This window comes from Pseudomonas sp. stari2 (assembly GCF_040760005.1).
Taxonomy (GTDB): Bacteria; Pseudomonadota; Gammaproteobacteria; order Pseudomonadales; family Pseudomonadaceae; genus Aquipseudomonas.
On the sequence record NZ_CP099760.1, the window covers coordinates 2,180,680 to 2,238,350 of the forward strand.

Consider the following 57,671-nt stretch of genomic DNA (forward strand, 5'->3'; position numbering starts at 1 on the left):
GTATTGGTTTGCTGCGTGTGAGCCCATTCAAAGGAATGGGCTCTTTACCATCGATCAGCCCTGCGGTTTGAGCAGGATGGTGCCTTTCGAGTCGTAGGTCAGCGGGGTGTCGATCGCGACGAGTGGAGTGCCAGTGGACTGGCCAGGCTGAACCGGGTCTGGATAGTAGATGACGCCAGGTTTGCCAGGCTGTACTGGACTTGGTCCGTCCAGCGGCTTGATGACGATTTCACCCGAGGCGACCTTCTCCTTGAATTTTTCCGCCGCGGCTTTAGCGGCGGCGATCTGCTCGTCCGTGAGCTTTACAACAGGCATCGGTGGGAATCCTTTGATTTCCATGTTCTCTCCTTGAGATTCATTGCGTAGGAAAAAGGGCAACGGCCTGTGGTTGGCAATCTTTAGCTCCGTAGGACCAGCGGTGTGAACATTGTGTTTAATTTCTGTAGGCCATTCGTCGGGCTTCGGGCCATCTGAATCACAAGTCCAGGAATGACCGGCTAGTCTCAAAAGCCTTGGAGGTCGATATTTTTTCAGGCAAAAGGGTCTTGCCGGTATCGGTCCGCTTTTGAAAGGGGTGAAGAGATGACTGATCCGTACATCGAAGACGACGGGGCTGAATTTCCATTCAACAATTGCGTGCGCTGCGGCCAGACTGAGTATCAGGCGGGCTTTGGCGAAGATCCGGTGCAGACCGGCAAGATCAAGTCGACAGCACCCAAGGGGCCGAAAGCGAAATTTCTGCCCAAGGTGACGACACGTTCCAGGAAGTAATCCGGATGCCACAGAACCCCGCCATTGAGCGGGGTTTTTGATTGCTGATTTTCTGGAGAAGCGTCCTACGAAAATTGCGGAATCGTCCGGTTTCTTTCACAAACTTTTCACACCGGTCTACGTAGGGTGAAGGCATCCGTTAGAAAGCAAGTCTCCAGCCCGTCTCCCCAGCGGGCTTTTTTTTTGTCTGCGATAAAACCTTTTCCAAAATCGCTGTCCAATCGGCGCCAAGTGCGCTGTGGCACTGGACATTGCCGCGGCAACAGCATTCAATCTGCGCCCTTTTTCTTCCTTCTTTTGAGGTTTTCGTCATGCGTTTAACTCTGCCTGCTCTGGTTCTGGGGCTTCTGGTCGCTCAAGGTGCAATGGCCGGTGATGGTACCGCCGCACTGGGTGGTGGCCTGGGTGGCGCGCTGGGCAATGTGGTCGGCCAGAAAATGGGCGGCAGCAGCGGCGCGGCCATCGGCGCTGGCCTGGCTGGCGCGGCTGGCGGTGCTTTGGCAGCGAAGAAAGGTGCCCGTACCAAAGCGGCCATTGGCGGCGGTGTTGGCGCGGCAGGCGGTTCGATCATCGGCAACAGCCTGGGTGGCAAGAACGGCGCGACCATCGGCGCCGGCCTGGGCGGCGCAGCGGGCGGCGCGGTGGGTAGCAACCTGTCGAAGGGTCACAAGCGTCACTGATTGCGAATGCATGTCTGAAAAGGCCCGGCTATATGTCGGGCCTTTTCGTTGCTGAACGTTTTTCCAGAATTCGCCTCCAATTCCGTATAGCCCCTTCCGGGCGTACCGTCCCGATCCGGGATCTGCGAGGTCTGTATGCGATCGACATTAACTGCGTTGGTTTTAGGATTGCTTGTGGCGCAAGGCGCCATGGCTGCCGGCGATGGTTCCGCGGCGGTCGGCGGTGGTCTGGGTGGTGTGCTGGGTAACGTGGTCGGCGGACAACTCGGCGGCAGCACCGGCGCCGCAGTGGGAGCGGGCGTTGGTGGCGCGGCTGGCAGTGCCGTCGGAGCTAACAAGCGCAATCGTACGGAGGCCGCGATTGGCGGCGGTCTTGGCGCGGCGGGTGGTTCAGTGCTGGGCAACAGCCTCGGTGGGTCTACCGGCTCGGCTGTCGGTGCCGGGCTCGGCGGCGCGGCAGGTGGTGCAGTGGGCAACAGCCTGGGAGGCGATGGTGGAAAATCGCATTCCGGTGGCGGCCACAAGCACAAACACAAATATCGTCACCGCTGAGCAAGCGGAATGACTGAAACCCGGCCTTGTGCCGGGTTTTTTGTGTTCCGGCGTAATGCGCCGGAACGTTTAGCGGCCATACTTTTCGAACGTCTACACGTTGAGCTTCCGAGGTGCACCATGACTCCCGAAACCGAAGGCAAGGAAGAAAAAGGCCCGAGCGGGTTGCCGTTTATCAATGATCCGGGGAATGAAGATCCGGGGTCGTTGATGGATGATGCGACGGTTCCGCTTTGGGAGGGTGAGGGGGAGGAGCTTGAGTATGAGGATTTTGATGATGATGAGTGATGGACACTTGTTTCGTTGAATATTGGAAATTCTATGTAGAGAGTTAAGGGAGTGAGCTGCGGTCTAACCCCGCCATTCGCTATCAAACAAACGAGACGTCAATCCTGTCCGCGTTAATTTTGACGAACTGCCCATTCAGATGTGGGTATTCGTAGTGGATATCCTGATCCATAAAATCAACAAACGACCGGAAAACCTCGCCATCCAGGTAGCCATAAACTTCACAGTGGAATCCACTACCGAGCATCTTGATCTGCATTTTTTCGCATTGTGCAGGTGATACAAATTCCTCACCAGACAACACCATTTCGAACTCAGCTTCGTAAGTTTTTCCGACCTCAATTTTCGAGGGGCTGTAGCCTACGAAGCATCTGACCTCAACGCCCTCAACAACCAGCAAAATAGCGTCCTCTACCAAATGGTCTATTTCGACGACCAATACTTTGTGTGTCTTAGTCATGGGCAGGCCTCACTGTTTTATCTTGTGCATTACCGTTGATTGTCCGCCAAAACTCTTTTCCACTTTTGGTGTGTAGAGTCGTAATTTCATCATTTGTGTTGGTGCCCACGAAAGCAAATTTCGCTTCACCTTTCCGGTTATTCCCCATCAATTGGATATACCCTGCTCGCATCTCTCCTTTGTATAAGTACTCCACACGCGTGCCCTGATTCACTACTCCTCGTGCGATGAGTAAGTACTCCTCGTTGGTCATCGCCTTGAATTCGGCGCCATGCTTTTCAAAATGCCCGGCAAGCTTTTCATCACTACCAAAATTTTCCGGTCGAGATTTGGGCTTTGGAGTCAGCGGTTCACCTTCGTCAACAATCGAACCGCCCACCCCATCCGGCACCGGACATCCCGGCTTATTCGGCGGCGGACAATTGGACGTCAACCCCAACGGATCCACCCACCCGGTCGGATTCGGCACGTACCGGTACTGATTCAACCCACCCGCCAGCTTCACCGGATCCGGCGTCAGATACCGCCCCACGTCCGGGTCGTAATACCGGTGCCGGTTGTAATGCAGTCCGCTTTCCGCGTCGAAATACTGCCCCTGAAAGCGCAGCGGCTGGTCGAGGTAGTCCTCGGTCGCGAGCTGCAGCGAGGTGACCTTGCCGTAGGCGCTGTATTTGGCTGACCAGACGATCTCGCCGCTGTAGTCGGTCAGTTCTTGCGGGGTGCCGAGGTGGTCGAGTTGGTAGTAGAACGGGCAGGCGCGTTTCGGGCCTTGGCCGTCGAGCATCGCCAGCGGGCGGAAGGTGCCGGGTTCGTAGATGAAGCTGCGGTGCTGTTCCTGGCTGCTTTCGGCGATCAGGTGATCGCCTTGCCAGAAGAATTCGGTGGTCTGGCCGTCGACGGTTTTGCGGATGCGCCGGCCGAAGGCGTCGTATTGATAGGTCGCGCTGGTGCCGTCGGGGCGGGTCAGGCCGATCAGGCGGTGCTGGCTGTCGTAGCGGTATGCAGTGACGAGCTGTTGGGCGCGGCCACGGCGTTCGCGGATCAGGTTGCCGAAGGCGTCGTAGTCGTAATGGCGGTCGCCCTGCATCAGCAGGCGATTGCCTTTGATCTGTGTCGGGCCCGGACGATCCTGCAGCAACAGGTTACCGGCCGGGTCGTGGGCGAAGTTTTCCGGCACATCATCGCGGGTGTGGCGCACGCTGGCCAGACGGTCGAGAGCGTCGTAGTAGTAACTGCGTTGACCGTGACGGCTGTCGGCGATAGATGCCAGGTTGCCGTTGACCGCGTAGCTGTAGTGACGCAGGTACAGTGCTCGGTCATGTTGATGAACCGAATGCACTCGCAAGCGGCCCTGCTCGTCGTAGGCATATTCGCTGAGCAGCAAACCCTGCTGGCGCTGCTGTTCGCGACCGTTCTGGTAGACGTGGCGGGTGAGCAAGGCGCCATTGAGGTCGATCGCGGTCAGCGCGCCGCCCTTGGCGTAGTGGTAGTCGAGTTTGCTGTTGTCCGGCAGACGCATCCGGCTGAGCTGGCCGCAAGCATCGTAGGTGTAACGCAAGGTGCCCCAGCCTTGATGCTCGCGTACCAGTCGGTCCTGCAGGTCGTATTCGAAGGCCAGCGGGTGATTCTGGCCGTCATCCACGCCGACCAAGCGGCCCAAACGGTCATAGCGATAGCTGACCTCGACTCCGTCCGGCAGGGTCTTGCGCAGCAGGCGTCCGGCAGCATCACGTTGGTAAGCGGTGACCAGCGTCGAGCCGTCGTCACCGAACTCGGTCTTTTCCAGCAGGTGGCCGTTGCGGTCGTAGGCGTACGCGGTGCGTCGCCCGTCAAAACCGGTTTCCTGTCGGATCAATCCGGTGGGCGTGTAGTCCAGCCGGTACTTTTCGCCGGACTCGTTCTCGATCTCCGTCAGCAGCAGCTGCGCATGGTCGTAGCGGTATTGCAGCCGCGTGCCGTCGGGATTGATCCGCCGGCTGACCAGATGCAGGTCGTCGTCATACTCGTAGCGGGTGATCCGCCCCTGCTCATCGCGTTCGGCGGTGATCTGGCCATAGGCGCTGTAGGACCAGGCGCGGGTGGCGCCATTTGGCGAAGTGGTCTGGATCAGCCGGCCGACGGCGTCCCACACATGACGGGTGATCGCGCCATGTTCGTCCTGCGCAGTAATCCGCCGCCCCAAGGCATCGTAGGAAAACTTCCGAATCCCACCGTCTGGCAGACTTTCCTCGACCAGTTGCCCAAGGTCATTCCACACGAACACATGCCGACCACTGTCCGGATAGCGGACCGACAGCAACCGCCCCTGCGGGTCGTAGTGGTAATGGGTGACATGGCCGTCGGGATCGACCGCCTCGGTGATATCCCCCTGCGCATTGCGCCGGTACGTCCACACCGCATCGCCACGTGAGCGGCTGTGCAGGAAACCATTGCGGTACTCGTAGGACGTCGGCGCATCGTCCGGCGGAATCAGCGCAACTAACCGTCCGGCATCGTCGTAGCGGTACTCGGTTATCGCCCCCAGCGCATCCTGCTCGGCGACCAGTCGGCCCTGCGTGTCGTAGGCCTTGAGCTGTTCGCCACCATCGGCGGCAACCTGACGCACCAGCCGCGCGGTGTCGTCGTGGACGTAAGTTTCCTCAGTCCCATCGACGTAATGCACGGTGACGCTGCCGGCGTCATCCCAGACGTAACGCGTATCCATCTGCGAAAACGACGCCCAGTGCCGCACGCACCGCGCCGCCTTGCCGGCACGCTCCCACTCCCAGAAGAAGCTCGCGCCACCCGTTAACTGCCGTTGCAGAATGACGTGCTGATCGTCGTAGTCGTAACGCTCGCTCTCGCCGACGGCGTTGGTCGCTTCGATCAATCGATGACGGGCATCGAAGCGGTAGCTGGCCAGCGTCTGTTCGGTACGCCAGGCAGACTCCCGAAAAACCTGATAATCGACCGCGATCAGATGCGCCCGCTCATAACGCAGCAACAGGGAACGACCAGCCCCGCTGTCGAGGCGCTCAACGCGATCCAGACGATCCCGCGTAATACGCAGCCGGTTGCCGTACGCATCGCTGACAGCCGTCAGACGCCCAACCCGAAAGTGATAAAACCGCGCCGCCTCACCTGCCAGCGCAACAATCAACTCCTCCGGCTCATCCCCGAGAAAGATCGCCGCCCGCGACAGACTATTGTGAATCGCCGGCCGCTCGACACTCGGCAACGGAAACCGCGTGCGCCGGTTCTCATGGTCAACCCAGACCACGCCATCGCCCTCGACCTCCAGCCGATGCGCCAGCGAATGGCTCCAGCCAAACCCCAACCCGACATCGATCTCGGCGGCACTGGTGCGATACAAGCGACTGAACTCGAACGGCAGCAGCCCATCGAGCACGCCGTCAGTCAGCGTCAGCAACTCTTCGCCGGTGACCATCGACACGGGGCAACCGTTGGTGCAGGTCCGGGGCACGCAGTCAGCACTGTCGCCGTTGGGATTCTTCGCCTGAGCCGACGCATCGTCGCGAGGCTCATGCCGCTCCATTCGCGTTGTGCCGTGTGATTTGTTACGCGCAATGGCCGCGGGATTGGGCACCGTCAGCACCTGCGCATCCGCCGTGCGAATCTCCAGCGGAACCGCCGGTGTCGGCCGCAACGGCGCCGGACCTGCATTGACCACCAGCGGTTTCAAAGCGCCCGCATGCCGGGTCAGATCGGGTGTCGAAGTCAGCTCCGCCAACCGTAACGCCGACGCCGCCAGCCATTCCCGGGCACGCGGCGACTTGATCTTGCCGAGCACCTTGGCGCTCAACCGCAGCGGCACGCCCATGCCCGCCGACACGCGCATCAACAGGAAACCGATCAGTAATTCGACCCGGACTTCGGCCACCACCTCGGCCAGATACTGCGGGGGCAACATCTTCAGCCAACTGGTGAAGGCCGCCAGATGAATGAACAGCAACGGCTCGTCGCTGAGCATCAGCAAGCCATTGGCGATGGCCTCGGTAGAAGCCTCGAGCAAGGCATCCAGCTCAGCGGCGGACAGGTACTGCAGAAGCTTTTCGCTGTTGGCCTGCCAGTCGGCGAGCAGGGCGAACAGCTGTTTCACGTCATCCCAGACGCTATTCAGGGCGGATTCGAAACCGCGCCAGTCGGCCTGCTGCAACTGACCGTAACGCCCCAGGAAACCCGCGCTGGAAAACTCGGCCCATTGCGGTTGAAATCCGAGCCATTCCTCACGCAACCATTTTTCCAGGCCATCGATGAGCCCCTGATACGAGGCGTACAGCGTCTGGACATGCGCGGTAGAAACATCGGGAAAGAAGGTGATGCGATAACGCTGGCCCCGGTCGCAGTTGTCGACCTCGAGAATGCCGCTGGGGCCGATGGTGTAATGCTGCGGTTCGCCGAATTCCAGAACACCGCCGACATCGGAAATGACTGGTTCCAGGGCCACCGGCGTATCGCCGATCGGCACGAAGCGCGCAGCTTCGAACATGTGCACCAGCGTCAGGGAGCCAGTCGCAGAACACATGGCTACTGAGGAGCTGATGGGTTTTCGGCTGGTAATCGGCGCAATGAGCTGGACATCGTTGCCGACCTTGAATACTTGATCGACGTCCAGCGCGGTTCCTGTCCAGAACTGCTCGGCCCAGCTTTCATAGTCGTTGAGGCAGAGGCGGAATTCCTGGAACAGCGTTTCGACGTCAGGCTGATCAGGGTTCAGCGCAGCGACTACGAGTAAACCAATGCTGTTGTTCAGGTACAGGAGCCGATCGGATGGAAGCATTCGCAGTCACTCGCGCGCATCAAGGGGGTGGCGCGAAACATTGCGGGGGATCAAACAGGAAAGAAGTCAGCCGAGTAGGCGATGTCTGTAGGGGGATTCTCTAAATGTGCGAGAGGGCATTCGGCGGACAACCGACATTGCCCGTTGCTCAACCTCGGCCGCGCTCGCTATGCTGCTGAACCCTTTAATCAGATCCGAGCAGCGGTATCTCATGCCGCCTGGGATGTTTTTGATAACGGATCCGATGATGAATGCACCAATGAAAGCGTTCGGCCCGATCAAGGCCGTGATTTTCGATATGGACGGTTTGCTGCTTGACACCGAGGGCATCTACACCGAGGTCACCTCGCTGATTGCCGAGCGTTACGGGCGCACCTTCGACTGGAGCATCAAGCAGAACATCATCGGTCGCGGTGCCGGCGATCTGGCCCGTTATGTGGTCGAAGCGCTGGATCTGCCGATTACCGCCGAAGAGTTTCTGGTGATTCGCGAGCCGCTGATGCGCGAGCGTTTTCCCACCGCACAAGCGATGCCGGGGGCCGAGGAACTGATCCGCCATCTCAAGGCGCACAACATTCCGATTGCCGTCGGCACCAGTTCGTCGCGCCAGTCGTTCGGTCAGAAAACCACGTTGCACCGTGACTGGTTTGCGTTGTTCGATTTCATTGTCACAGCCGACGACCCGGAAGTCGGCGCGGCCAAACCGGCGCCGGACATTTTCCTCACGGCGGCTCGCCGCCTCGGTGTGGCGCCGGAAGATTGCCTGGTGTTCGAGGATTCGCCATTCGGCGTGACGGCGGCGAAAGCGGCAGGCATGACCGCCATCGCGATCCCTGATGCCGCCATGGCCGATGAAAAATATGCACACGCCGACGGGATTCTTCGTACGTTGAAAGCGTTCACACCGAGTGCCTGTGGTTTGCCGGCGCTGGATTGGGCCTGATCAAACTGCCGATATAAAAACGCCGCCCCTCTGTTAAAGGAGGGGCGGTGTTTTTCGTTATCGACAATCTGATCAATCAGGCGCCGAAACCACCGTCGATGGTCAGACTGGCACCGGTGATGTAACCGGCCTCCGGGCCTGCGAGGTAGGCGACGAAGCTGGCGATTTCCTCGGCTTTGCCGTAGCGACCGACCGCCATCAGCGGAATCAGGCTTTCGGCAAAGTCGCCGTGGGCCGGGTTCATGTCGGTGTCCACCGGGCCGGGCTGCACGTTGTTGATGGTGATGCCCCGTGGGCCGAGGTCGCGGGCCAGGCCTTTGGTCAGGCCGACCAGCGCGGATTTGCTCATCGCATACACGCCGCCACCGGCGAAGGGCATACGGTCGGCGTTGGTGCTGCCGATGTTGATGATGCGTGAGCCTTCGCCCATGTGTTTGGCGGCTTCCTGACTGGCGATGAACACGCTGCGCACGTTGATCGCCAGGGTCTGGTCGAAGTCTTCCAGTTTGAAGTCTTCCAGCGGGGCGACGGCCAGTACGCCGGCGTTGTTGACCAGAATGTCGAGGCGGCCAAAGGTTTCGACGGTCGCGTTCACGGCGTTGCGGATGGCACCGGCATCGGCGCTGTCGGCCTTGATCGCGAGAGCTTTGCCGCCGGTCGCGGTGATGCTGTTTTGCAGTTCCTCAGCCTTGGCGGCGGAGCTGACGTATGTGAAGGCAACCGTGGCGCCTTCGGCCGCCAGGCGTTTGACGATGGCGGCACCGATGCCGCGAGAGCCGCCTTGAATCAGAGCAACTTTACCGCTGAGGTGTTGAGTGGTCATGTTCGATCTCCAGAAATTTCAAGGCAGGCTGCCTTGGTGTGGTGTCGAGTATCTGCCCCTCGCCACCGGGCGAGTAGACCGTGGTTGCTATAGTCTGTGTAAACCAAAAGTTTAGAGTGGCGGCCATGGAAACCTTCAGCAGTATCGAATGCTTCGTGCGTAGTGCCGAAGTCGGCAGCTTTGCCGAAGCTGCGCGTCGCCTGAGCCTGACACCGGCCGCCGTGGGCAAAAGCGTGGCGAAACTGGAAGCGCGCCTCGGCGTGAGGCTGTTCCAGCGTAGCACCCGTCGGTTGACCCTGACGGAAGCGGGGCAATTGTTTTTGAGTGAGGTCAGCGGCAGTCTCACAACCATCCAGAATGCCGTGAACAATCTGGCCAGCGCCGGCGGTCAACCGGCGGGTACGCTGAAAGTCAGCATGGGCACGGTGTTCGGCCGCTTGTACATCGTGCCGCTTCTGGGTGAGTTCCTGACAAGGTTTCCGGCGATCAATCCGGACTGGCACTTCGATAACCGACAGGTCGATCTGATCGGCCAGGGTTTCGATGCGGCGATTGGCGGTGGTTTCGAGTTGCCTCAGGGCGTGGTGGCGCGCCGGCTTACGCCGGCGCATCGGGTGTTGGTGGCTTCGGCGGATTATCTGGATCGGTACGCGCCGATCAGCGAGCCGGACGACCTCAAGCTGCACGAGGGCATCCTGATTCGCTCACCGCAGACCGGTCGCGTGCGTTCCTGGCAGTTAACTCATCGAACGCAGCAACACAGCCCGCTGACCCTCAAGGCACGAATGACCATGAGCGATTCCGAAGCCGCCTGCGCCACGGCGACGCAGGGGCTAGGGATTGCGTTGGTGAGCATGCCTTTTGCCGTCGGTTATCTGGAGGCGGGAACGTTGCAGCGGGTCTTGCCCGACTGGTACGTCGACGACGGCAACATCTCCATCTATTACGCCGAACACAAACTGCTGCCGGGCAAGACCCGGGCGTTCGTCGATTTCATTATCGAGCAATTTTCAACCTTGGGCCTCGCAGAGCGGTTCAACGCGCAAAACGTGCTGGCCAGCCGATGATGGTCTTCGGCCGCGGCGTTGCATACGTCCGCACCTTGGACGTCGACAGCCCCAGGCGCACCAACGATTCGGCGATGGTCACAGCGGCGGTGACGCCATCGATCACAGGCACCCCGGTGCGCTGGCGGATCTTCTCGTCGAGCCCGGCCATGCCGCCGCAACCGAGGCAGATCACTTCAGCTTTATCCTGAACCACCGCCAGTTCGGCCTGATGCACGATCGCTTCCAGTGCCCGCTGCGGTTGGTGTTCCAGCTCCAGAACCGCAAGACCACTGGCGCGCACCGAGGCGCAGCGATCCCAGAGGCCGGACAGTTTCAGGCGATCCTCAATCAACGGCACGGTGCGATCCAGCGTGGTGACCACCGAATAGGCGTGGCCGAGGAACATCGCGGTGCTGGCCGCCGCATCGGTGATGTCCACCACCGGCACATTGAGCAACTCCTGCAAACCTTCGCGACCGTGCTCGCCGTAGCCGGCCTGGATTACTGCGTCGAACGGCTGCTCGTAGGACATCACCCGGTCCATCACAGCGATGGCCGCCAGGTAACTTTCGAAATTGCCTTCCACCGAATCGGCGCCGAAGTACGGCGTCAGGCCGACAATTTCGGTGCCGGGGGAGGCCACAGCCTGCGCCGAGCGGGCGATGGCCTGGGTGATGGATTCGGTGGTGTTGACGTTGACCACGAGAATACGCATGGGAAGTCCTTATTACGGTTGGTTCTGCGGCCCCGCGAAGGGCCGCCAAAAGATTCAGTGGCTGACGTTGTCGACGGCGATGGCTTCACCGTCGACGTCGGCGTAGTGCGGCTGGCGTTTGGCGACGATCAGGTAAAGCATCCCGGCAATGCCGGCACCGATCAGCCAGGAGAAGGGCGAAACGCTGTGAAAGCCCGGCACCAGTGCCAGGACGATGGCGATCAGCGCGGCCGGAATGAACGCCGCCACCGCCCTCAGATTGACCCCGCGGCTGTAGAAATACGCGCCGTTCGGGTCTTCGCTGTACAACTGCGGCACGTGGATCCGGCCTTTGCGGATCAGCCAGTAGTCGACCATGATCACACCGTACAGCGGGCCGAGCAGGGCGCCGAGGCCGGACAGGAAGTACACGATCACCAGCGGGCTGTTGTAGAGATTCCACGGCAGGATCAGCACGGCGATGGTGGCGCTGATCAGCCCGGCGCGGCGAAAGGTCAGGTATTTCGGCGCCAGGTTGCTGAGCACGAAGGCTGGCGCAACGAAGTTGGCCATGATGTTTACCGCCACGGTGACGATCAGGAAGGCCAGGCAACCGAGCACCAGAAAGAACGTATTGGGGATCGACGCGATGATCTCGGTCGGGCTCTCGATGATCCGGCCGTTGATCTGAAATTGCGCGCCGCACAGCAGGACGGTGATCCCGGCGAACACCAGAATATTCACCGGCAGGCCCCAGAAGTTTCCGATCTTGATGGTTTTGCGGCACGGCGAGGAGCGAGCGAAGTCGCAGAAGTTGAGGATCAGCGTGCCGTAGATCGCCAGCCACAAGGCGCCGCCGGCAAAGATATTGCGCCACATCTCGCCGCCGGTCAGCGGTTCGCGGATCGACCAGGCAATGGTCGCGTTGGCCTGGGTGTACATCCAGGCGGCGAGGCAGGCAACGGTCAGCAGAATCACCGGACCGGCGAAGGCTTCGTAGCGGCGGACCATTTCCATGCCGTAGGCCAGAATCCCCAGTTGCACGAACCAGATCGCCACGAAACACACCCAGCCCAGGCTCGACAGGCCGAGGATCGAGTTGTGGTCGTAGTCGGCGAAACCGGGGTGAACCGCCGTGAGCAATACGCGAAACACCACCGACGCGAGGTACGTCTGAATTCCGAACCAGGCGATGGCGATAATTGCCCGGATCAACGCAGGAATCTGCGCCCCGTGAATGCCGAAACTGATGCGGCTGATGACCGGAAACGGCACGCCGGTTTTCTGTCCCATGTAGCCGGACAGGTTCATGAAGAAATACACCAGCGCCGCGCCGATCCCCAGCGACAGCAGAATCTGCCAGCCACCCAGGCCCAGGGCGTACAGACCGATGGCAAACGAATAGTTGGCGATGTTGTGCACATCGTTGGTCCACAGGGCGAAGATGCTGTATTTGCCCCAGCGCCGTCCTTCGACCTTGGTCGGTGCGAGGTCGCTGTTGTGCAGACGCGGGCTCAGTTGCAGCGGTTCGGTGATGCCATCACCGGGCACGGTGTGATCGAGGGTTGAGGAGGAGGGCAGATTCAGCGCGATGTTGTTGTTCGAAAGACTCGTACGCATTCCGGCAGGCTCCTGATGTTCGGGCCGCGATGACTGTGCATGAGCGCTCAGGCTCGGCAGATCTTCGTCGCGACGCTGAAACATCACTGGTTACGGGGCATCTGCAGCCTGTACGGGATAGGGCGCTTCAGGCTTGCGGATCGAAAGTGTGGGTTCATGTTTTGCGATTTTGTATACAAAACATGTATGCACTTAAGCCAGATCTATGCCAGCCAGCGATCTATGAAAACCACCACTGATTTCGAAAAGTTATTGAATGGCGCTAAGTCGCTGAAATACGGGCGATATAAATTGACCGTTCGAACAGATATTTATTTTTCGGAAGGGATTTTGGCGGACGCCGGAAGGGATCGCTTTGGCAGCGGGATGTAACTTTTCAGGGCGCGGAAATGAAAAGTGCACACATAAATGGCACCGATGGTGACATTCGTGTGTACACATTTTTCATATCTGGCAGAGACAACTGTGGGACTAGCGGTTTACGCCTTGCTGATGATATTCCCGGCGTGCAACCCGCATTCTTTCTGGGTCGCTTCTTCCCACCACCAGCGGCCTTCGCGCTCGTGCTGGTTCGGCAGGACAGGGCGGGTGCACGGTTCGCAGCCGATGCTGATGAAACCGCGTTCATGCAGGCTGTTGTACGGCAGCTCCAGCATGCGGATGTAGCCCCAGATTTCCTCGCTGGTCATCTGCGCTAGCGGGTTGAACTTGTACAGCGTGCGCTCGGGGGTGGAGAACGCGATGTCGATTTCCATCACCGCCACCGCGCTGCGGGTACCAGGACTCTGGTCGCGGCGCTGGCCGGTGGCCCAGGCTTTGACACCGGACAGTTTGCGGCGTAGCGGCTCGATCTTGCGGATGCCGCAGCATTCGCCATGGCCGTCCTTGTAGAAACTGAACAGGCCTTTTTCCTTCACGAACGGTTCAAGTTTCGTGTAGTCCGGCGAGACCAGTTCGATATCGATCTTGTAGTGCTCACGCACCTGATCAATGAAACGGTAGGTTTCCGGGTGCAGACGGCCGGTGTCAAGGCTGAACACCTTGACGTTCTTGTTCAGCTTCCAGGCCATGTCCACCAGCACCACATCCTCGGCGCCGCTGAAAGATATCCACAGGTCATCGCCGAACTCGGCGAATGCGAGCTTGAGGATGTCCTGGGCGGATTTGTTGGCATAGGTCGTGGCGAGTTCCACGACGTCGAACGTTGGGCTCATCAGGGCGGCTTCCTACAGGTCGGTGGCGCTGGGCGCTCTATATGGCGGCGATGTTAACAAAAAGCAACGCCCGCCGGGGCAGCCTCTGCGTTGCACGGTCTAGGTCGAGCCGCTAGAGTTCGGGCTCGCTCGACTCAATAAACATTACAAACGGAGTGTCCTGTGGAAATTGCCTGTCTTGACCTTGAAGGAGTGCTGGTCCCGGAAATCTGGATCGCCTTCGCCGAAAAAACCGGAATCGAATCGCTCAAGGCCACCACCCGGGACATTCCCGACTACGACGTGCTGATGAAGCAGCGCCTGCGTATCCTCGACGAGCATGGCCTCAAGCTTTCGGACATTCAGGAAGTGATTGCCACCCTCAAGCCGCTGGACGGCGCGGTGGAGTTCGTCAACTGGCTGCGCGAGCGGTTTCAGGTGGTGATTCTGTCGGATACGTTTTATGAGTTTTCCCAGCCGTTGATGCGTCAACTGGGTTTCCCGACCTTGCTCTGCCACCGCCTGATCACTGACGACAGCGGGCGGGTCACGGGCTATCAGTTGCGTCAGAAAGATCCGAAGCGTCAGTCGGTCCTGTCCTTCAAGAGCCTGTATTACCGTGTGATTGCGGCAGGGGATTCCTACAACGACACCAGCATGCTGGGTGAAGCAGATGCGGGGATTCTGTTCCATGCACCGGATAACGTGATCCGCGAGTTCCCGCAGTTTCCGGCGGTGCATACTTTTGCCGAGTTGAAGCAGGAGTTTCTCAAGGCTTCGAATCGCGATCTGAGCCTGTAAGTCATGCTGTGGCGAGGGCGCAACGGCCCTCGCCGCAAGCGTCAGAGGTTCTGCAAGGTTTCGAGCAGGACTCTGACCTTGGTAATCGACTCCTGATATTCCGCCTCCCAATCCGAATCAGCGACGATCCCGCCACCACCCCAGCAGCACACCTGCCCATCCTTCACCAGCAGGCTGCGAATGGCGATGGAGCTGTCCATCTCGCCGCGCACGTCCAGGTACAGCAACGAGCCGCAATACAAGCCGCGTCGGGTCGGTTCCAGTTCGTCGATGATCTGCATCGCGCGGATCTTCGGCGCGCCGGTGATCGAGCCGCCGGGGAAGCTGCCGGCGATCAGGTCCAGGGCATCGCGATCCTCCGCCAGTTCACCGGTCACGCTGCTCACCAAGTGATGCACGTTCGGATAGCTTTCCAGGCTGAACAGCTCCGGCACTCGCACGGAGCCGATTCGGCAGGTGCGGCCAAGATCGTTGCGCAGCAGGTCGACGATCATCAGGTTTTCCGCGCGATCCTTGGGGCTGGCCAGCAGTTCGGCGGCGTTGGCAGCGTCTTCGGCCGGGGTCGCGCCACGGGGGCGGGTCCCCTTGATCGGACGGGTTTCCACCTGACGCTGGCTGACTTTGACGAAGCGCTCGGGCGACAGACTCAGCACCGCGTTGCCGTCAGGCAGGCTCTGGAACCCGGAAAACGGTGTCGGGCAGGCCTCGCGCAATTTGCAGTAGGCCAGCCATGGATCGCCCTGGCACGGCGCACGGAAACGCTGGGCGAAGTTGACCTGATAGCAGTCCCCGGCCTGGATGTATTGATGAATGCGTTCGAGTGCTTGGCGGTATTCATCGGCCGAGAGGTCGGCCGCCATCGGGCTGTTCAGCTTGAACGGGGTCAGCTTGTCGACTGCCGGTTGGCTGAACACATCGATCAGGCGTTGTTTTTCGCTAGCGCTGACCGACGGGTGAAACACCAGCTGGCTGGTGGCCTTGTGGTGATCACTGATTAAAGCCCAGTCGTACAGACCAAAACGCGCATCCGGCAGTTGCAGATCATCCAGCGCCTGACTCGGCAGGTTTTCCAGATGTCGGCCGAAGTCGTAACTCAGGTAACCGATCAGGCCGCCGGCGAATGGCAGTTCATATCCATCGGGTAATTGTGTGTCGCCCAACCGCGTCAGATTATCCCGCAGGCGTTGCAGGAAATCGTCGCCGCGCTCGTCCGGCATCACCGCCAGTTGTTCCAGCGGCCAGGCACTGAGCAGGTCATAACGGCCACGATCGGCACTGGGCCGGCCGCTGTCGAGCAGCACGGCGCCGGGCGCATGGCGGACGGCCGCGAAATAGTCGGCGGGGTTGGCGCGGTAGGGCAGCGGGTGTACGGAACAGGTCAACATGGGCGGGGCAGATCGGCCATCGAGGCGGGGTGGGGATTGTAGTCCCCTCGGGGAATTGCTCCTAGAGGGGATGTCGGGGATTGGCAGATCAGAGGCCGGTAACGCGACTCAGCCCTCGATCGCCGGAATATGCCCAAACAATTCCTGAGCAAATGCTACGCGCTCTTCAACCGTTTCAGTCACGCCGCGGGTCTTGAGATCCTCCAGATGCGCTTCCACCGCATGGGTACGTGCCGTCAGCCCGCAGTCATTGGCAATCTGTATATTCAGTCCCGGCCGCGCATTCAGTTCCAGAATCAGCGGGCCTTTCTCCTGGTCCAGCACCATGTCCACGCCGATGTAACCAAGCCCGCACAACTCATAACAACCAGCCGCAAGCTTCATGAAACCGTCCCAGTAGGGCAGTTGCACGCCGTCCACCGCGTTGGTGGTGTCCGGGTGTTTGGCGATGATGTTGTTAAGCCAGGTACCGCGCAACGTCAGGCCGGTGGCCAGATCGACACCGACGCCGATGGCGCCCTGGTGCAGGTTGGCCTTGCCGCCGGACTGACGGGTCGGCAGGCGCAGCATCGCCATCACCGGGTAGCCCATCAGCACGATGATGCGGATGTCCGGCACGCCTTCGTAGCTGATGCTCTTGAAGATCTGGTCCGGGGTCACCCGGTATTCGATCAGCGCCCGGTCGCGGTGGCCGCCCAGGGAATACAGGCCGGTGAGGATGCTGGAGATATGGTGCTCCAGCTCTTCGTGGGTGAGGATCTTGCCCGACACCGTGCGATAGCGACCTTCGAAACGGTCGGCGATGACGATGATGCCGTCACCGCCGGCACCCTGGGCCGGCTTGATCACGAAGTCGTTACGCCCGCCGATGATCTCGTCGAGCTTGTCGATTTCCTTCTCCGTGGAAATCACGCCATACAGTTCCGGCACATGAATGCCGGCCTTGATCGCGCGCTCCTTGGTGATGATCTTGTCATCGACGATCGGGTACAGACTGCGCTTGTTGTACTTGAGCACGTAGTCCGCGTTACGCCGATTGATGCCCATGATGCCCCGGGCTTCCAGGGCCTTCCAGGTCTTCCAGAAACCGAACATCAGGCGTCAGCCTTCTTCAGGAAGGCCTTGAAGCGCACCAGTTCGGTCAGGCGATAACCGCGATAGCGACCCATGGCCAGCATGAAGCCCACCAGGATCAGCAGGATCGCCGGGAAGGTGAACACGAAGTACACCAGCTCCGGAACGGTCATGATCAGGTGCGCCAGGGACGCCGCGAACAGCGTGCCGATCGCCACTTTCAGCGCATGGCTGGCGCCGCGCTCTTCCCAGGTGATCGACAGGCGTTCGATGGTCATGGTCAGAATCACCATCGGGAACAGTGCTACCGACAGGCCGCGTTCCAGGCCGAGCTTGTGGCTGAACAGGCTGATCGCCGCGATCAGCACCACCACGAACGTCAGCACCACCGACAGGCGCGGCAGCATTTGCAGCTTCAGGTGTTCCAGATAGGAGCGCAGCGACAGCCCCAATGCCGTGATCACGGTAAACAGCAGAATACCGAAGCCCAGCTGCGTCTCGCGGAAGGCGAGGGCAATCAGTACCGGAGTGAATGTACCGAGGGTCTGCAAGCCGACCAGGTTGCGCAGGATCAGGATCACCAGCACGCCGATCGGGATCATCACCATGATCATGAAGGTTTGCTGGGTCTGCAGCGGCAGGCCGTACAGCGAATATTCGAGGAAGTTGGCGTCGGTGTTTTCATCGGTCAGCTTGGCCAGACGAATCGCGTTCATTTCGCTGTTGTTCAGGCTGAAGGTCACATTGGCTTTTTTCGCGCCATCGATGGTGATCAGGTTTTCATCGCCGGTCCACCACAGCAGACGGTCAGTCGGCAGGCCTTGTTCACCGGTTTCCGGATTGAAGTACAGCCAGTCGTTGCCGTTGAAACTGCGCAGCCACAGTTCAGGTGTTTGCGGCTGATCGGCAACGAGGCGGATGGTGTGGACCTTTTCCACCGGCACATGGGCGATGGACAGCAGCAGTTCGACGATTTTTGCCTTGTGTTGTGTCGACGGATCGCCGGCCAGCAGCAGTTTCACGTTGTCGTCGTTGACGTTGTTGACGCGTTTGATCGCCTCGCCAATAAAGGTTTCGACGTCGGCCGAGTGCTGGCGGATCGGCGCGAGCAGCGCTTCGGCGGCGATTTTTTCCGGGCCTTCGATGGCCATGCTGTCGCGGAAGGTCGGGCCTTTGATCTTGGTTTTTTCAGCGGTGTAGCGCTTGGTCAGCACCAGACGGTAATAAAGAGTCTGATTGCCCTTGGCCCGGCGCGCCGACCACGTGACCTTGCGGTTGCCGTCGACACGGTTGACCGCCACGCCATAGTTGTTGGAGATGAAGCTTTCATTGAGGCTGACGTAATCGCGGCTCAGGGGCGGCACGAACATCTGGATCTTCACCGGATCCTTGGTGCTGGCGACGAACTCGACCTTGGCGTCGATGTTCCACAAGTCGTCGGTGGCGTCTTCGGTCACCGGGATGCCGAGCACGAAAATCTGATAGGCCGTAACCGAAACGCCCAGGAGCACCAGGATGGTGATCAGGATTTTCAGGTGGAAGGTTAGAGAACGCATGGAAATTACTCGGCGGTATGAGCGGCGATGGCGCAGGCGGGTTTGCCGGCAGCGTATTTAAGACTGGGATCGACCAGCGCATCGAAGCGTTTCAGCGCTTCGGAGCCGATCAAAAGCGGATATTGGAACGCACTGCGGTCGGTCAGGTTCACTTCGATGCTGCGCATTGCCGAACCCATGCAGATATCCAGCTCGATCACCGGGCGCGCGGTGTACTTCTTGCCTTCTTCCGGGTCGTAGTCGCCGGCGCGGCGCTTGATCTTGCTGACCCGGGCCAGCGGCCGTTCGATCGGGTGCGAATGCGCAGCGTCGATGGCCAGGTAGAAGCGCACCCAGGATTCACCGTTGCGCTTGAAGCGTTTGATGTCGCGGGCGCTCAGGGAGGCGGTCTTCGCCCCGGTATCGAGTTTCGCCGCCACTTCCAGGTTGATCCCGTCGAGGGCGGCGTACTCGTTGAGGCCGTACACAGTCTTTTCCCCCGCCACAGCCAGGCCGGGCAGGCACAACAGATAAAAGAAGGTGGGGAAGGGCTTGAGTCTCATAAATCCTGGCGAGCAGCGTTCCGTTCTCGGTTCAGGGCCACGGCATCAGGAGATCCTGTCTGCGCGCGCCTTCGTGTGCCTATCAGCTTTTTATGACAAGCCGTGCAAGTGACTGGCAAATGCGGGCGGCATTCTAGCACGGTGGTTTTATGGCGCCAGCGCCCGAGCGGGTCTATAACCCTTGGGGCTGATATCGGGCGTTATTAGACGATTGTCGACAATATCCATTTATCCTTTGACTGGTGCGGGCTGATTCGCTAGTTTTTGCCGCATTGGATTTAAAGGTGTCGACAATATGCTGGATCAACTCGATCCCCCGGTCATCAGCGGCGACGATTCGGAAACCCTGTCCGAAAACGTCTTCCGACGTATCCAGGCGGCCATCGTCAAAGGCGAGATCGCCCCGGGCAGCAAGATCTCCGAGCCTGAACTGGCGCGCACCTATGGCATCAGTCGTGGGCCGCTGCGTGAGGCGATCCACCGGCTCGAAGGCCAGCGCCTGCTGGTGCGCGTGCCGCACGTCGGCGCGCGGGTGGTCTCGCTGAGCCACGCCGAACTGCTCGAACTCTACGAAATTCGCGAGTCCCTTGAAGGCATGGCCTGCCGTCTGGCGGCTGAACGCATGAGCGTCGAAGAAATCGACGAACTGCGCCGGGTGCTGGAAACCCACGAGCGCGATGCCGCGTTCCAGGCCGGCGTCGGCTACTACCAGCAGGAAGGCGATTTCGACTTTCACTACCGGATCATCCAGGGCAGCGGTAATCGCACCCTTACGCAAATGCTTTGCGGCGAGCTCTATCAACTGGTGCGCATGTACCGCATCCAGTTTTCCACCACGCCCAACCGCCCGCGCCAGGCTTTTGCCGAACACCACCGGATTCTCGATGCCATCGCCGACCGTGACGGCGAGCTCGCGGAATTGTTGATGCGCCGCCACATCGGCGCCTCGAAACGCAACATCGCCCGTCATTACCAGGACGGCGCCGACAATAAGACAGCCACTGAACGAGGTGAGTCATGAGTTCCAACAAGAGCACTCCAGGCCAGCGTTTCCGCGATGCGGTCGCCAGCGAACATCCGCTGCAAGTGGTCGGCGCGATCAACGCCAACCACGCGCTGCTGGCCAAACGCGCCGGTTTCAAGGCGATCTACCTGTCGGGTGGCGGGGTGGCTGCCGGCTCCCTCGGCGTGCCGGACCTGGGCATCACCGGCCTGGATGACGTGCTGACCGACGTGCGCCGCATCACCGACGTCTGCGACCTGCCACTGCTGGTGGACGTCGACACCGGTTTCGGCGCCTCGGCGTTCAACGTGGCCCGCACCGTCAAGTCGATGATCAAGTTCGGCGCCGCTGCGATTCACATCGAAGACCAGGTTGGCGCCAAGCGCTGCGGCCATCGTCCGAACAAAGAGATCGTGACCCAGCAGGAAATGGTCGACCGCATCAAGGCCGCCGTCGATGCCCGTACCGACGACAGCTTCGTGATCATGGCCCGCACCGACGCGTTGGCCGTTGAAGGTCTGGAGTCGGCACTGGATCGCGCCGCCGCGTGCATCGAGGCTGGCGCCGACATGATTTTCCCGGAAGCCATCACTGAACTGGAGATGTACAAGCTGTTCGCCAACCGTGTGAAAGCGCCGATCCTGGCCAATATCACCGAATTCGGCTCGACGCCGCTGTACACCACCGAGCAGCTTGCGGGAGCAGATGTGTCGCTGGTGCTGTATCCGCTGTCGGCGTTCCGCGCGATGAACAAGGCGGCAGAAAACGTCTACACCGCGATCCGCCGCGACGGCACCCAGCAGAATGTCATCGACACCATGCAGACTCGCATGGAGCTCTACGATCGCATCGATTACCACACCTTCGAGCAAAAGCTCGACGCGTTGTTTGCGGCGAAGAAGTAAGCCGCAACCGTACTCCCTAACAAATTCAAGATTGGAGACAACAATGGCCGAAGCAAAAGTACTCAGTGGCGCCGGGCTCCGGGGCCAGGTCGCCGGGCAAACCGCACTGTCCACCGTGGGCCAGGCCGGTGCCGGGCTGACCTATCGCGGCTACGACGTGCGTGAACTGGCGGCAGACGCACAATTTGAAGAAGTGGCGTACCTGCTGCTCTACGGAGAGCTGCCGACCAAGGCCCAGCTCGCCGAGTATCAAGGCAAGCTGAGCAAGCTGCGCGACCTGCCGCAAGCGCTGAAGGAAGTGCTGGAACGCATCCCCGCCGACGCCCACCCGATGGACGTGATGCGTACCGGTTGCTCGTTCCTGGGCAACATCGAGCCGGAGAAAGACTTCTCCGAGCAACGCGACAAGACCGACCGCCTGTTGGCCGCGTTCCCGGCGATCATGTGCTACTGGTATCGCTTCAGCCACGACGGCAAACGCATCAATTGCGTGACGGACGAGCCGTCCATCGGCGGCCACTTCCTGCACCTGCTGCACGACAAGAAGCCGAGCGAACTGCACGTCAAGGTGATGAACGTGTCGCTGATCCTCTACGCCGAACACGAGTTCAACGCCTCGACCTTCACTGCTCGGGTGTGCGCTTCGACGCTGTCCGATCTGTACTCGTGCGTCACGGCAGCCATCGGCTCGCTGCGCGGCCCGCTGCACGGCGGCGCCAACGAAGCGGCGATGGAAATGATCGAGCGCTTCTCGTCGCCGGAAGAGGCGATCAAGGGCACCCTCGGCATGTTGGAGCGCAAGGACAAGATCATGGGCTTCGGCCACGCGATCTATAAGGACAGCGATCCGCGCAACGAGGTGATCAAGGGCTGGTCGAAACAACTCGCCGACGAAGTGGGCGACAAGGTGCTGTTCCCGGTTTCGGAAGCCATCGACAAGACCATGTGGGAGCAGAAGAAACTGTTCCCCAACGCCGACTTCTACCATGCCTCGGCGTACCACTTCATGGGCATCCCGACCAAGCTGTTCACGCCGATCTTCGTCTGCTCGCGCCTGACCGGCTGGGCGGCGCACGTGTTCGAACAGCGCGCCAACAACCGCATCATCCGTCCAAGCGCCGAGTATGTTGGCGTCGAACAGCGCAAGTTCGTGCCAATCGAACAGCGCTGACCGGGGGAGGGCGCCGGTACAGGCGCCCCCTCTTTGAAACTACCGTGACCGAGTCCTGACCGATGAACACAGAATTTCGCAAGAACCTGCCCGGCACGCCGCTGGACTTTTTCGACGTCCGTGCGGCTGTTGATGCGATCCAGCCCGGCAGCTACGACACCCTGCCGTACACCTCTCGCGTGCTGGCGGAAAACCTCGTGCGTCGCTGCGACCCGGCCACGCTCACCGATTCCCTGAAGCAACTGATCGAGCGCAAACGCGACCTCGACTTCCCGTGGTTCCCGGCTCGCGTGGTGTGCCACGACATTCTCGGCCAGACCGCGCTGGTGGATCTGGCCGGCCTGCGTGACGCGATTGCCCAGCAGGGCGGCGACCCGGCGCAAGTCAACCCGGTGGTGCCGACGCAATTGATCGTCGACCACTCGCTGGCGGTAGAGGCGGGCGGTTTTGACAAGCAGGCGTTCGAGAAAAACCGCGCCATCGAAGACCGTCGCAACGAAGACCGTTTCCACTTCATCAACTGGACCAAGAAGGCGTTCAAGAACGTCGACGTGATCCCGCCGGGCAACGGCATCATGCACCAGATCAACCTGGAGAAAATGTCTCCGGTGATCCAGGTGCGTGACGGTGTGGCGTTCCCGGATACCTGCGTCGGCACCGACAGCCACACCCCGCACGTTGATGCGCTGGGCGTGATTGCCATCGGCGTTGGTGGGCTTGAAGCCGAAAGCGTGATGCTCGGCCGCGCGTCGTGGATGCGTCTGCCGGAAAGCGTCGGCGTCGAACTGACCGGCAAGCTGCAACCGGGCATTACCGCCACCGACATGGTGCTGGCGCTGACCGAGTACCTGCGCAAACAGAAAGTGGTCGGCGCGTGGCTGGAATTCTTCGGTGAAGGTGCCTCCGCGCTGACCCTCGGTGACCGCGCGACCATCTCCAACATGGCCCCGGAATACGGAGCCACGGCGGCGATGTTCTACATCGACCAGCAGACCATCGACTACCTGAAACTCACCGGTCGCGAAGACCAGCAAGTGCAGCTCGTCGAGCAATATGCCAAGCAGATAGGCCTGTGGGCCGACAGCCTGAAAGGCGCGCAATACGAGCGCGGGCTGACGTTCGACCTGTCTTCGGTGGTGCGCAACATGGCCGGCCCGAGCAACCCGCACGCCCGTGTGGCGGTGTCGGATCTGGCGGCCAAAGGCATCTCCGGGAAATGGGAAGACGTGCCGGGGCAAATGCCCGACGGCGCGGTGATCATCGCTGCCATCACCAGTTGCACCAACACCAGCAACCCGCGCAACGTAATCGCCGCCGGCCTGCTGGCGCGCAACGCCAACAAGCTCGGCTTGACTCGCAAACCGTGGGTCAAGTCGTCGCTGGCGCCGGGCTCGAAAACCGTGGCGCTGTACCTCGATGAAGCGGGACTGACCACGGAGCTGGAACAGCTCGGTTTTGGCGTCGTCGCTTTCGCCTGCACCACCTGCAACGGTATGTCCGGTGCGCTGGATCCGGTGATTCAACAAGAGATCATCGACCGCGACTTGTACGCCACCGCTGTGCTGTCCGGCAACCGCAACTTCGACGGCCGGATTCACCCGTACGCCAAGCAGGCGTTCCTCGCTTCGCCGCCGCTGGTGGTGGCTTATGCGATTGCCGGCACCATCCGTTTCGACATCGAAAAAGATGTGCTCGGCGTGGTCGACGGCAAGGAAATCCGCCTGAAGGACATCTGGCCGAGCGACGAAGAAATCGACGCGGTGGTGAAATCCTCGGTGAAGCCGGAGCAGTTCCGTCAGGTTTACATTCCGATGTTTGCCGTTCACGAAGACACCGGCCCGAAAGTCGCGCCGCTGTACGACTGGCGTGAAATGAGCACCTATATCCGTCGTCCGCCCTACTGGGAAGGTGCGCTGGCCGGGGCTCGGCCGCTCAAGGGCATGCGTCCGCTGGCGGTGCTGCCTGACAACATCACCACCGATCACCTGTCGCCTTCGAACGCGATCATGCTCGACAGTGCTGCCGGCGAATACCTGGCGAAAATGGGCCTGCCGGAAGAGGACTTCAACTCTTACGCGACCCACCGTGGCGACCACTTGACCGCGCAGCGCGCGACGTTTGCCAACCCGAAACTGTTCAACGAAATGGTCGTGGAAAACGGCAAGGTCAAGCAGGGTTCGCTGGCACGCGTCGAGCCGGAAGGCAAAGTGATGCGCATGTGGGAAGCCATCGAAACCTACATGGAACGCAAGCAGCCGCTGATCATCATTGCCGGCGCCGACTACGGTCAGGGCTCGTCCCGGGACTGGGCGGCCAAAGGCGTGCGTCTGGCGGGTGTGGAAGCGATTGCCGCCGAAGGTTTCGAGCGCATTCACCGCACCAACCTGGTGGGCATGGGCGTGTTGCCGCTGGAGTTCAAACCGGGCACCGACCGCAAGACCCTGGGCATCGACGGCAGCGAAACCTACGACGTGATCGGTGAGCGCACACCGCGCGCCAACCTGACGCTGGTGATCCATCGCAAGAACGGCGAACGCGTCGAAGTGCCGGTGACCTGCCGCCTCGACACCGCCGAAGAAGTGTCGATCTACGAGGCCGGCGGCGTGCTGCAACGCTTTGCCCAGGACTTCCTCGAAGAGTCGGCGGTTGCCGTTTAAATCAATCGATGTGGGCATGGGGCTTCAAGTCCCATGCCTTCGTTAAGGAGCACCATGGCTCACGCACCGCAAATCAAGATCCCCGCCACCTACATGCGCGGCGGTACCAGCAAAGGCGTGTTTTTCAGCCTCACCGACCTGCCTGAAGCGGCGCAAATTCCCGGCCCGACCCGCGATGCGCTGTTGCTCCGGGTAATCGGCAGCCCCGACCCTTACGACAAGCAGATCGACGGCATGGGCGGCGCCACTTCCAGCACCAGCAAAACCGTGATCCTGTCGAAAAGCATCAAGGCCGATCACGACGTCGATTACCTGTTCGGTCAGGTGTCCATCGACAAACCGTTCGTGGACTGGAGCGGCAACTGCGGCAACCTGTCGGCGGCGGTCGGCTCGTTCGCCATCAGCAACGGTCTGGTGGACGCCAGCCGCATTCCGCACAACGGTGTGGCGGTGGTGCGCGTGTGGCAGGCCAACATCGGCAAGACGATCATCGCCCACGTGCCGATCACCAACGGCGAAGTCCAGGAAACCGGTGATTTCGAACTCGACGGCGTGACTTTCCCGGCCGCCGAAGTGCAGGTCGAATTCATGGACCCGGCGGCGGAAGAAGAGGGCGGCGGTGGTTCGATGTTCCCCACCGGCAATCTGATCGATGAACTGGAAGTGCCGGGTGTCGGCACGTTCAAGGCGACCATGATCAACGCGGGTATCCCGACGATCTTCGTCAACGCCGAAGACATCGGTTACACCGGCACCGAATTGCAGAGCGCGATCAACAGCGATCCGAAAGCGCTGCAGATGTTCGAGACCATCCGCGCCTACGGTGCGTTGCGTATGGGGCTGATTTCCAATCTGGATGAAGCGGCCAAGCGTCAACACACGCCGAAAGTAGCCTTTGTCGCCAAACCTGCGGATTACGTGGCGTCCAGTGGAAAAACCATTGGCGCCGGGGATGTAGATTTGCTGGTGCGTGCGTTGTCGATGGGCAAGTTGCACCACGCGATGATGGGGACGGCGGCGGTGGCGATTGGCACCGCAGCGGCCATTTCCGGCACCTTGGTAAACCTCGCGGCCGGCGGTGTGGAACGCAACGCTGTGCGCTTCGGGCATCCGTCCGGGACGTTGCGCGTCGGTGCTGAAGCGAGTCTGGAAAACGGTGAGTGGGTCGTGAAGAGGGCGATCATGAGCCGCAGTGCGCGCGTGCTGATGGAAGGTTACGTCCGCGTGCCTGGAGATTCGTTCTAATGAACAACCGGTGAGAGCGAGCCCGTTCGCTCTCACCTCCATGCGCATTTCAATAAGAAGAAAATCAGCCCTGAACCGAGGTCCCATCAACGAACCACTTCCAAGAGTGAATCGAACATGAGCACCAACGTCGACCTGAACAACCGCCCCGACTACGACCGTGTCCTGCAGGACATCGCCGATTACGTTCTCACCTTCAAAATCGAATCCACCGAAGCTCTCGACACCGCCCGCAACTGTCTGATGGACACCCTGGGCTGCGGCCTGCTGGCCCTGCGTTTCCCCGAGTGCACCAAACACCTTGGCCCCATCGTCGAAGGCACCGTCGTGCCCTTCGGCGCGCGGGTGCCGGGCACTTCCTATCGCCTCGACCCGGTAAAAGCCGCGTGGGACATCGGCTGCATCGTGCGCTGGCTCGATTACAACGACACCTGGCTCGCCGCCGAATGGGGGCATCCGTCGGACAACCTCGGCGGGATACTCGCGGTGGCCGATCACCTGTCGCAGAAACGCCTGGCCAATGGCGAAGCGCCGCTGACGGTGCGCGATGTGCTTGAAGCAATGATCATGGCTCACGAGATTCAGGGCGTAATCGCACTGGAAAACTCCTTCAACCGCGTAGGCCTCGACCATGTGATCCTGGTGAAAGTGGCCTCCACAGCAGTTGTCGCCAAACTGATGGGCGCCCATCGCGAGCAGCTGTTGTCTGCGTTGTCCCACGCGTTCGCCGACGGTCAGGCATTGCGTACTTACCGCCATGCGCCGAATGCCGGCTCACGCAAATCCTGGGCGGCGGGGGATGCGTCCAGTCGTGGCGTGCGTCTGGCGGATATCGCGATGCGCGGTGAAATGGGAATTCCCGGTGTGCTGACGGCCAAGCAGTGGGGCTTCTACGACGTGCTGTTCAGCCACACCAACAACGATCTGGCGCTCAAGCCTGAAGGCAAGCGAGCCTTCAGCTTCTCGCGACCCTTCGGCAGTTACGTGATGGAAAACGTGCTGTTCAAGATCAGCTTCCCCGCCGAATTCCACGCGCAAACCGCCTGCGAAGCCGCGGTGACCCTGCACCCGCAGGTGCGCAATCGTCTGCATGAGATCGACCGCATCGTCATCACCACCCACGAATCGGCGATCCGCATCATTTCCAAGGTCGGCCCGTTGGCCAACGCCGCCGACCGCGATCACTGCATTCAGTACATGACCGCCGTGCCGCTGGCGTTCGGCAATCTGGTGGCCGAGCAGTACGAAGACGATTTCCACGCAGCTCATCCGGTCATCGATGTGCTGCGCGAAAAAATGGTCATCGTCGAAGATCCGCGTTTCACCCGCGAATATCTCGAAGCCGACAAGCGCTCGATTGCCAACGCGGTGCAGGTGTTTTTCAAGGACGGCTCCAGCACCGAAAACGTGGTGGTGGAGTACCCGATCGGTCACCGCCGGCGTCGGGCCGAGGGCATTCCGTTGCTGGAGGACAAGTTCAGAGCGAACCTGGCCACGCGTTTCACCGGCCAGCGCAGCGCCGAGATCCTTGCGCTGTGCAAGGATCAGACGCGGCTCGAGGCGACGCCGGTGAATCGTTTTGTCGACTTGTTCGTGATCTGAAACACCGGGATTGTCGAGGGCTACAGGCTGCCCTCGACATCGTCCAGGCTGAAGGTCTCCGTATGGTCGTCGTAGGAGAAAATCTCCGCATAGCGACCCCAGGCAATCACGATTTCCAGGTTTTTCTCGACGAAGGCTTCGGTCAGCGAGTCTTCCAGTTCCTGCTCGAAACGCACCCGTGGCGCCCGGTGGCCGTTGCGCTCCAGCAATACCTGGCGGATCCGCGCGGCCAGCGGTATGTAGCGGATCAGATGTTCGGCAAACAGGGTCTTGCGCTCCTGGGTGCCGTAGTCGGCGAACAGTTTGCCGGCGTCCGTCAGGGTGATGTCCGCGCCCTTGAGTTCGGCGAAACCCAGGTATTCGAGCATCTCGGCCACCGGGAACAGGTCGTCCACTTCCAGCAAGCGACGCTCGGCTACGGTGGGCAGACCGGCGTGGCCGTTGTAGGGCTCGGCCGCGAGGGTTTCGATCAGGCCCGCCATCAAGTTGGTGGACACTTCCTGCAGCGGGCTGCTGATCTTCAGTTCGGGTTTGCCGGTGCTGGCATCGGCGCTGCGGCGGTCGGTCATCTGCGCGTAGATGTCATCGACCATCTGCCGGAACGCCGGATCCAGGCGATTGCGTGGGTGGGCGAAGGGCACCTTGATTTCCGCCACCAGCCGCCCGGGGTTGGAAGACAGCACCATAATGCGGTCGCACATCAACACCGCTTCTTCAATGTTGTGGGTCACGATCAGGATCGATTTGATCGGCAGTTGCTTGCCGCTCCACAGATCCAGCAAGTCGTTTCTCAGGGTTTCGGCGGTCAACACGTCCAGCGCCGAGAAGGGCTCGTCCATCAACAGTAGCGTCGGGTTTACCACCAGCCCGCGAGCGAATCCCACGCGCTGGCGCATGCCGCCGGACAGTTCGCGAGGATAGGCGTTTTCGAAACCGTCCAGGCCGATCAGGTCGATGGCCGCCAGCGCACGCTTGCGCGCTTCCTTGCGTTCGACCTGCAAGGCTTGCAGGCCGGCCTCGACGTTTTCCAGCACCGTCAGCCACGGGAACAGGGCAAAGGTCTGGAACACCATGGCCACACCTTCGGCCGGGCCGTCCAGCGGCTTGCCGTTGTACAGAACCTCGCCCGACGAAGGCTCGATCAGGCCCGCGATGATCCGCAGCAGGGTCGACTTGCCCGAGCCGGAGCGGCCGAGCATGCCAACGATCTCGCCTTCGTGCAGGGCCAGGTTGACCCCGCTGAGCACTTGCAACTCGTCCTTGCCCTTGCCAAACACCCGGTTGACGTCGGTGAGCGAGTAGATTTCGGGTGTGGTGCCCGCGTGTTCGGTATAGGTATTCATCACATCGAATCCCGTCAGTTCAGGCGAAGTTTGTTTTCGGCCATGGCGTACATCGGCCGCCAGACCACGCGATTGAAGGCCACGACAAAGAACGACATCACCACCACGCCGAGGGTGATTTTCGGGAAGTCGCCGGCGGCCGTGGTTTGCGCGATGTAGGCGCCCAGGCCATGGGCGACGACCTTGTCTTGCCCCCAGGAAACGAATTCGGAAACGATGCTGGCGTTCCACGCACCACCCGAGGCGGTAATTGCACCCGTCACGTAATACGGGAAGATCCCCGGCAGCATCACCTTGCGCCACCACAGCCAGCCGTGAATGCGGAAGTTGGCGGCGGCTTCCTTGAAGTCATTGGGGAAGGCGCTGGCCCCGGCGATCACGTTGAACAGGATGTACCACTGGGTGCCGAGCACGATCAGCGGACTGAGCCATATATCCGGGTTCAACTGGTAACGCAGGATCACGATGACGAATACCGGGAACAGCAGATTCGCCGGGAACGCCGCGAGGAACTGCGCCAGTGGCTGGATTTTTTCCGCCAGCGCCGGTCGCAGGCCGATCATCACGCCCAGCGGCACCCAGATCAGCGAGGCGATGAAGATCAGCCCGGCCACTCGCAACAGGGTAAACACCCCCATCAGCAACACATGTCCGACCTCGGCAAACGTTACTTCGGTGCCGACGTACAAAACGATGTGATAGAGCGCATACGCGGTCAGCAACCCGATCAGCGAGCCCCAGATCCAGTCGATCACTTTGGTGGTGGCGGGGCTTTCCGAGGCCATGACCTTGCGCGCGGTGCGCGGCAGGTTCAGGCGCATATTGCCGATTCGGCTGATGACGCGAGTGATGGGGCGCAAAATGCGCTGGACCAGCCGGGTACGCTGGATCAGATTCAGTACCCAGGACTCCGGTGCGGTGGTCTGTGAGGCGGTGTTTTCCATGCGGAACTTGTCCGCCCACGCAACCAGAGGGCGGAACAGGAACTGGTCATAGATCAGGATGACCACGACCATTGTCAGGATGACGTAGCCCACCGCGTGCATGTCCTTTTGCGCGATGGCCATGGCCAGGAACGAGCCGATCCCCGGCAGGGTGATGGTTTGGTCACCGACGGTGATCGCTTCCGAGGCCACAACGAAAAACCAGCCGCCGGACATGCTCATCATCATGTTCCAGACCAGTCCGGGCATGGCGAAAGGCACGTCGAGCTTCCAGAACTTCTGCCAGCCGGACAGTTGCAGGTTGGTCGACACTTCCACCAGGTCCCGCGGCAGCATGCGCAACGATTGGTAGAAGCTGAAGGTCATGTTCCACGCCTGGCTGGTGAAAATGGCAAAGATCGCGGCGAGTTCCGCGCCCAGTACCCGGCCCGGAAACAGCAATAAAAAGAAGGTCACGGTAAAGGAGATGTAACCCAGCACCGGCACCGATTGCAGGATGTCCAGCACCGGCACCAGCAGCTTTTCGGCCCGACGGCTTTTTGCGGCCAACGTGCCGTAGAGCAGGGTGAACACCAGTGACGCGACCATTGCCGCGAGCATGCGCAGGGTGGTGCGCATGGCGTATTCGGGTAAATTGCTCGGGTCGAGGGACACCACTTCACTTTGCAGGGAGCCGATCGGGGCCCAGGTTTCCCGGGCAACGATGGAGAAAAACAGCAAAAAGCCGATCACCAGCGGCAGGGCGATCAAGTCCCAGCGATTGGGCAACAGGCGCCGTGTCGAGGCCGGGATGTAGTGGCGGAACACTTTGTTCATAGGCAGTGAGTCCTGCAGCGTTCTGAATGGAGGCGCGGCTGTCTGAGCGTAGCTTCTGTCTGCATTGCGCACCCGGGAAGGAGCGGGCGCTCATTCCATGACTTCAAGTGGGAAGCGGATGCTGCGGACCCGGTGAATTCACCGGGTCGAGAGGGTTGGCGCATCCGGTTTCGGGCCGGATACGCAACTTGCGCGGATTGTATATTTCGAAATGTTACAGAGGCGTAAAAAACACGGTCCGGGAGCGGGCTTGTGATACTTCATTCAGCCTGCGGACAGGTTGGGCGGGGCCGGGTTACTTGAACCGCCGCTCCACGCCTTTTTCCACCAGGATCTTCGCCGAAATCTCTTCCACGGAAAAATGCGTGGAATTGATGTGCGGGATGTTCTCGCGGCGGAACAGGTTCTCCACTTCGCGCACTTCGAATTCGCACTGGGCGTAGCTCGAATAGCGGCTGTTGGGCTTGCGCTCGTTGCGGATCGCAGTGAGGCGGTCCGGGTCGATGGTCAGGCCGAACAGCTTGTGCTGGTGGGCGCGCAGGGCGGCCGGCAGTTGCAGGCGTTCCATGTCGTCTTCGGTCAGCGGGTAGTTGGCCGCACGGATGCCGAATTGCATCGCCATGTACAGACACGTCGGCGTCTTACCACAACGCGACACGCCCACTAGTATCAGGTCGGCCTTGTCGTAATAGTGGGTGCGGGCGCCGTCGTCGTTGTCGAGGGCGAAGTTCACCGCCTCGATCCGCTCCATGTAGTTGGAGTTGTGACCGATCGAATGGGATTTGCCGACAGTGTAGGAAGAATGCTCGGTCAGCTCCTGCTCGAGAGGGGCGAGGAAGGTCGAGAAAATGTCGATCATGAAACCATTGGAGGTTGCGAGAATCTCACGAATGTCCTGATTGACGATGGTGTCGAAGATGATCGGCCGGAAACCGTCGGTTTCAGCGGCTTTGTTGATTTGTTGTACCATGGCCCGCGCTTTGTCCGCGTTGTCGATGTAGGGCCGCGTGAGTTTGGTGAAGGTGATGTTTTCGAACTGCGCCAGAAGGCTTTGACCCAGGGTTTCGGCGGTGATGCCGGTGCCATCGGAGATAAAGAAAGCAGATCGTTTCATTTGCACCTTGGGCCTTAAGCTAATGAGTATTTCTGGATATGATAGGCGCGATTTGCCGGCCGCCATTGGCCCGCATTCTCACTTATTTTCCAGGTCCAGGCCATACAGCCGGCCAACGCTCCCCCGAGCCGCCGGTTTCTGAGCTTTTCCAACACAGTTAGTGGAGAGATCACCTTGGTAGAGTACGTAGTTTCCCTCGATAAGCTCGGCAAACACGATGTTGAGCATGTGGGGGGCAAGAACGCATCCCTGGGCGAGATGATCAGTAACCTGGCCGGTGCCGGTGTTTCGGTCCCCGGCGGCTTCGCCACCACGGCGCAGGCCTATCGCGACTTCCTGGAACTGAGCGGTCTGAACGATCAGATCCACAAGGCCCTCGATGCGCTGGACGTCGATGACGTCAATGCCCTGGCCAAGACTGGTGCCCAGATCCGCCAATGGATCATGGAAGCCGAATTCCCTGAAAAACTGAACACCGAGATCCGCACCGCGTTCGCCGCGCTGTCGGCCGGCAATCCTGACGTGGCCGTGGCAGTACGTTCCTCCGCCACCGCCGAAGACTTGCCGGACGCTTCGTTCGCCGGTCAGCAGGAAACCTTCCTGAACATCCGTGGCGTTGAAAACGTCATTCGCGCGGCCAAGGAAGTGTTCGCGTCCCTGTTCAACGACCGTGCCATTTCCTACCGCGTGCACCAGGGCTTCGACCACAAGCTGGTCGCCCTGTCGGCTGGCGTGCAGCGCATGGTGCGTTCGGAAACCGGCACCGCCGGCGTGATGTTCACCCTCGATACCGAATCCGGCTTCCGTGACGTGGTGTTCATCACCGGCGCCTACGGCCTGGGCGAAACCGTCGTACAAGGCGCGGTGAACCCGGACGAATTCTATGTTCACAAGGGCACGCTGGAGGCCGGTCGTCCGGCGATCCTGCGTCGCAACCTGGGCAGCAAGGCCATCAAGATGATCTACGGCGACGAGGCCAAGGCCGGTCGTTCCGTGAAGACCGTCGATGTCGACAAGGCCGACCGTGCACGTTTCTGCCTGACCGACGCTGAAGTCAGCGAACTGGCCAAACAGGCGATGATCATCGAGAAGCACTACGGCTGCCCGATGGACATCGAGTGGGCCAAGGACGGTGATGACGGCAAGCTGTACATCGTGCAGGCCCGTCCGGAAACCGTGAAGAGCCGTACCCAGGCCAACGTCATGGAACGTTACCTGCTGAAAGAAACCGGCACCGTGCTGGTGGAAGGTCGTGCCATCGGTCAGCGCATCGGTGCGGGCAAGGTGCGGATCATCCGCGACGTGTCGGAAATGGACAAAGTCCAGCCTGGCGACGTGCTGGTCTCCGACATGACCGACCCGGACTGGGAACCGGTCATGAAGCGCGCCAGCGCCATCGTCACCAACCGTGGCGGCCGTACCTGCCACGCGGCGATCATCGCCCGTGAGCTGGGTATTCCGGCAGTGGTCGGTTGCGGCAACGCCACCCAACTGCTGAAGGATGGCCAGGGCGTGACCGTGTCCTGCGCCGAAGGCGATACCGGTTACATCTTCGAAGGCGAACTGGGCTTCGACATCAAGAAGAACTCCGTGGACGCCATGCCGGAGCTGCCGTTCAAGATCATGATGAACGTCGGCAACCCGGACCGCGCCTTCGATTTCGCGCAGCTGCCGAACGCCGGTGTGGGCCTTGCCCGTCTGGAATTCATCATCAATCGCATGATCGGCGTGCACCCGAAAGCGCTGTTGAATTACGAAGGCCTGCCGCAGGAAATCAAGGACAGCGTCGACAAGCGCATCGCAGGTTACGACGATCCGGTCGGCTTCTATGTCGAAAAACTGGTTGAAGGCATCAGCACCCTGGCGGCTGCGTTCGCACCGAAGAAGGTCATCGTGCGTCTGTCGGACTTCAAGTCCAACGAATACGCCAACCTGATCGGCGGCAAACTGTACGAGCCGGAAGAAGAAAACCCGATGCTGGGCTTCCGTGGGGCTTCGCGTTACATCAGCGAATCATTCCGTGACTGCTTCGAACTCGAGTGCCGTGCGCTGAAACGCGTGCGCAACGAGATGGGCCTGACCAACGTCGAAATCATGGTGCCGTTCGTGCGTACCCTGGGCGAAGCCAGCCAGGTGGTCGATCTGCTGGCCGAAAACGGCTTGAAGCGCGGCGACAACGGCCTGCGCGTGATCATGATGTGCGAACTGCCGTCCAACGCGATTCTCGCTGAAGAATTCCTCGAATTTTTCGACGGTTTCTCGATCGGTTCCAACGACCTGACTCAACTGACACTGGGTCTGGACCGTGATTCCGGGATCATCGCGCACCTGTTCGACGAGCGTAATCCAGCGGTCAAGAAACTGCTGGCCAACGCAATTGCCGCGTGCAACAAGGCTGGCAAGTACATCGGCATCTGCGGTCAGGGTCCTTCGGACCACCCGGACCTGGCCAAGTGGCTGATGGAACAGGGCATTGAAAGCGTGTCGCTCAACCCGGACACCGTGCTGGAAACCTGGTTCTTCCTGGCTGAGGGTCAGGCTCAGGCCTGATCAGTGAGCGAAGCGGCCGGTGATTGACCGGCTGCTTCAGGATTCAAGTAGGGCGGGCTCCTCTGGATGCCGCCCTTTTTTGTGCAAGAGCATTATGCAAAGCAGCAGCAACCTGTTTCCTGTCGCTCTGATCAGCGCCGAACGACGCGGCGATCTGAGCGAAGATGTCTACCGTTTGAAACCGGGCAACAGTCCCGACTGGTCCGTGGAAATCGCGGTGACCCGTCTCGGCATGGCCGATGAGCCGGCGATTCGCGGTGTGCCGGTGATCTTGCTGCATGGCAGCTTCTCCAACCGGCGCTTCTGGTTTTCCCCGAAAGGTTTGGGGCTGGGCGCCTATCTGACCCGACTGGGTTTCGATGTGTGGATCCCGGAAATGCGCGGCCACGGCATGTCCCGGCGCAACGAGGACTATCGCCGCAATCGCGTCGCCGACTACGCCCGTTACGATTTGCCGGCCATCGCCGCGTTCGTGCGTGAGCAGAGCGGGCAGGTGCCGCACTGGATCGGCCATTCGCTGGGCGGCATTACCCTGGCGGCAGCGCTGGGCGGCGAATACCTGGGCGAGCCGGCGGTGGCGTCGGCGGCATTTTTCGGCACGCAGGTCAGCCGCACATACTGGCCGCTGAAAATTCCACCGGTGGAGTGGAGCGGGCGCTTCATTCTCAAGCGTTTTGCCCAGTTGTCGGGCTCGCGGCTCAAGCGCGGCCCGGAAGACGAGCCGATTGGCCTGGCCCTGGAAAGCATGCGCTGGTACGGCCTGTTCGGGCGTTTCGGGGACAAGGACAAGGATTGGTGGGCGGGGCTCGCCGATGTTCAGGTGCCGGTTTTGGCGGTGACGGCGGCTGGCGATCATCAGGATCCGGCCTGGGCCTGCCGCAAGCTGTTCGAGCAAATCGGCTCCGAGCACAAGCAGTTCATCAATCTGGGACGTGAGCAGGGCTTCAGCGAAAATTTCGGCCATGTCGAGATGCTGGTGAGCAAGACTGCCCAGGCTGAAGTCTGGCCGCTGGTGGCGCGCTGGTTGGCTGACCAGCACACGCCATTACTCGGCGAAAAGGTGGATCTGGCGGTGGCGGGATGAGCGGAAGGCTCTGAAAAGGGCATTTCGTTCGAGTCGGCTTGCGGCTAAGATATGACGCACTGGGCGGTTCCGGTCACATTTGGTGGCTGTTTCGCTATTACGTTTCAGCTTGTGTTCAGGTTCGCTCAGCGACCATTGCATGAACTAAGGTAAACAGCGACCGCCGGATCTCGTTTCAAAAGCGTGCGACATCCTTGATCGTCTTCCTTGTTACAGGAGTTATTCGATGAACCATTACCTCACGCCTGACCTGTGCGACGCCTATCCGGAGCTGGTGCAGGTGCTGGAACCGATGTTCAGCAATTTCGGCGGCCGTGATTCCTTCGGTGGCGAAATCGTGACCATCAAGTGCTTCGAAGACAACTCGCTGGTCAAGGAACAAGCCGAACTCAAGGGCAACGGCAAAGTGTTGGTGGTCGATGGTGGTGGTTCTCTGCGCTGCGCGCTGCTGGGCGACATGATCGCCGAGAAAGCCTCGAAAAACGGCTGGGAAGGGCTGGTGATCTACGGCTGCATCCGTGATGTGGACGTCATCGCCCAGACCGATCTCGGCGTTCAGGCGCTGGCCAGCCACCCGAAGAAGACCGACAAACGCGGTCTCGGCGACCTCAACGTGCCGGTAACGTTTGCGGGTGTCACCTTTCATCCGGGTCAATACATCTATGCGGACAACAACGGTGTGATCATCTCGCCGAGCCCGCTGAAGATGCCTGAATAAAATCGCGGTAAGCACTGGGGTGAGGATGTTCGAGGAAGAAAACGCGCAATGGGGGTTGGTGCATGCCCTGGTGCTGGACGGTAAAGGCGGTGCGCGTTCGATAGCCCGGACTGATCTCGACAGTTTGCAGTTGCAGGCACACGAAAGCCTGTGGCTGCACTGGGATCGCAGTCACCCGCAGACCCAGACCTGGCTGCGCAAATCCAGTGGACTCAACGAATTCACCTGCGATCTGCTGCTGGAAGAGAACACACGTCCACGGCTGTTGCCGCTGCCCGATTCCGAATTGCTGCTGTTTCTGCGCGGGGTCAACCTCAATCCGGGTGCCGAGCCGGAAGATATGGTCTCGGTACGAATTTTCGCTTCGGCCCAGCGTGTGATTTCCCTGCGTCTGCGCCCCTTGCGCGCCACCGATGAACTGTTGGCGATGCTGGGTGAGGGCAAAGGCCCGAAAACCTCGTCCGAACTCATTCTCTATCTCGCCCAATACCTCACCAACAAGGTGCAGGATCTGGTCACTTGCCTCTCGGAAGTGGTCGATGAAGAGGAAGAAAAGCTGGATGCCGACGAACGGTATACTCCCGAGCACGGTGCCATTTTGCACATCCGTCGCCGGGCGGCCGGGCTGAAGCGTTTTCTTGCGCCGCAGCGGGATATTTTCGGACAGCTGACGCGGATAAAACTGCCTTGGTTCGTCGATGACGACGCCGACTACTGGAACGAATTGAACAACAGCCTGACCCGCTATCTCGAAGAGCTCGAATTGACCCGAGAGCGCGTGGGGCTTGTGCTGGACACCGAAGACCGGCGTTTGAGCGTGCGCATGAATCGCACCATGTACCGCTTCGGAATCATCACCGGGATATTTTTGCCGATGAGTTTTCTCACCGGCCTGCTGGGGATCAATGTCGGCGGAATTCCGCTTTCCGGGAGCCCCTACGGATTCCTTGTGGCGTGCCTGCTGATGGTCTCGGTGGCGCTCGGACAATGGTGGTTGTTCCGCCGTTTGCGCTGGGTATGACGATGCGCCATGTGACCCGACCAAATTTGCCCGCGTCTTTCACAGACATCACGAGAGGTGCGTATGCACGATCCGTTTGAACAGTCTTTGCGCGACATGCTCAACGCCTCGCCGTCCGGCCGCGACGACGATGCCTGCCTGGGGCGCGTACTCAAAACCGCCAACCGCCAGGTCGGCGCCGGTGATCTGTTCAGCCTGCTGGGCCGCTGGCTGCCCGCGCTGATGATCGCCCTGAACAACGGCTCGGCTCATGTCGCGCCGGTTTCCCGTCTCCGTAAACCTAACGCTCGCACTGCTGATAAGGCTGATTGAATATGGAACTTGATCTCTGGACTCAGAGCCTCGTCACGGCAATGACTGCGTTGTGGACCAAAGTCGCTAATTTCATCCCGAACCTGTTCGGCGCACTGGTGGTGCTGCTGTTGGGCTTCGTCGTGGCCAAGTTGCTGGACACCTTGCTGTCCAAGTTGCTCGCTAAACTCGGCCTTGACCGCCTGATGGGCGGCACCGGCCTGACCAAATTGATGTCCCGTGCGGGACTGCAAGTGCCGATCTCGACCCTGATCGGAAAAATCGTCTATTGGTTCGTTTTGTTGATTTTCCTGGTTTCTGCGGCAGAATCTCTCGGGCTTGAGCGAGTTTCAGCTACGCTGGACATGTTGGCGCTGTATGTGCCGAAAGTTTTTGGCGCCGCGTTGGTACTGCTGGTGGGTGTATTGCTGGCGCAACTGGCCAACGGTCTGGTACGCGGTGCGGCAGAAGGCGTTGGTCTGGACTACGCTTCAGGACTTGGGCGAATTGCCCAGGGCCTGGTGATCATCATCAGTATCTCGGTCGCGATCAGTCAGCTCGAGGTCAAGACCGACCTGCTGAACCATGTGATCGTTATCGTATTGATTACCGTTGGTCTGGCGGTTGCGCTGGCCATGGGCCTGGGAAGCCGGGAAATTGCCGGTCAGATTCTTGCGGGAATCTATGTGCGTGAGTTGTATCAGGTTGGGCAACAAGTGCGTGTTGGCGAGGTCGAAGGCCAGATCGAAGAGATCGGCACGGTTAAAACCACATTGCTGACCGATGAGGGTGAGCTAGTCTCACTCTCCAATCGGATCCTGCTGGAACAGCATGTGAGTAGCCGCTAACCCGGCAAACCCTGCTAATGTATGCCGCCGCAAAATGCCAGCTGATGCTGGCAGCGGTGGACATTGACCTGACTGTCGGCACGACTTGTTTTGAATAAAGCCCAAACGCTATCCACGCGCTACGACCCCCGCGAGCTCTCTGACGAGGAGTTGGTCGCGCGCTCGCATACCGAGCTGTTTCACGTGACGCGCGCCTATGAAGAACTGATGCGGCGTTACCAGCGAACACTATTTAACGTTTGTGCGCGGTATCTTGGGAACGATCGCGACGCAGACGATGTCTGTCAGGAAGTGATGCTGAAGGTGCTGTACGGCCTGAAGAACTTCGAGGGGAAATCGAAGTTCAAGACATGGCTATATAGCATCACTTACAACGAATGCATCACGCAGTATCGGAAGGAACGGCGAAAGCGTCGCTTGATGGACGCACTGAGTCTTGACCCCCTCGAGGAAGCGTCCGAAGAAAAGGCGCCGAAACCCGAGGAGAAGGGCGGGCTTGATCGCTGGCTGGTGTATGTGAACCCGATTGACCGTGAAATTCTGGTGCTACGTTTTGTCGCAGAGCTGGAATTTCAGGAGATCGCAGACATCATGCACATGGGTTTGAGTGCTACAAAAATGCGGTACAAACGTGCTCTAGATAAATTGCGTGAGAAATTTGCAGGCATTGCTGAAACTTAGTTCGGCGCAAATATCTCTTACGTGTAGGCAAGTTCTGATAGACTTGCCGCCGAGTTGTCCCCCGGTTTGCGGGACTGCTTCACAATCACCAGATGGGGATTTAACGGATGAAACTGAAAAACACCTTGGGCTTGGCCATTGGTTCTTTGATTGCCGCTACTTCGTTCGGCGCACTGGCACAAGGCCAAGGCGCAGTTGAAGGCGAACTGTTCTACAAGAAGCAGTACAACGACAGCGTTAACCATGTCGAAGACGGCTTCAACCCAGGCGCCTCTATCGGTTACTTCTTGACCGACGACGTGTCGTTGAACTTCACCTACGACAAGAACAACCACACCCGTTCGAACGACGGCACTGGCAGCCAGAAGCTGGATGGCGACAACTTCGGCCTGATCGCTCAGTACCACTTCAACAACGCTGGTGACGCTCTGCGTCCTTACGTTGCTGGCGGTGTGAAGCACGGCAGCCTGACCAACGTAGCCGCTGACGGCCACACCGGTCGCGACCAGTCGACCTACCTGAACGCTGGCGCTGGCGTTAAGTACTACTTCGCTGAAAACTTCTACGCCCGTGCTGGTGTAGACGCTGACTACAAACTGGACAACGGTCGCTGGAACTACGCTCCAGTAATCGGTCTGGGCGTGAACTTCGGTGGCGGCAACAAGCCTGCTGCTGCTCCAGTTCCAGCTCCAGCTGAAGTCTGCTCCGACAGCGACAACGATGGCGTTTGCGACAACGTTGACAAGTGCCCGAACACCCCAGCCAACGTAACTGTTGACGCTGATGGCTGCCCGGCAGTTGCTGAAGTTGTTCGTGTAGAGCTGGACGTGAAGTTCGACTTCGACAAGTCGGTCGTCAAGCCAAACAGCTACGCTGACATCAAGAACCTGGCTGACTTCATGAAGCAGTACCCATCGACTCACACCACTGTTGAAGGTCACACTGACTCCGTCGGTCCTGACGCTTACAACCAGAAACTGTCCGAGCGTCGTGCAAACGCCGTTAAGCAAGTTCTGGTTAACCAGTACGGTGTTGAATCGTCCCGCGTTCAGTCGATTGGCTACGGCGAAACCCGTCCAGTTGCTGACAACAAAACCGAAGCTGGCCGCGCCGTTAACCGTCGCGTAGAAGCTCAGGTTGAAGCTCAAGCTAAGTAATTAGCTCGCTGCTTTGAGAAAAGCCCGGCTTATGCCGGGCTTTTCTTTGTCTGCGATTTGGTGAAACCGGGGATTGTCAGGCCAGTCGATCGGCTGCCCAGCCAATCGAATCGAGCCGGGTTGCAGCGGCGGCGACGGCGCCGATCAGCAGAATCGCAGGGCTCTTGAGCTGGAAACCAAGGGCATCGTCTTCCATCGCTGTCAGATCACTGCGACATTCGCGTTGCTCTGGCAACGAGGCATTCTCGATCATCGCCACCGGCGTATCCGACGCCATACCGCCCGCCAGCAGTTGCTCGCGAATCTCGCCGAGCTTCGCCACCCCCATGTAAATCACCAGCGTCGTCCCGCCCTGCGCCAAGGCTCGCCAATTCAACTGGCTGTCATCCTGAGTGTGCGCGGTAACCAGCGTTACGCCCCGCGCCACGCCGCGTAACGTCAGCGGAATATCGCATTGAGTCGCCCCGGCCAGCCCGGCGGTGATGCCATTGACCAGCTCCACTTCAATACCGTGTTCACGCAACCACCGCGCTTCCTCACCGCCACGGCCGAAGATGCAGGGATCACCACCCTTGAGGCGAACCACGCATTTGCCCTGGCGCGCATAACGCAGCATCAGCCGATGAATGAATGCCTGGGGCGTCGAACGACAGCCGCCGCGCTTGCCTACGGCAATGATCCGCGCAGCCGGGCAGTGCTCCAGCACCGCGTCGTTGACCAGATCGTCGATCAGCACCACATCCGCTTCGCGCAAGGCACGCACGGCTTTGAGCGTCAGCAGTTCAGGATCGCCGGGACCTGCGCCCACCAGCCAGACTTTTGCGTTCATGGTGTTTTCCTCTTCAGATGACGGCGACCGATCGCGTTTCGACGGCCAGCAAACGCTTGATTTCCGGGACGCAGGAGCCGCATTGCGTGCCGCAGCCCAGTGTGTTTTTCAAACCCTGCAAATCCAGACCTTCTCGAATGCCGGCGCAGACCGCGCTGTGGCTGACGTTCTTGCAATTGCACAAGGTCTTGTCGGTAACGCTCTGCACACCGGCATTGCCCGGCGGCGCACTCATCGGCGCCAACAGCCAGCGCCGCAGTTGTTCGTCTGCGCGGCCCTCCAGCCACAAGCCTTGCAGCCAATGCTGGGCGAGGGTTTCGCCGGCGAGGCGGATGGCCGTGATTCGCCCGCTCTCGATGCGTACCCGTTTGCCGATGGCCCGGCGCGGATCGTCATAGGCCAGTACCGGGCCGTCGATCAGGGCCAGGCATTGATCGATTTCACGCAGCAATTGCGGATCGGGTGCGGCAGCGCTGGCAGCGCGTATCAGCAACGCCGGACGCTCGCGACCGACAAGGCTGAGGCTGACGTAGGAAAACGCCTCACACAGCGGTCGAAGCGCCTCAAAGTGCCGTTGAACATCACCCTCGATCAGTGCGAAAAGCCGCCAGGGCAGATTCACCGGCTCTAGGCGTACCCCGCTGTGCTTGAGTTCCGGTTGTTTCGACAAGGGATCGAAGGCGGGCAGGGTCAGGCAGTTCACGCCTCCCTTGAGAAAGCGATCGCCCCAGTGCATCGGCAAAAAGGCCTGGCCCGGACGCACACTGTCATCGCTGGCGACCGCCACGATCAGCGCTCCCCGGCGACTCTTCAAATTCACCAGATCCCCCGGCTGCAAACGGTGCCGGCGTAATTCGTCCGGGTGCAGGCTCAGTAAGGCTTCGCTGACATGCCCGAACAACTGCGCCGCCGTGCCGGTGCGGCTCATACCGTGCCATTGATCGCGCAGACGGCCGGTGATCAGGGTCAGTGGAAAACGCGCGTCGCGTTGCTCTTTTGCCGCGCGATAGGGATCGGCAACGAATTGCGCGCGACCACTGGACGTAGGAAATATGCCGTCGCAGTACAGCCGTGGCGTACCTTGCCGGGCGCCCTGAGGAAACGGCCATTGTTGTGGGCCGATTTCATCGAGCAATTCATGGCTGATGCCGGACAAATCCAGATCGCGGTCACGGGTCAGCGATTTGAATTCATCAAACAACTGAGCGGGGCGATCGAACGCAAACAGGCTCGGCTGTTGCGGGCGCAGACGTTTCTCCAGACGTTGTGCGAAATCCACTGTGATCGCCCAGTCCGGTCGCGCTTCACCCGGTGCGGCAATGGCTTTGCGGACGTGGGAAATGCGCCGCTCGGAGTTGGTCACCGAGCCTTCCTTCTCGCCCCAACTGGCCGCTGGCAGCAGCAGATCGGCAAACGCTGCGGTTTCAGTGGTGCGAAACGCCTCCTGCAACACCACGAATGGACAAGCCTCCAGCGCAGCCAGTACAGCGTTCTGGTCTGGCATCGATTGCGCCGGGTTGGTGCAGGCAATCCACAGCGCCTTGATCTTGCCGCTGCGCACTTGCTCGAACAATTCGATGGCGCTGAGACCAGTGTTTTCCGGCAGCGAATCCACGCCCCAATACGCCGCCACTTCTGCGCGATGCTCCGGATTGGCAGCCTCACGATGACCGGGCAACAGGTTGGAGAGGCTTCCGGTTTCCCGCCCGCCCATTGCATTCGGCTGACCGGTCAAGGAGAAAGGCCCTGCGCCGGGCCGGCCGATTTGCCCGGTGGCCAGGTGCAGATTGATCAGCGCGCTGTTCTTCGCGCTACCGGCGGAGGACTGATTCAGGCCCATGCACCACAGCGACAGGAAACTCGGCGCGGTACCGATCCATTCGGCGCATTGCTGCAACTGCTCGACACTGATCCCGCACAACTGCGAAACCATGGCCGGCGTGTAATCGCGCACCAGGCTTTTCAGCTCGGCGAGGCCTTCGGTGTGAGTCTGGATGAAGTCGCGGTCGATCCAGTCTTCCCACAACAGCAAATGCAAAATCCCATGGAACAACGCGACATCGGTGCCCGGCAGAATTGCCAGATGCAGGTCGGCAAGGTCGCAAGTGTCGGTACGCCGAGGGTCGATGACGATGACTTTCATCTGCGGGCGGCGGGATTTGGCCTCTTCGAGCCGACGAAAAAGTACCGGGTGGGCGTAGGCCATGTTACTGCCGACGATCATCACGCAATCGCTCAGCTCCAGATCTTCATAGCTGCACGGCGGTGCGTCGGCGCCGAGGCTGCGCTTGTAACCGACCACTGCCGAGGACATGCACAGCCGTGAATTACTGTCGATGTTGTTGGTGCCGACCAGCGCCCGCGCCAGTTTGTTGAAGGCGTAGTAATCCTCGGTCAGCAACTGCCCGGAGATGTAGAACGCCACGCTGTCCGGGCCATGTTCGGCGATGGTGTTGGCGAACACATTGGCGGCGTGTTCCAGCGCGGTGTCCCAATCGCAGCGGCTACGCACCAGGCCTTTGCCCAGGCGCAATTCCGGGTACAACGCCCGTGCCGCCAGATCGCCGGTCAGGTGCAGGGTCGAGCCTTTGCTGCACAGTTTGCCGAAGTTGGCAGGGTGCGCCGGATCGCCGCTGACGCCGAGAATGCGCTCGCCGTCATGCTCGATCAGCACGCCGCAGCCGACCCCGCAATAGCAGCAGGTCGAGGCGGTCGTCTGGCGGTTCATCAGACGGCGTCCCGCAGGGCCAGTTGCACGCGTCCGTTTTCGACCCGGGCCGGGTGATGGTGCGCGCAACCAACGTCCGGTGCCTGGGCTTCGCCGGATTGCAGGTCGATCTGCCAGTTGTGCAGCGGGCAGGCCACGCGCTTGCCGTAGATCAGGCCCTGGGACAACGGGCCGCCCTTGTGCGGGCAGCGGTCGTCGAGTGCGAAAACTTCGTCATCGCTTGTGCGAAAGATCGCAATGTCACCTTTGGGCCCGGCGATGATCCGCGAACCGAGGGCGTTGATCTCTTCCAGGGCACAGATATCGAGCCAGTTCATGCCGGCACCTCCAGGTTTTTCACGGGGATCACGTCGAACTCTTTCTTCAGTTGCGGCTGGGCGAGGCGCTCTTTCCACGGGTCCTGTTCGAACGACAGGGAGAATTGCAGGCGTTCGTTCAGGGCCTTGCGGCGCTCGGGATCTTCCAGCACGGCTTTCTTGATGTGCTCCATGCCGACCCGTTGCAGGTAGTGCACGGTGCGTTCGAGGTAGAAGGCTTCCTCGCGGTACAGCTGCAGGAACGCGCCGTTGTATTCGCGCACTTCCTCGGCGGTCTTGAGCTTGACGAAGAACTCGGCGACTTCGGTCTTGATCCCGCCGTTGCCACCGATGTACATCTCCCATCCGGAATCGACGCCGATGATTCCTACGTCCTTGATCCCCGCTTCCGAACAGTTGCGTGGGCATCCGGAGACTGCCAGTTTCACTTTGTGCGGCGACCACATGTTGAACAGGTCGTGTTCGAGGTCGATGCCCAACTGAGTCGAATTCTGCGTGCCGAAGCGGCAGAACTCGCTGCCGACGCAGGTCTTCACGGTGCGGATGGATTTGCCGTAGGCGTGGCCGGACGGCATGTCGAGGTCTTTCCACACACCGGGCAGGTCCTGCTTCTTGATCCCCAACAGGTCGATGCGCTGGCCGCCGGTAACCTTGACCATCGGCACCTGGTATTTGTCCGCCACGTCGGCGATCCGTCGCAGTTCCGACGGGTTGGTCACGCCGCCCCACATCCTCGGCACGACCGAGTAGGTGCCGTCCTTCTGGATGTTGGCGTGGGCCCGCTCGTTGATCAGGCGCGACTGCGGATCATCCTTGGCTTCGCCGGGCCAGGTGGAAATCAGGTAATAGTTGAGGGCCGGGCGGCAGGTGGCGCAGCCGTTCGGGGTGCGCCAGTTGAGGTAGCTCATGGTGCCGGCGATGGTCAGCAAATGCTGTTCGCGAATGGCCTGACGGATCTGGCCATGGTTGAGATCACTGCAACCGCAGATGGCTTTTTCGCTTTTCGGTTTGACGTCTGCCGCGCCGCCGACGGTGTTGATCAGGATCTGCTCGACCAGTCCGGCACAGGAGCCGCAGGAGCTCGCAGCCTTGGTGTGTTTCTTCACTTCGTCGACGCTGAACAGGCCATGTTCCTGAATGGCCTTGACGATGGTGCCTTTGCACACGCCGTTGCAGCCGCAGACTTCGGCGTTGTCGGCCATGCTCATGGCTTTGTCCTGGCCTTGATGTCCTACGTCGCCCAAGGCGTTTTCGCCAAACATCAAGTGATCGCGGATCTCTCCGATGGCGTGATTCTCACGAATCTGCCGGAAATACCAACCGCCATCTGCCGTATCGCCGTACAGACAGGCACCGACCAGAACGTCATCCTTGATCACCAGTTTTTTGTACACCCCGCCGATCGGGTCGGAGAGGGTGATGGTCTCGGTGCCTTCGCCGCCCATGAAGTCGCCAGCGGAAAACAGGTCGATGCCGGTGACCTTCAGTTTGGTCGACGTCACCGAACCCTGATAGCGGGCGAAACCCAGTTGCGCCAGGTGGTTGGCGCAGACCTTGGCCTGTTCGAACAGCGGTGCAACCAAGCCGTAGGCGATGCCACGGTGGCTGGCGCATTCGCCGATGGCATAGATGCGCGGGTCGTAGGTCTGCAGGGTGTCGTTGACCAGAATCCCGCGATTGCACGGGATGCCGGCCTTTTCCGCCAGTTCGGTATTGGGGCGGATGCCGGCGGCCATGACGACGAGATCGGCAGGAATGATGTCGCCGTTCTTGAATTGCACCGAGCCGACCCGGCCGTTGCCGGCGTCGTGCAGGGCCTGGGTCTGTTCGCACAGGCGAAAGTGCAGGCCACGGGATTCGAGGGCGGTTTGCAGGAGCTGGCCGCTGGTCTTGTCCAATTGCCGTTCCAGCAGCCATTCACCGAGGTGCACCACGGTGACGTGCATGCCGCGCAGCATCAGGCCGTTGGCTGCTTCGAGACCGAGTAGGCCGCCGCCGATCACCACGGCGTGCTTGTGGGTCTTGGCGGTGTCGATCATGGCTTGGGTGTCGGCGATGTCACGGTAACCGATCACGCCCTGCAAGGTGTTGCCGGGGATCGGCAGGATGAACGGGGTTGAACCGGTGGCGATCAGCAGGCGATCGTATTCGGCCTCGGTGCCGTCCTCGGCGATCACCCGGCGTTTGACCCGGTCGATCTCGACCACTTTGCGGTTGAGCAGCAACTTGATGTTGTTTTGCAGATACCAGTCGAGATCGTTGAGCACGATCTCTTCGAAGGTCTGTTCGCCGGCCAGTACCGGTGACAACAGGATACGGTTGTAGTTGGTGTGGGGTTCGGCGCCGAAGACCGTGATGTCGTACAGCTCGTTGCTCAGCTTGAGCAATTCTTCCAGGGTACGGACCCCGGCCATGCCATTGCCGATCATCACCAGTTTGAGTTTTTTCATCAGGTTCTCCGGGGAGCTTCGGGCTTGCCTCTTGTGGGCAGTCAGGCCTTGCTCGACAAAAATGGCGCAAACAAAAAAGGCGTCCCGCCAGTTACCTAGCGAGGACGCCTTTGTCCTTGTCCCGTTCTCTCGGGAAGCCTGGTCTTCGTCGTTGAAGGTCGGGCTTTATGTCAGTTGAAAGCGGTAATGCAGTGGTTGTGCCAAGTCGCGCTGAGCCTTGAATTCATTGATGTGGCGCGGGCATTGGCCAGAGAGTCATCGTGGTTTTTGCACCGATTGGATGCGGCTTGCCCGTTAATGGAGCGACAAGTCAGCCATGAAACAACAGGAACAGCAGCACCAGGTTGCCCAGCAGCGCCAGTAACGCCAATGTCCGCCAGACCTTCAGCGGTTCCCGTTCGAGCAAGGGACGAGGGCGTACATTCAGGCTGCGGCGTTCACCTTGCTCCAGAATCAGCAGCCATTCCTCGGCGGTTTCATACCGTTGCAATGGATCGGCCGCCACACCGCGTTCCAGACACTGCGCCAGCCACTCCGGCAGATCCGGGCGATAGCGACCGGCGCTGACCGGCACCCCGAAACGCGGGCGCTGGAAGGCTTCGATCTCGCCGTAGGGAAAATGTCCGGTGAGCAAGAAATACAAGGTCACGCCCACCGCATACAGATCCTGTTGTGCGCTGGGTACTGCGCCCTGAAAGGCTTCCGGCGCGATAAAGCTCGGGGTTCCGGGGAGGGTCGACGGGGCGTCCTGCGACAGACCGGGGCAATACGCCAGACCGAAATCCAGCAGACGCAACTCGCCGTCGTCCCCCAGGTGCAGGTTTTCCGGTTTGATGTCGCGGTGCAGGATCTGCCGTCGATGCAACAGGCCGATAGCCCGCAACAGGCGTTCGGCCAGATCCTGCCACTGGGCCAGTGGCAGAGGGCCGCTTTGTTCGAATAGCTGAGCCAGGGTCGTCCCTGAATATTCACGCATCACGTAGTACAAATGCTGACGCTGACCGGCGCTATGGACTTCGGGAAAGTGCCGCCCGGCGACGCGTTTGAGAAACCACTCCTCCGCCAGCAAGGCTTGACCGGCCTGGGCATCGTCTGCCAGTTGTGCAGGCAACGTTTTCAAAAGCCAGGCTTGGCCCTGGCCATCGAGCACGCGATACAGCAATGATTGCTGGCTCTGACCGACGATCCCTTGTACCTGCCAGCCTTCGAATGCCTGACCCGGTTTCAGCGGCGGGGGCAGCGGCCACTGCTGCAAATGAATCAGCGCATCGCCAAGGCTGGCCTCGCCGACGGCATCCACGCGCACCAATAAGGCACTGGCATTGTCCTGACTGCCGGCCAGATGCGCGGCGTTGACCAGAGTTTGCGCGGCACTTTGCAGGTCCGGTTGATCGCGGAGAATCCCGGCGATAGCAGTATCGCCGAGCGACGCCCACACGCCATCACTGAGCAGCACGAAACATTCGTCCTCACACAGTTCACCGTCGAGAAAATCCAGCACCAGATGCTGATCCAGCCCCAGTGCGCGCTTGAGCACATGCTGCATGCCCGGTTGATCCCAGACGTGATCCTCGCTGATCCGCTGCAAGGTCTCGTTGTGCCAGCGATAGACCCGGCAATCACCGACATGCGCCAGGGTAAATTGCCGGCCCCGCAGGACCAGCGCACTGACCGTAGTGAGCAGCGGCTGGCCGCCACCGTTGACCTGCAACCAGCGGTTTTGCGCGAGCAGCAGACGATCGAGGGCCTGGGCCACGCTCCAGGTTTCCGGGGTGGCGTAGTAGTCCAGCGCCAGTGCCTGCAAGGTCGAACGCGCCGCCAGACCGCCATCGGCGCACTGGCTGACGCCGTCGGCGATGGCGAACAGAAACCCCTTGCTGGCAGCCAGCGCCGGGGCCGGAGTCACCAGGCGCAAGGCATCCTGGTTTTCCACGCGGGGGCCGGTGGCGCTGGCTTCGGCAAAGCTCAGTTGCAGAGCCATTCGGGCCTCAGACCCGGGCAGCGGTCACGGCCGCCGAACCCCAAGTGGTTCTCCAGCGACGTTTGACCCCGTGCAGACCGAACCACGCCAACACACCCAGGCTGGCGAACAACCACAGCGCCAGTTGATAGCTGCCGGTGCTCTGTTTGATAGCTCCCATGCCTGCTGCCAAAGCGAAACCGCCGATGCCGCCGGCCATTCCGATCAGGCCAGTCATCACACCGATCTCGCGGCGAAAACGCTGAGGCACCAGTTGGAACACCGCGCCATTACCTGCGCCGAGACCGAGCATGGTGCAGACGAAAAGTGCCAGCGCCGCATAGGAACTGGGCAGATTGAAGCCGACGGCCGCGATGCAGACCGCCGCCACCGTATACATCGCCAGCAACGTGCGAATCCCGCCGAAACGGTCAGCCAGCGCGCCGCCCAGCGGGCGCATCAGGCTGCCGCCGAACACACAGGCCGCGGTGTAATAACCGGCGGTCACCGGGCTCAAACCGTATTGATCGTTGAAGTAACCGGGCAGGGCGCTGGCCAGGCCGATGAAGCCGCCGAAGGTGACGCTGTAGAAAAACATGAACCACCAACTGTCGCGGTCGCCCAGGGCTTTGAAGTAGTCGGCCATGGATTTGGCTTTTGGTCGCTCCGGTGCGTTTTTCGCCAGCCAGGCAAACAGCACCAGGGTCAGGATCAGCGGGATCAGGGCGAAACCGAATACATTGCTCCAGCCGAACGCCGCCGCCAAAACCGGGGCAATCAACGCCGCGAACACGGTCCCGGAATTGCCGGCCCCGGCAATCCCCATCGCCTTGCCCTGATGCTCCGGCGGATACCACTGCGAGGCCAGCGGCAGCGCCACGGCAAACGAAGCGCCGGCCATGCCGAGGAACAAGCCAAGCAGAAGCGCCTGTTCGTAACTGTGGATACCGAGTTTCCAGGCGCCGAACAGCGCGCAGATCACGATCACCTGACCAATCAGCCCGGCGGTTTTCGGCGACAGGCGATCGGCAAGCATGCCCATCGCAAAGCGCAGCACGGCGCCGGCCAGAATCGGCGTGGCCACCACGAGGCCGCGCTGCTGGGTCGTCAGGTGCAGGTCGGCGGCAATCTGCACCGCCAGCGGGCCGAGCAGGTACCAGACCATGAAGCTCAGGTCGAAATACAGGAAGGCCGCGAACAGAGTCGGGGTGTGGCCGGATTTCCAGAAGCTTTTATTCATCGCGCACCTCAGCGGTAGAGAATCTCGAGAAGGAGTCAGAACCAGCACAGTGGGGCGCCGCCACGGCCGCACCACCGGCCCCGGTCAATGGGGCCAAAACGCAAAAACGCCGCTACCCGGATCGCCGAAAGTGGGCAACGAGGGTGAGCGACGTCTTTGTCGTGGGTGGGGCAACCGCCGTTGGTTACCTGTAGCGATTGCTTAGCGAGATCTGTGCCAGCTCAGCCAAGCAACTCGCTCATGGCAATGATCTGCTCCGCCACCTGAATCAGTTTCTGCTGGCGGCTCATGGCCTGGCGGCGCATCAGGGTGTAGGCCTCTTCTTCGTTGCACTCCTTCATTTTCATCAGCAGCCCTTTGGCCAGTTCGATGCGTTTGCGCTCGGCCAGTTGCTGGTCGCGGGCCTGAAGTTGGGCGCGCAGTGCCTGGTCGCTTTCGAAGCGGGCCATGGCCACGTCGAGAATCGGCTGCAAGCGTTGTGCGTGAATGCCTTCGACGATGTAGGCACTGACCCCGGACTTGATCGCCTGACGCATCACGCCGGGGTCGTGCTCGTCGGTGAACATCACGATCGGCCGTGGCTGGTCGCGGCTGACCAGCACCACTTGTTCCATCACATCGCGGCTTGGTGACTCGGTATCGATCAGGATCACGTCCGGGCGCACCGTTTCGACGCGTGCGGGCAGGTCGATGGTCAGGCCGGACTCATCGATGACCTCGAAACCGGCCTCGGCCAGCGCAGCTTTAAGGCGCCCGACTTTTTTCGCTGTGTCGTTGATCAGTAGAATGCGCAACATGTTCGCGGTCTCCTGTCAGCGGTGGGCGAGCAGAGGGGCGTTGTTGCTCAACGCGTGCAGCTTGAAGCTTTGCGCGTAAGCGGCCGGGTCGCTGCCGTCCCAGACCTTGCCGTCGATCAGCTGGCTGCTGCGCATATCCTCGGTGCCAACTGGCACACCGACAGTGCTGGCCGCGTCGCGGTACAGCGTCAGTTGCTGCACTTGACGGGCGACGGCGAGGTAATCCGGGTCGTCACGCAGCAAACCCCAACGGCGGAACTGGGTCATGAACCACATGCCATCTGACAGGTACGGCAGATTCACCTTGCCATCGCCGTGAAAGCGCAGTGCGTGCGGATCCTGCCAGCGGTTGCCCAGACCGTCGTCGTAGTCTCCGAGAAAACGCGGCTCGATGCAGGAAACCGGGGCGTCGAGGTACTCGGCGGCGCTGAGCAGGTGCGCGGTGCTGCGGCGGTTTTCCGGGCTTTCTTCGATAAAACGGCTGGCTTCGAGGATCGCCATCACCAGCGCCCGGGCCGTGTTGGGGTATTGCTCGACGAAGGCGCGGGTGCAGCCGAGGACTTTTTCCGGATGGTCGGGCCAGATAGTCTGGCTGGTCGCCAGGGTGAACCCGAGATTTTGCTGTACGGCGCTGGCTGCCCACGGCTCACCAACGCAGAAACCGTCGATGCGACCGGCTTGCAGGTGCGCGACCATTTGCGGCGGCGGCACCACCACGCTGTCGACATCCTGCAATGGATGAATCCCCTGGCTCGCCAGCCAGTAATAAAGCCACATGGCATGGGTGCCGGTGGGGAAGGTCTGGGCAAAGGTCAGCCTTGCGCGGGTTTGGTGCACATGACGGTCCAGCGCCTCAGGACCGGTCACACCCAGCCCCTGCAAGCCGTGGGACAGGTTGAGGCTCTGGCCGTTCTGGTTCAGCCCCATCAGCACCGCCATGTCGGTCGGCGCGATGCCACCGATACCCAGGTGGACCGCGTAGATCAGACCGTACAGGCTGTGTGCGGCGTCGAGTTCACCGCTGATCAAATTGTCCCGCAGGTTGGCCCATGAGTTCTGGCGCTTGAGATTCAGGGTCAGGCCGTAAGGCTGGGCAAAGCCCTGCGTGGCGGCGACCACCACCGAGGCGCAGTCGCTCAGGGCCATGAAACCCAGGTTGATTGCGCTTTTTTCCGGGGCATCGCTGCCGTTGACCCAGGCCAATGGCCCGACGGAGGTTTGAGTCATGAAAAACCACCTTCAAAAAAAACGTCGTCCGAGGCTTTGCCCGCGCAAAACCGAGAGACGACGCCATTGTCCTTGCCTGCACACCACCATTGGCCTGCGGGCTGATGCCGAGGAAGGTGCAAGGCATATGCCATGCGCACGGATTTACCCATGCGCCTCGCGCGGCGGGGCGATGCCCGGCTATAATCGCCGCCTCTTTTCGCCGCCCGAGTCATAGCCGCCCATGTACACCCTGGCCCGTCAGCTGTTGTTCAAACTTTCCCCGGAAACCTCCCACGATCTGTCGCTGGATCTGATCGGCGCGGGCGGGCGTTTGGGCCTCAACGGCTTGTTGTGCAAGGCGCCGGCGTCGCTGCCGGTCAATGTCATGGGCCTGCAGTTCCCGAACCCGGTGGGTCTGGCGGCCGGTCTGGACAAGAACGGCGCAGCCATCGACGGCTTCGCGCAGCTGGGTTTCGGTTTTGTCGAAATCGGCACCGTGACTCCGCGTCCGCAGCCGGGCAACCCGAAACCACGGATCTTCCGCCTGCCGGAAGCCGAGGCGATCATCAATCGCATGGGGTTCAACAACCTCGGCGTGGATAACCTGCTGGCGCGTGTGGCGGCGGCCAAATACAAGGGCGTGCTGGGGATCAACATCGGCAAGAACTTCGACACCCCGGTCGAGCGCGCAGTGGATGACTACCTGATCTGCCTGGACAAGGTCTACGCCCACGCCAGTTACGTCACGGTCAACGTCAGTTCGCCGAACACCCCGGGCCTGCGCAGCCTGCAGTTCGGCGATTCGCTCAAGCAATTGCTGGCGGACCTGGCCACGCGCCGCGCCGAACTGGCCCTGCGTCACGGCAAACATGTACCGCTGGCGATCAAGATCGCGCCGGACATGACCGACGAAGAAACCGCGCAAGTGGCGCAAGCGCTGATCGAAACCGGGATGGACGCGGTGATTGCCACCAACACCACCCTCAGCCGTGTAGGCGTCGAAGGCATGGAGCACGGTGACGAGGCGGGCGGTCTGTCCGGTGCGCCGGTGCGTGAGAAAAGCACCCACACCGTGAAAGTGTTGGCGTCCGAGCTGGGCGGCAAACTGCCGATCATTGCGGCGGGCGGTATCACCGAAGGCAAGCATGCGGCCGAGAAGATCGCTGCCGGCGCAAGCCTGGTGCAGATTTACTCCGGCTTCATCTATAAGGGCCCGGCGCTGATTCGTGAGTCCGTGGACGCCATCGCCGCCAAGCGCTGATCATCGGACATAAACGGCAGGCACAAAAAAGGGCTCCTCGAAGGAGCCCCTGGGCCGTAGCCCGCCGTCCGGGAAGGACGTGCATGGTGATCAGGTAGTTACGAAATCAGATTGTCGTGTCGCAATAAGTGCCCTGTGTCAGCCGACGGCGTGAAGTTCGTTGAGTCTGTGGATTCCCGCAGTGCCGGTCATACCGTCCCAGTTGTCGCCGCGTCCTTCTCGCCAGCCGTTGATCCAGGCTTGACGTACCGACGGTAGAGTAAATGGGCAAAGCTCACGGGATTTGCCACCAACGCCATATTGATATCCGCGCAAAAATGCTCTTTCCAACGGATCACGCTTAAGTCTTCTCATAGGGTGTTTCCCTCACTTGTTGACTGTTTTTGTCGCGTCGACCTCAATTGAGGTCTGGCAGAAAAACTCTGCCGTTGGCGGCTCGCTGCCGGCGTGGCGAGCCAAGGTGTTGACGCCGTTGCGACGTCAACCTGTGTCCAGTTCTAACCAATGAGTCACATCGAGGGAATGACCGTTTTGTCATAAGGACGTAACGAAAAGGGTGCTATGGCGATAAGTAACGGCAGGTTTCATGAATGTTTATTCACCAAACCCCGGTATGATCGGCCCTGCGCTGTATGACAGGTTTAATGCCTTAGTGAGAATGACCCACGTTTACCATCGGGTACTTTTCGACGAAGGGTTGCTTTGAGTCATTTTGTTGCATCAACTTTTTTATCTGTCCCGGCATCTAAGCTCCTTTGACCCGAGCAGCGGGGGATGGAACGGCACACCTTCGTGCCACGCGGGCGCTCTTGTAGAAAAGCGCCTGATTGAAAACCGGATCGGCAATGCGTTGCCGGTTCATTAGCCAAAGGCTCTGGAAAAACCATGTCCGACCGTTTCGAACTCTTCCTCACTTGCCCCAAAGGCCTTGAAGGCCTGCTCATCGAGGAAGCCGTCGGGCTTGGCCTTGAAGAAGCCCGCGAGCACACCTCCGCCGTGCGTGGCATGGCGACCATGGAAACCGCTTATCGCCTGTGCCTCTGGTCGCGTCTGGCCAACCGCGTGTTGCTGGTGCTCAAGCGCTTCCCGATGAAAAACGCCGAAGACCTTTACCACGGCGTGCTAGACGTCGACTGGCAGGACCACATGCTCGCTGACGGCACCCTGGCTGTTGAATTCAGCGGCCACGGCTCGGGCATCGACAACACCCATTTCGGCGCCTTGAAGGTCAAGGACGCCATCGTCGACAAACTGCGCACTCCGCAGGGCGACCGCCCGAGCATCGACAAGCTCAACCCGGACCTGCGCATTCACCTGCGTCTGGATCGCGGCGAAGCGATCCTGTCCCTCGACCTCTCCGGCCACAGCCTGCACCAGCGCGGCTACCGCTTGCAGCAGGGCGCTGCGCCGCTGAAGGAAAACCTCGCGGCGGCGATCCTGATCCGTTCCGGCTGGCCGCGCATTGCCGCCGAAGGTGGTGCGCTGGCTGACCCGATGTGCGGTGTCGGCACGTTCCTGGTCGAAGCCGGCATGATCGCCGCCGACATGGCGCCGAACCTGCGTCGTGAGCAGTGGGGCTTCACCGCCTGGCTCGGTCACGTCCCGGCGCTGTGGAAGAAACTGCACGAAGAAGCCGTCGAGCGTGCCGCCGTCGGTCTGGCCAAGCCACCGCTGTGGATCCGTGGTTATGAAGCCGACCCACGGCTGATCCAGCCAGGCCGCAACAACGTCGAGCGCGCCGGCCTGAGCGAATGGATCAAGATCTATCAGGGCGAAGTCGCGACCTTCGAACCGCGTCCGGACCAGAACCAGAAAGGCCTGGTCATCTGCAACCCGCCGTACGGCGAGCGTCTGGGTGACGAAGCCAGCCTGTTGTACCTCTACCAGAACCTCGGCGAGCGTCTGCGTCAGGCCTGCCTGAACTGGGAAGCGGCGGTGTTCACCGGCGCGCCGGATCTGGGCAAGCGCATGGGCATCCGCAGCCACAAACAGTATTCGTTCTGGAACGGCGCGCTGCCGTGCAAGCTGCTGTTGATCAAAGTGCTGCCGGATCAGTTCGTCACCGGCGAGCGTCGCACCCCGGAGCAACGCCAGGCCGAGCGCGAGCAAGCTGAATACGATCAGGCACCGAACGAGCCGCAAGAGCGCAAGTACAACAAGAACGGTAACCCGATCAAACCGACACCAGCCCCGGCTCCGGTGATCGAGCAGCCGCGCCTGAGCGAGGGAGGGCAGATGTTTGCCAACCGCCTGCAGAAGAACCTCAAGGCGATGGGCAAATGGGTCAAGCGCGAAGGCATCGACTGCTACCGCATCTACGATGCGGACATGCCGGAATACGCCATGGCCATTGACCTGTATCACGACTGGGTGCACGTCCAGGAGTACGCCGCGCCGAAGTCGATTGATCCGGAAAAAGCCTCGATCCGCATGTTCGACGCCCTGGCGGCCATTCCTCAGGCGCTGAACATCGACAAGAGCCGCGTGGTGGTCAAGCGCCGCGAGCGTCAGAGAGGCACCAAGCAGTACGAGCGTCAGGCGGCCCAGGGCAAGTTCAACGAAGTCAGCGAAGGCGGCGTGAAGCTGCTGGTGAATCTCACCGACTACCTCGACACAGGGCTGTTCCTCGATCACCGGCCAATGCGCATGCGGATCCAGAAAGAGGCGGCCGGCAAGCGCTTCCTCAACCTGTTCTGCTACACCGCGACCGCTAGCGTGCATGCAGCCAAGGGCGGTGCGCGCAGCACCACCAGCGTCGACCTGTCGAAAACCTACCTCGACTGGGCTCGCCGCAACCTGTCGCTCAACGGTTTCTCCGACAAGAACCGTCTGGAGCAGGGCGATGTGATGGCGTGGCTGGAAAGCAGCCGGGAAGAGTACGACCTGATCTTCATCGACCCGCCGACCTTCTCCAACTCCAAGCGCATGGAAGGCATCTTCGATGTGCAGCGTGACCAGGTGCAGTTGATCGACCTGGCCATGGCCCGACTGGCACCGGGCGGGGTGTTGTACTTCTCCAACAACTTCCGCAAGTTCCAGCTTGAGGAAAATCTGGCCGAGCGCTATGTGGTGGAAGAAATCACCGCCAGCACCATCGATCCGGATTTCGCCCGCAACGGCAAGATCCACCGCGCCTGGAAAATCACGGCTCGTTGACACTCTGCTCAATTGGATCCACAGAGCCTTGATTTTTAAAGGCTCTTGGATCCGATCAGTGCTAGCCAAATTAGTGGCTAATAGCTATAACTCACACACGGCCAATGGGGTTTTTCCCGCAGATGCTGGCGTAGTGAGTTGCCTTTATGTCGTTGCACCCCGTGCGCCCAAAAATACTGGGTTTCATCAGCGAAGAAGTCTCGGCCTGGCTGGTCGCGCTGCTGGTATTGCTCGCCGGCGGGATTCTCACGGGGTTACTCGCCTGGGCCACCCTCAATCAGTTTCACAACCAATTGCGTCAGCGCTTTCAACTGCTGGCCAATGAACGCTATAGCCGCATCGAAGAGCGGTTTCAGGATCAGGAGCAACGCCTCGACGGCCTGCGGCGGTTTTTCACCAACTCCGAATCGGTGTCCCGTGCCGAATTCGATGGCTATACCCAACCTTTATTACTGCGTACCCAAGCCTATTCCTTTGCGCTGCGGGTGAGGGGAGACGAGCGCGCCGCGTTCGAGCAACGTGTGCGCGATGAGGGGCAGCCCACGTTCAGCGTGCGCGAACTCAATGCCCACGGCGATCTGCAGTTGGCCTCGGCCCGCGACGAATACGTCGTCGTGGTGTACAGCCAGACGCAGAGCCGCCTCGGCTCCCCCCTGGGTTATGACTTGCTGGCCCAGCCATTGCGCCGTTCGACCCTGGAGCGTGCGGATCAACTCGGTGGCCTGGCAGTGTCGCAACCGATGCATTTGGTCAGTATCGAACCGGCTTACGCGCGGGGCGTACTGTTGGTGGCACCGGTCAAGCGCCCCGACGAAAGTAAGTCGTTCGGTTATGTGATGGCAGTGATCAGCATGCGTCAGTTGCTCGCCGACGGTTTGCCGGATGTCCTGCATGATTATCTTTCGGTGCGCATCCTCGACCTGTCGACCAATGATCAGCATGAGGTGCTGTTCGAGTCATCCAACGAGCCGGTCGCCAGCGATTTGTCGACCACGCGGCTGTTGCGCATGGCCGATCACGACTATCAAGTCGATATCGCGCCCAGCGAGGCTTTCCTGCAAGCCAACCATTCGTCGGTAGGCAGCGTGGTCATTCTGGGTGGCCTGCTCAGCCTGCTGCTCAGTGCGCTGCTGTATGTCCTGGTCAGTCAGCGCCAGCGCGCGTTGCGCATGGTCCAATTGCGCACCCAGGAACTGCATGAGCGTGAGCAGGAACTCAGAGGTACCCACGGCCAGTTGCGCGGAGTGCTCAATGCGGCTACCCAGGTGGCGATCATCGCCACCGACCTGCGCGGTGTGATCAACACCTTCAATCCGGGTGCCGAGCAGATGCTCGGTTACCGCAGCTGCGAAGTCATCGGCCA

48 protein-coding genes (1 of these 48 running past the window's edge) are annotated in these 57,671 nt (G+C 60.5%); 25 read left to right on the top strand and 23 right to left on the bottom strand.

The genetic code is table 11. The annotated features are described in order from the left end of the window. Positions 1-54 precede the first annotated feature (54 nt). On the bottom strand, positions 55-339 hold the full coding sequence (locus tag NH234_RS10090; protein ID WP_367256408.1) for a hypothetical protein: 285 nt from the start codon (positions 337-339) through the stop codon (positions 55-57). Positions 340-582: 243 nt separating this feature from the next. Here NH234_RS10090 and NH234_RS10095 point away from each other — a divergent pair, with 243 nt between their 5' ends. The 4 genes from NH234_RS10095 to NH234_RS10110 all read left to right on the top strand — a co-directional run bounded on the left by NH234_RS10095 (position 583) and on the right by NH234_RS10110 (position 2,291). Next, complete coding sequence (locus tag NH234_RS10095; protein ID WP_085701198.1) at positions 583-771, top strand: hypothetical protein; 189 nt, start codon at positions 583-585, stop codon at positions 769-771. A gap of 311 nt (positions 772-1,082) precedes the next feature. Then, on the top strand, positions 1,083-1,451 hold the full coding sequence (locus tag NH234_RS10100; RefSeq protein ID WP_085710666.1) for a bacteriocin: 369 nt from the start codon (positions 1,083-1,085) through the stop codon (positions 1,449-1,451). A gap of 135 nt (positions 1,452-1,586) precedes the next feature. Then, on the top strand, positions 1,587-2,003 hold the full coding sequence (locus NH234_RS10105; protein WP_085732371.1) for a hypothetical protein: 417 nt from the start codon (positions 1,587-1,589) through the stop codon (positions 2,001-2,003). A gap of 120 nt (positions 2,004-2,123) precedes the next feature. Then, positions 2,124-2,291, top strand: a complete 168-nt coding sequence (locus NH234_RS10110) for a hypothetical protein (RefSeq protein ID WP_167443766.1) — start codon at positions 2,124-2,126, stop codon at positions 2,289-2,291. A gap of 82 nt (positions 2,292-2,373) precedes the next feature. On the opposite strand, the gene NH234_RS10115 is transcribed toward NH234_RS10110, so the two are convergent. Both NH234_RS10115 and NH234_RS10120 read right to left on the bottom strand, forming a co-directional pair. Next, positions 2,374-2,751 (bottom strand): hypothetical protein, encoded by a 378-nt coding sequence (locus tag NH234_RS10115; RefSeq protein WP_367256409.1) that lies wholly within the window; start codon positions 2,749-2,751, stop codon positions 2,374-2,376. Beyond that, positions 2,744-7,531, bottom strand: coding sequence for an RHS repeat-associated core domain-containing protein (locus tag NH234_RS10120; protein ID WP_367256410.1), 4,788 nt, complete (start codon positions 7,529-7,531; stop codon positions 2,744-2,746). Before NH234_RS10120 ends, NH234_RS10115 begins: the two co-directional genes overlap by 8 nt. 247 nt (positions 7,532-7,778) lie before the next feature. Between NH234_RS10120 and NH234_RS10125 the strand changes: the two genes are divergently transcribed. Then, positions 7,779-8,474: an HAD-IA family hydrolase gene (locus NH234_RS10125; RefSeq protein WP_085732375.1), complete on the top strand. Its 696-nt coding sequence runs from the start codon at positions 7,779-7,781 to the stop codon at positions 8,472-8,474. 76 nt (positions 8,475-8,550) lie between these two features. Here the strand turns inward: NH234_RS10125 and NH234_RS10130 are convergent, their stop codons facing one another. Continuing rightward, the gene (locus NH234_RS10130) at positions 8,551-9,297 is read right to left on the bottom strand and encodes a 3-oxoacyl-ACP reductase family protein (RefSeq protein ID WP_085732376.1); all 747 of its coding nucleotides are present in this window, start codon (positions 9,295-9,297) and stop codon (positions 8,551-8,553) included. Between the two features lie 125 nt (positions 9,298-9,422). Between NH234_RS10130 and NH234_RS10135 the strand changes: the two genes are divergently transcribed. After that, positions 9,423-10,364 carry a LysR family transcriptional regulator gene (locus tag NH234_RS10135; protein ID WP_085732377.1) on the top strand — a complete coding sequence of 314 codons (942 nt, stop codon included), beginning with the start codon at positions 9,423-9,425 and terminating at the stop codon, positions 10,362-10,364. On the opposite strand, the gene NH234_RS10140 is transcribed toward NH234_RS10135, so the two are convergent. Together NH234_RS10140 and NH234_RS10145 are read right to left on the bottom strand one after the other, a co-directional pair. Further along, the gene (locus tag NH234_RS10140; protein WP_085732378.1) at positions 10,333-11,061 is read right to left on the bottom strand and encodes an aspartate/glutamate racemase family protein; all 729 of its coding nucleotides are present in this window, start codon (positions 11,059-11,061) and stop codon (positions 10,333-10,335) included. The genes NH234_RS10135 and NH234_RS10140 overlap by 32 nt on opposite strands. Positions 11,062-11,115: 54 nt before the next feature. Then, positions 11,116-12,660, bottom strand: a complete 1,545-nt coding sequence (locus tag NH234_RS10145) for an NCS1 family nucleobase:cation symporter-1 (protein WP_085732379.1) — start codon at positions 12,658-12,660, stop codon at positions 11,116-11,118. Between the two features lie 39 nt (positions 12,661-12,699). Between NH234_RS10145 and NH234_RS10150 the strand changes: the two genes are divergently transcribed. After that, a complete protein-coding gene (locus NH234_RS10150; RefSeq protein ID WP_085732380.1) occupies positions 12,700-13,032 on the top strand; it encodes a hypothetical protein in 333 nt (110 codons plus the stop codon). Positions 13,033-13,139: 107 nt separating this feature from the next. On the opposite strand, the gene NH234_RS10155 is transcribed toward NH234_RS10150, so the two are convergent. Continuing rightward, positions 13,140-13,874, bottom strand: coding sequence for a phosphoadenylyl-sulfate reductase (locus NH234_RS10155; protein WP_085732381.1), 735 nt, complete (start codon positions 13,872-13,874; stop codon positions 13,140-13,142). 162 nt (positions 13,875-14,036) lie between these two features. Here NH234_RS10155 and thrH point away from each other — a divergent pair, with 162 nt between their 5' ends. Then, a complete protein-coding gene (gene thrH / locus NH234_RS10160) occupies positions 14,037-14,654 on the top strand; it encodes a bifunctional phosphoserine phosphatase/homoserine phosphotransferase ThrH (RefSeq protein WP_085732382.1) in 618 nt (205 codons plus the stop codon). 41 nt (positions 14,655-14,695) lie between these two features. Here the strand turns inward: thrH and pabB are convergent, their stop codons facing one another. The 4 genes from pabB to NH234_RS10180 all read right to left on the bottom strand — a co-directional run bounded on the left by pabB (position 14,696) and on the right by NH234_RS10180 (position 19,211). Next, entirely contained in the window at positions 14,696-16,039 is a 1,344-nt protein-coding gene (gene pabB / locus NH234_RS10165) for an aminodeoxychorismate synthase component I (RefSeq protein ID WP_085732383.1), read from the bottom strand. Positions 16,040-16,147: 108 nt separating this feature from the next. Further along, entirely contained in the window at positions 16,148-17,134 is a 987-nt protein-coding gene (locus NH234_RS10170) for an alpha-L-glutamate ligase-like protein (protein WP_085732384.1), read from the bottom strand. Then, on the bottom strand, positions 17,134-18,669 hold the full coding sequence (locus tag NH234_RS10175) for an inactive transglutaminase family protein (protein ID WP_367256411.1): 1,536 nt from the start codon (positions 18,667-18,669) through the stop codon (positions 17,134-17,136). The genes NH234_RS10170 and NH234_RS10175 overlap by 1 nt, the downstream gene beginning before the upstream one ends. A gap of 5 nt (positions 18,670-18,674) precedes the next feature. Then, a complete protein-coding gene (locus NH234_RS10180) occupies positions 18,675-19,211 on the bottom strand; it encodes an ATP-dependent zinc protease (protein ID WP_367256412.1) in 537 nt (178 codons plus the stop codon). Between the two features lie 298 nt (positions 19,212-19,509). On the opposite strand from NH234_RS10180, the gene NH234_RS10185 reads away from it, so the two are divergent. The 6 genes from NH234_RS10185 to prpD all read left to right on the top strand — a co-directional run bounded on the left by NH234_RS10185 (position 19,510) and on the right by prpD (position 27,794). Next, positions 19,510-20,232 carry a GntR family transcriptional regulator gene (locus NH234_RS10185; protein ID WP_169432611.1) on the top strand — a complete coding sequence of 241 codons (723 nt, stop codon included), beginning with the start codon at positions 19,510-19,512 and terminating at the stop codon, positions 20,230-20,232. After that, positions 20,229-21,119, top strand: a complete 891-nt coding sequence (gene prpB / locus NH234_RS10190) for a methylisocitrate lyase (protein WP_085711892.1) — start codon at positions 20,229-20,231, stop codon at positions 21,117-21,119. The genes NH234_RS10185 and prpB overlap by 4 nt, the downstream gene beginning before the upstream one ends. Before the next feature lie 43 nt (positions 21,120-21,162). Then, a complete protein-coding gene (prpC, locus tag NH234_RS10195; RefSeq protein ID WP_367256413.1) occupies positions 21,163-22,290 on the top strand; it encodes a 2-methylcitrate synthase in 1,128 nt (375 codons plus the stop codon). Positions 22,291-22,352: 62 nt separating this feature from the next. Further along, on the top strand, positions 22,353-24,947 hold the full coding sequence (gene acnD, locus NH234_RS10200; RefSeq protein WP_367256414.1) for a Fe/S-dependent 2-methylisocitrate dehydratase AcnD: 2,595 nt from the start codon (positions 22,353-22,355) through the stop codon (positions 24,945-24,947). A gap of 54 nt (positions 24,948-25,001) precedes the next feature. Continuing rightward, a complete protein-coding gene (gene prpF, locus NH234_RS10205; RefSeq protein ID WP_367256415.1) occupies positions 25,002-26,192 on the top strand; it encodes a 2-methylaconitate cis-trans isomerase PrpF in 1,191 nt (396 codons plus the stop codon). Positions 26,193-26,309: 117 nt separating this feature from the next. Then, positions 26,310-27,794: a 2-methylcitrate dehydratase gene (gene prpD, locus NH234_RS10210; protein ID WP_367256416.1), complete on the top strand. Its 1,485-nt coding sequence runs from the start codon at positions 26,310-26,312 to the stop codon at positions 27,792-27,794. 20 nt (positions 27,795-27,814) lie between these two features. On the opposite strand, the gene NH234_RS10215 is transcribed toward prpD, so the two are convergent. From NH234_RS10215 to NH234_RS10225, 3 genes are all read right to left on the bottom strand, one after another. Then, a complete protein-coding gene (locus NH234_RS10215) occupies positions 27,815-29,137 on the bottom strand; it encodes an AAA-associated domain-containing protein (protein ID WP_085732392.1) in 1,323 nt (440 codons plus the stop codon). A gap of 14 nt (positions 29,138-29,151) precedes the next feature. Continuing rightward, positions 29,152-30,897 carry an ABC transporter permease subunit gene (locus NH234_RS10220; RefSeq protein ID WP_085732393.1) on the bottom strand — a complete coding sequence of 582 codons (1,746 nt, stop codon included), beginning with the start codon at positions 30,895-30,897 and terminating at the stop codon, positions 29,152-29,154. Between the two features lie 295 nt (positions 30,898-31,192). Beyond that, positions 31,193-32,011, bottom strand: coding sequence for a pyruvate, water dikinase regulatory protein (locus NH234_RS10225; protein ID WP_085711899.1), 819 nt, complete (start codon positions 32,009-32,011; stop codon positions 31,193-31,195). A gap of 174 nt (positions 32,012-32,185) precedes the next feature. On the opposite strand from NH234_RS10225, the gene ppsA reads away from it, so the two are divergent. From ppsA to NH234_RS10265, 8 genes are all read left to right on the top strand, one after another. Continuing rightward, on the top strand, positions 32,186-34,561 hold the full coding sequence (gene ppsA, locus NH234_RS10230) for a phosphoenolpyruvate synthase (protein ID WP_367256417.1): 2,376 nt from the start codon (positions 32,186-32,188) through the stop codon (positions 34,559-34,561). A 94-nt stretch (positions 34,562-34,655) separates the two neighbouring features. Then, complete coding sequence (locus tag NH234_RS10235) at positions 34,656-35,645, top strand: alpha/beta fold hydrolase (RefSeq protein WP_367256418.1); 990 nt, start codon at positions 34,656-34,658, stop codon at positions 35,643-35,645. A 226-nt stretch (positions 35,646-35,871) separates the two neighbouring features. Beyond that, positions 35,872-36,363 carry a ribonuclease E activity regulator RraA gene (rraA, locus tag NH234_RS10240; RefSeq protein ID WP_085732396.1) on the top strand — a complete coding sequence of 164 codons (492 nt, stop codon included), beginning with the start codon at positions 35,872-35,874 and terminating at the stop codon, positions 36,361-36,363. Positions 36,364-36,388: 25 nt separating this feature from the next. Beyond that, on the top strand, positions 36,389-37,384 hold the full coding sequence (locus NH234_RS10245) for a zinc transporter ZntB (RefSeq protein WP_085732397.1): 996 nt from the start codon (positions 36,389-36,391) through the stop codon (positions 37,382-37,384). 63 nt (positions 37,385-37,447) lie between these two features. After that, positions 37,448-37,696 (top strand): CrfX protein, encoded by a 249-nt coding sequence (locus tag NH234_RS10250; RefSeq protein WP_065259737.1) that lies wholly within the window; start codon positions 37,448-37,450, stop codon positions 37,694-37,696. 2 nt (positions 37,697-37,698) lie between these two features. Then, entirely contained in the window at positions 37,699-38,523 is an 825-nt protein-coding gene (locus tag NH234_RS10255) for a mechanosensitive ion channel domain-containing protein (protein WP_065259736.1), read from the top strand. Positions 38,524-38,613: 90 nt separating this feature from the next. Continuing rightward, entirely contained in the window at positions 38,614-39,204 is a 591-nt protein-coding gene (gene sigX, locus NH234_RS10260; protein ID WP_011333251.1) for an RNA polymerase sigma factor SigX, read from the top strand. A 107-nt stretch (positions 39,205-39,311) separates the two neighbouring features. Further along, positions 39,312-40,361: an OmpA family protein gene (locus NH234_RS10265; protein ID WP_085711904.1), complete on the top strand. Its 1,050-nt coding sequence runs from the start codon at positions 39,312-39,314 to the stop codon at positions 40,359-40,361. A 76-nt stretch (positions 40,362-40,437) separates the two neighbouring features. Here NH234_RS10265 and cobA read toward each other — a convergent pair whose 3' ends face one another. From cobA to NH234_RS10305, 8 genes are all read right to left on the bottom strand, one after another. Then, a complete protein-coding gene (gene cobA, locus NH234_RS10270) occupies positions 40,438-41,190 on the bottom strand; it encodes a uroporphyrinogen-III C-methyltransferase (RefSeq protein WP_367256419.1) in 753 nt (250 codons plus the stop codon). A gap of 13 nt (positions 41,191-41,203) precedes the next feature. After that, positions 41,204-43,918 (bottom strand): molybdopterin-dependent oxidoreductase, encoded by a 2,715-nt coding sequence (locus NH234_RS10275; protein WP_367256420.1) that lies wholly within the window; start codon positions 43,916-43,918, stop codon positions 41,204-41,206. Continuing rightward, positions 43,918-44,235 (bottom strand): nitrite reductase small subunit NirD, encoded by a 318-nt coding sequence (gene nirD, locus NH234_RS10280; protein WP_007951992.1) that lies wholly within the window; start codon positions 44,233-44,235, stop codon positions 43,918-43,920. The genes NH234_RS10275 and nirD overlap by 1 nt, the downstream gene beginning before the upstream one ends. Next, positions 44,232-46,685 carry a nitrite reductase large subunit NirB gene (nirB, locus tag NH234_RS10285; RefSeq protein ID WP_085732400.1) on the bottom strand — a complete coding sequence of 818 codons (2,454 nt, stop codon included), beginning with the start codon at positions 46,683-46,685 and terminating at the stop codon, positions 44,232-44,234. Before nirB ends, nirD begins: the two co-directional genes overlap by 4 nt. A 310-nt stretch (positions 46,686-46,995) precedes the next feature. After that, a complete protein-coding gene (locus tag NH234_RS10290; RefSeq protein WP_367256421.1) occupies positions 46,996-48,666 on the bottom strand; it encodes a protein kinase in 1,671 nt (556 codons plus the stop codon). Positions 48,667-48,673: 7 nt separating this feature from the next. Then, a complete protein-coding gene (locus NH234_RS10295) occupies positions 48,674-49,885 on the bottom strand; it encodes a NarK/NasA family nitrate transporter (protein ID WP_007952035.1) in 1,212 nt (403 codons plus the stop codon). A gap of 221 nt (positions 49,886-50,106) precedes the next feature. After that, positions 50,107-50,682, bottom strand: a complete 576-nt coding sequence (locus NH234_RS10300) for an ANTAR domain-containing response regulator (protein ID WP_367256422.1) — start codon at positions 50,680-50,682, stop codon at positions 50,107-50,109. 15 nt (positions 50,683-50,697) lie between these two features. Continuing rightward, the gene (locus NH234_RS10305; RefSeq protein ID WP_367256423.1) at positions 50,698-51,909 is read right to left on the bottom strand and encodes a CmpA/NrtA family ABC transporter substrate-binding protein; all 1,212 of its coding nucleotides are present in this window, start codon (positions 51,907-51,909) and stop codon (positions 50,698-50,700) included. Positions 51,910-52,132: 223 nt separating this feature from the next. On the opposite strand from NH234_RS10305, the gene NH234_RS10310 reads away from it, so the two are divergent. Further along, positions 52,133-53,152, top strand: coding sequence for a quinone-dependent dihydroorotate dehydrogenase (locus NH234_RS10310; protein WP_011333259.1), 1,020 nt, complete (start codon positions 52,133-52,135; stop codon positions 53,150-53,152). A 138-nt stretch (positions 53,153-53,290) separates the two neighbouring features. Here the strand turns inward: NH234_RS10310 and NH234_RS10315 are convergent, their stop codons facing one another. Further along, positions 53,291-53,506, bottom strand: coding sequence for a ribosome modulation factor (locus NH234_RS10315; RefSeq protein ID WP_003223300.1), 216 nt, complete (start codon positions 53,504-53,506; stop codon positions 53,291-53,293). 531 nt (positions 53,507-54,037) lie between these two features. On the opposite strand from NH234_RS10315, the gene rlmKL reads away from it, so the two are divergent. Both rlmKL and NH234_RS10325 read left to right on the top strand, forming a co-directional pair. Continuing rightward, on the top strand, positions 54,038-56,308 hold the full coding sequence (gene rlmKL / locus NH234_RS10320) for a bifunctional 23S rRNA (guanine(2069)-N(7))-methyltransferase RlmK/23S rRNA (guanine(2445)-N(2))-methyltransferase RlmL (RefSeq protein WP_367256424.1): 2,271 nt from the start codon (positions 54,038-54,040) through the stop codon (positions 56,306-56,308). A 146-nt stretch (positions 56,309-56,454) separates the two neighbouring features. Continuing rightward, on the top strand, positions 56,455-57,671 hold the 5' portion of the coding sequence (locus NH234_RS10325; RefSeq protein ID WP_085732404.1) for a diguanylate cyclase. It continues 1,168 nt past the right edge of the window; only the first 1,217 of its 2,385 coding nucleotides appear in the window; it begins with the start codon at positions 56,455-56,457; its stop codon lies beyond the right edge, outside the window.

Excerpts from the sequence above, each read along its gene's own strand:
- NH234_RS10265 (WP_085711904.1), top strand. The coding sequence starts at position 39,312 with ATGAAACTGAAAAACACCTTGGGCTTGGCCATTGGTTCTTTGATTGCC.
- NH234_RS10130 (WP_085732376.1), bottom strand. The coding sequence starts at position 9,297 with ATGACCACTCAACACCTCAGCGGTAAAGTTGCTCTGATTCAAGGCGGC.
- NH234_RS10105 (WP_085732371.1), top strand. The coding sequence starts at position 1,587 with ATGCGATCGACATTAACTGCGTTGGTTTTAGGATTGCTTGTGGCGCAA.
- nirD (WP_007951992.1), bottom strand. The coding sequence starts at position 44,235 with ATGAACTGGCTCGATATCTGTGCCCTGGAAGAGATCAACGCCCTCGGT.
- NH234_RS10290 (WP_367256421.1), bottom strand. The coding sequence starts at position 48,666 with ATGGCTCTGCAACTGAGCTTTGCCGAAGCCAGCGCCACCGGCCCCCGC.
- NH234_RS10215 (WP_085732392.1), bottom strand. The coding sequence starts at position 29,137 with ATGAATACCTATACCGAACACGCGGGCACCACACCCGAAATCTACTCG.
- NH234_RS10220 (WP_085732393.1), bottom strand. The coding sequence starts at position 30,897 with ATGAACAAAGTGTTCCGCCACTACATCCCGGCCTCGACACGGCGCCTG.
- NH234_RS10255 (WP_065259736.1), top strand. The coding sequence starts at position 37,699 with ATGGAACTTGATCTCTGGACTCAGAGCCTCGTCACGGCAATGACTGCG.
- NH234_RS10180 (WP_367256412.1), bottom strand. The coding sequence starts at position 19,211 with ATGAGACTCAAGCCCTTCCCCACCTTCTTTTATCTGTTGTGCCTGCCC.
- NH234_RS10250 (WP_065259737.1), top strand. The coding sequence starts at position 37,448 with ATGCACGATCCGTTTGAACAGTCTTTGCGCGACATGCTCAACGCCTCG.
- NH234_RS10100 (WP_085710666.1), top strand. The coding sequence starts at position 1,083 with ATGCGTTTAACTCTGCCTGCTCTGGTTCTGGGGCTTCTGGTCGCTCAA.
- prpB (WP_085711892.1), top strand. The coding sequence starts at position 20,229 with ATGAGTTCCAACAAGAGCACTCCAGGCCAGCGTTTCCGCGATGCGGTC.
- NH234_RS10090 (WP_367256408.1), bottom strand. The coding sequence starts at position 339 with ATGGAAATCAAAGGATTCCCACCGATGCCTGTTGTAAAGCTCACGGAC.
- pabB (WP_085732383.1), bottom strand. The coding sequence starts at position 16,039 with ATGTTGACCTGTTCCGTACACCCGCTGCCCTACCGCGCCAACCCCGCC.
- NH234_RS10140 (WP_085732378.1), bottom strand. The coding sequence starts at position 11,061 with ATGCGTATTCTCGTGGTCAACGTCAACACCACCGAATCCATCACCCAG.
- NH234_RS10095 (WP_085701198.1), top strand. The coding sequence starts at position 583 with ATGACTGATCCGTACATCGAAGACGACGGGGCTGAATTTCCATTCAAC.
- NH234_RS10135 (WP_085732377.1), top strand. The coding sequence starts at position 9,423 with ATGGAAACCTTCAGCAGTATCGAATGCTTCGTGCGTAGTGCCGAAGTC.
- NH234_RS10310 (WP_011333259.1), top strand. The coding sequence starts at position 52,133 with ATGTACACCCTGGCCCGTCAGCTGTTGTTCAAACTTTCCCCGGAAACC.
- NH234_RS10235 (WP_367256418.1), top strand. The coding sequence starts at position 34,656 with ATGCAAAGCAGCAGCAACCTGTTTCCTGTCGCTCTGATCAGCGCCGAA.
- prpF (WP_367256415.1), top strand. The coding sequence starts at position 25,002 with ATGGCTCACGCACCGCAAATCAAGATCCCCGCCACCTACATGCGCGGC.
- NH234_RS10155 (WP_085732381.1), bottom strand. The coding sequence starts at position 13,874 with ATGAGCCCAACGTTCGACGTCGTGGAACTCGCCACGACCTATGCCAAC.
- NH234_RS10110 (WP_167443766.1), top strand. The coding sequence starts at position 2,124 with ATGACTCCCGAAACCGAAGGCAAGGAAGAAAAAGGCCCGAGCGGGTTG.
- NH234_RS10315 (WP_003223300.1), bottom strand. The coding sequence starts at position 53,506 with ATGAGAAGACTTAAGCGTGATCCGTTGGAAAGAGCATTTTTGCGCGGA.
- NH234_RS10295 (WP_007952035.1), bottom strand. The coding sequence starts at position 49,885 with ATGAATAAAAGCTTCTGGAAATCCGGCCACACCCCGACTCTGTTCGCG.
- NH234_RS10150 (WP_085732380.1), top strand. The coding sequence starts at position 12,700 with ATGAGCGCTCAGGCTCGGCAGATCTTCGTCGCGACGCTGAAACATCAC.
- rlmKL (WP_367256424.1), top strand. The coding sequence starts at position 54,038 with ATGTCCGACCGTTTCGAACTCTTCCTCACTTGCCCCAAAGGCCTTGAA.
- NH234_RS10120 (WP_367256410.1), bottom strand. The coding sequence starts at position 7,531 with ATGCTTCCATCCGATCGGCTCCTGTACCTGAACAACAGCATTGGTTTA.
- NH234_RS10305 (WP_367256423.1), bottom strand. The coding sequence starts at position 51,909 with ATGACTCAAACCTCCGTCGGGCCATTGGCCTGGGTCAACGGCAGCGAT.
- NH234_RS10175 (WP_367256411.1), bottom strand. The coding sequence starts at position 18,669 with ATGCGTTCTCTAACCTTCCACCTGAAAATCCTGATCACCATCCTGGTG.
- NH234_RS10145 (WP_085732379.1), bottom strand. The coding sequence starts at position 12,660 with ATGCGTACGAGTCTTTCGAACAACAACATCGCGCTGAATCTGCCCTCC.
- nirB (WP_085732400.1), bottom strand. The coding sequence starts at position 46,685 with ATGAAAAAACTCAAACTGGTGATGATCGGCAATGGCATGGCCGGGGTC.
- NH234_RS10125 (WP_085732375.1), top strand. The coding sequence starts at position 7,779 with ATGAATGCACCAATGAAAGCGTTCGGCCCGATCAAGGCCGTGATTTTC.
- NH234_RS10275 (WP_367256420.1), bottom strand. The coding sequence starts at position 43,918 with ATGAACCGCCAGACGACCGCCTCGACCTGCTGCTATTGCGGGGTCGGC.
- NH234_RS10300 (WP_367256422.1), bottom strand. The coding sequence starts at position 50,682 with ATGTTGCGCATTCTACTGATCAACGACACAGCGAAAAAAGTCGGGCGC.
- prpD (WP_367256416.1), top strand. The coding sequence starts at position 26,310 with ATGAGCACCAACGTCGACCTGAACAACCGCCCCGACTACGACCGTGTC.
- prpC (WP_367256413.1), top strand. The coding sequence starts at position 21,163 with ATGGCCGAAGCAAAAGTACTCAGTGGCGCCGGGCTCCGGGGCCAGGTC.
- cobA (WP_367256419.1), bottom strand. The coding sequence starts at position 41,190 with ATGAACGCAAAAGTCTGGCTGGTGGGCGCAGGTCCCGGCGATCCTGAA.
- rraA (WP_085732396.1), top strand. The coding sequence starts at position 35,872 with ATGAACCATTACCTCACGCCTGACCTGTGCGACGCCTATCCGGAGCTG.
- NH234_RS10245 (WP_085732397.1), top strand. The coding sequence starts at position 36,389 with ATGTTCGAGGAAGAAAACGCGCAATGGGGGTTGGTGCATGCCCTGGTG.
- NH234_RS10115 (WP_367256409.1), bottom strand. The coding sequence starts at position 2,751 with ATGACTAAGACACACAAAGTATTGGTCGTCGAAATAGACCATTTGGTA.
- NH234_RS10170 (WP_085732384.1), bottom strand. The coding sequence starts at position 17,134 with ATGTTCGGTTTCTGGAAGACCTGGAAGGCCCTGGAAGCCCGGGGCATC.
- NH234_RS10225 (WP_085711899.1), bottom strand. The coding sequence starts at position 32,011 with ATGAAACGATCTGCTTTCTTTATCTCCGATGGCACCGGCATCACCGCC.
- acnD (WP_367256414.1), top strand. The coding sequence starts at position 22,353 with ATGAACACAGAATTTCGCAAGAACCTGCCCGGCACGCCGCTGGACTTT.